Origin of the sequence: Bacillus sp. OK048 (assembly GCF_900103525.1) — a bacterium.
GTDB lineage: Bacteria > Bacillota > Bacilli > Bacillales > Cytobacillaceae > Neobacillus.
This window is the reverse complement of record NZ_FNHN01000002.1, coordinates 115344-171207: the sequence shown is the minus strand read 5'-3', so window position 1 is coordinate 171207 and position 55864 is coordinate 115344. Positions and strand designations below refer to the sequence as shown.

Sequence of the window (55864 nt, the reverse complement as noted above, 5' to 3'; positions counted from 1 at the left end):
TTAAAAAGTAACTTTTCTATAAAAATAGTTGTTTTTTAGTAACTTAGGTGGTGATTCCATGCAAGTGTTAATGATCCTTAGCCAAATTTGGAAATCAGGTGCAAATATTTATCTTGATAAAGCTGATGATCGGATAGCGATTGATAATCAGAAATTAATACCTGGTGAAGTTATGCAATCAGCTGAATATAATTTTAAAAAAATCGCTGATTGGTTCCAGTCCTGGAAGAATGCCAGTAATGAAAAAATAACTATTCGTAAAGCACTTCATACCTATTGTGGGTGGGAGAAAAATGAAAAACTTAGCGAATGGCTATGCGATGATACGGATTCATTAATGTTATTTACCGATTGGACTATTTTCTTAGCGAAAAATGGTTGGGTTGATATTTATGATGACTTTAGGAATTACGAAAATGAAGAATCAGATCGGATGGTAAGAGAGTTATATATCCGTGCTGTTGCATATGCGAAGAAAGGAGTGGGAGCATGAGGGAAATTAAGTTTCGTGCCTGGGAAAAGAATCTTAAAGAAATAATTCCTGTACACAACATAGATTTTGAAAAGAAAATGATAAACACAGAATCTGCATGGCGGTTTTTTAATGAAATTGACTTAATGCAATACACAGGCTTAAAAGACAAGAACGGTAAAGAGATTTATGAAGGGGATATTGTCAAGGTTAATACCAACCAATACGGAGTTTTCAAAGTAGAAGTTAGATTTTACCAAGGTGAATTTGGCTACATGAATATGGATTGTAAACAAATAACACCGCCGGATAAATGGGATAAGGAATATCCAATAACTTCAAGCGGATGGTTTATGGGAGGATTTAGTCCACTAAGCGGAAATGGTTATGCAAAGCATAAACCTTGTAATGCTTTTGGGGAATTATCGGATATTGAAATCCTCGGTTCGATTTTCCAAAATCCCGAGCTTCTAGAGGTAGCTGAATGATTCATTACAGCTACACAGATACTGAATTAAATAAAATCCTCAAGACACTCACTATCGTTATTGATACTCGTGAAAATGTAAACGGTCATATCCTTGATTATTTGCGCCAAAAGGAAATCCCTATAAAAATACAAAAATTAGATACCGGTGATTATGGCTGCATGATTCCAAAAAATGAAGAGTTGGGGATAGCACGCGATATCTTTTTAAATAGTCGAGTTGAACGGAAAGCGCACATCGACGAAATTACAGGAAATTTGCAAAAGGATACGGCCACAGCATTTGAAAATGAATTGATCCGTTCCAAGGACATTCCATTCACATTAATTGTGGAAGACCTACACGGATATGAAAAAATGCTCAAAGGTAAATACCGTTCCAAATATAATCCATTAGCATTGCTCGGTAGACTCAATACATTTAAAGCGAAATACAATTTTGAAATTGTATACCTAGATCAAAAATACACCGGAAATTGGATATATCACCATTTTTATTACCAGGCAAAACATTATCTAAGAACTGGAGCTTTTTAAAAGGTGGAATAAATGATGGTCAATAAACGAAGAAAATATGTATTTAGTGAGGTGAGATTGTGGCCAGAAAACAATCTGATTTTGCCGTGTATCGTGGAGAGGAATTCCAGTTTATCGGAAGTGCAGATGAATGTGCAGAATTCTTAGGGGTGAAGAAAAACATAATTTATTTATTTTCATCTCCCTCTTATCAGAAAAAGGTGGCTAATCCGAAACGAAATCGCGAGACATATATAACCGTTATAAAGTTGGATGAGGAAGAGGAATAAAAGGAGGGAAATCATGGCTAAGCACATTGTAGATAAAGATAGCCTCCAATATAAAAAGCAATTAGCGGAATTCATGCAGCAGATAAATCCAAAGCCTACGCTTGAACAAATCGAACAATTAAAGCAGCAGTACTTAGATAAGAGAAATAAATAAAAAAGGTGTGATTGTGTGGGGCTTTTATATAATGTAGCCACCATTCCGAACCTCAAAAGAAATCACATCATCGAGAGATTACTAGCTAAAGGCATCAAAGAAACTAAGGATGGTACAAGCATTTATGAATTGAGTTATCGAGAACTAAAGCTTCAACTTGCAATAGTTCGATGTTTGGAGATTGAAGTGGAAAGCAGTGAAAACGGATGGTTCTAGATTTTTCGAAAGCAACTAACCAACAATTATTAACGATTACACACTTTGAAGATTGTCCAATTAATTTAAAACATCTTGCAGCTGCTGAATTACAAAAGCGTGAAGAAATTAGATATACAAGAAATTGTGCGAGGAAATATGCTGGAAGGAGAACCAAATGAAATTAAATGAATATCAAGAAATTTCCGCGAGAACTGCAAACTCACATGATTTTGAATTAGCCAATTATGGTTTAGGTATTACTGGTGAAGCTGGAGAAGTTGCAGATTTGATTAAAAAAGCTGTTTTTCATGGACATGCTATTCCTAAGGATGCTATCAAAAAAGAGTTAGGTGATGTCCTTTGGTATCTAAGTCAAATTGCTAGATTAGCAGGATTGACACTTGAAGAGGTTGCCACTGGGAATATCGAAAAGTTAATGAAACGGTACCCAGATGGTTTTTCAAGAGAGAGGAGTGTGAATCGCTGTGAAGGTACAAATTGAAGGTGATTTATATCTCGAATCTGATGAAAGGCAGTTTATCCTTAAAGAATATACTGGCAAGCAGGATAAGGACGGGAAGGATATATTTAAAATCCATGGCTTTTACGGTACCGTTCAGCAAGCCCTAAAAGCATTCACCAAAATGAAGATTAAACAATCAACAGCTGTGACTTTATCAGAGTTAGTTTTAGACATTAATAAAATAGAAGAATATATTTCTTCCAAGATTACTATATAACGTCTGAAATCAGCTGAAAAGAACCTTAAAACCACATATAAATATCAATCTATTAATAAAGGAGCGAATACCATGGCAAAAGTACAACTTAATCAAAAGGAACAACATTACGCGGATACACGTGAGCAAGCAGAAGAAATTATATTGGCTGCTAAAGAAAATGAAAATCTTCAAATGCATAAAATCACAGAGAAATACAATAAGTACGGTCAATATTTCTTAATCGATTTAACTTATGCTTATCAAACTCCTAAGGAAGTAATGGAGAGTCGTCCTGTAGATGCGCCAGAAGGACAAATGAGCATCGAGGATCATGAAGGCATTGAGTACAAGGTAGAGAGCGATGGTACAGTTTCTGTCGATACTGACCAGGTATCACTAGATGATGTGGACAGCGAAATACTAAATTAATAGATAAAGCCCTGGGGTTTCCCAGGGTCCCTAAAGGGGTGTCGAATATTGGATTTTGAACTTCCTGAATTGGACAGAAAAGCGACTCAAGAAAAAGTCGAAGGAAACTTAGCAAATTATCGCCTCTTTAAATACTTAGAGTTTGAGGAAAGAGAAGCTTCTGTTACAGCCAGCAGTACACCTAGATATCATGGTGCTACAAATGTAACAAGCGACCAAACAGGTTCCATTGCCATTCATAATGTGGATGAACAGCAGAAAAGAAAGCAATTCTGTGAACGGATTGAGTGGGCTGTAAAACGATTACCTAAGATGGAAAGGTTTCTTATCGAAGAAAGATATATGAGTGAGGATGCTGAATACTTAACAGATTTTAATGTCTATTATCATAAATTCCAACCTCCGATTTCTGAAAAAACTTATTCTAAGATTCGCTGGAAGGCCTTTTATAAATTAGCTTTGAACTTGAATATTGCTGTTACAAAATGAAAGAAAAGACGACGTAAGAAAAGAGGAGAAAAACTAATGATAAATCAAAGAACAGAAGAAGAAAATTATCAATTGGCCAAGGAAGAGGTAATTCGTTTGCAAATAGCATCTGCAGCTTTCGTTCAAAGGCGTTTACGAATTGGATATACTTCAGCTGCTAGAATTATTGATCGTCTTGAAGAAGAAGGAATTGTCGGACCTTATTTTGGTAACAAGCCAAGAGAAGTATTGGTAAAAGCTTAGCTATGGAGGGATTATGATGAAGCAATTAAAAGTTTGTTTACACAAAAAGAACGCTCATACACTTGAAAGAAATGAACATGGTAAATGGCTGTTGGATGGAAAAATCATCACTCAAGAGAAAGCAATAAATGAACTTGTTGAGGCAGTCCAAGACTTAGGTTATTGGTGTCAAGTTGCCAAGGATGTTCTACCCAAAGAAGATTTTGAAATGGTGCAAGAATCCTACGAATACCATGAAGATTAACGTCGTCTGTCGAAGATAGTACGGAAATAAATCGAAAATATTCCAAAAATATTCCGGAAATAAGTCGTGTTGTTATGAATTTAACATGATAAATTTATATTATCGGAAATAAAGGAAAGAGCAGTTTCATGAGGGTTATCCTGGTGGCTGCTCTTTTAATTTTGTTTTGTCGTTTATTGACGAACGATTGTATTTGTCCATTTTTTTCCTTTCGCTATAATATTGAGCGAGGGGAGGTGTTGAGATGGATAACAAGGAAAAAATGTTACATATTCTAAAAGCATATTATGATAAAAAAATGTTTAGTAAAAAAATAGAATTTAAGGAAACTGATTTTGAATACGGAAGGCACGAAGCAGCATTTTATTTATCTAACTTAGAGCGTGATGGATTACTTGAGTTTGATGGTGAAGTAATTCGGACTGGTGGTCAAAGACATCCTAAGTACAATAATAGTGTTTCTATGATTTGGTGGAGTAATGCTGATATTACTAGAGATGGTGAAATTGAGTTAAAAGAAAATGGATTAATTTAATATTATTTATGAGAGCATCCTTTCGAGGGTGCTTTTTATTTTGAATAAGGAAGGTGTTGAAATGAGAATTGAGGATCACTTAACTAAAGAACAGAAACAGCAGCTAGAGAAACTTAAATCACCGAACAAAGAAAAACTTAGCACAAAAGATATTGAAGAGTTAATGGGGACTAGACGTGACAGGTATGAAAGACGGAATGGAGCTGTGAGGAGAAAATGATTCTAACTGATGAACAAGAAGCCCAACTTTATGAGCTTGCAACAATAACCGGAATAGCAATTGATGAATTTAAGAAGGCATTATTTGTTTTTGTTGATTCTTGCCGAGAATCCTGGGGAGCTTTGGTCAAATGTGTTGAAGAAATTAATGAATATTACTTAATACTGGATGACAAACCAGATTGGAATACTCCTAAGAAAATAGTATTGAAAAGCCAGGTACTAATTAGAAAGCCATATATGGCAAGAGCAAGGAGTACTTGTTAAATAAATTATAAGGAGTTGTTGTGACATGGCTGAAAAGCGCGAGTCAAACGCAGGAGAATTAAAAGTAAAGATTGATGTCGATTGTTCAGAAGCATTGAAGGGCTTAAAGGCAGTGACAAGAGCAGCTAAGAAAGCTACAGCTGCTTTGAAAGAGTTAGAGGAACAAATGAACAAGAGTCAAAGGGATATCACAATAAATGTAGATGGAAGAAAGATTGTGACGGAAGTTATAGCTGACCTTAGAGGCAGGCCACTTAGAATGGGTTATTAACATATGCCAGTTAAACCATTACGCCCATGCAACAAAGCGGGCTGCCGTAACCTAACACGTGACAGGTATTGCAATGAGCACGCCCATCTAATAGCGCAGCAGAATAAGGATCGCTACAAATACTATGACAAGTACAAGCGTGACAAAGATGCTGCTGCTTTCTATAACTCAAAGCCATGGGAGCTGGTGAGAGAGCAAGCTTTATTGCGTGACCTTGGGCTGTGTCTGCATTGCTTAGAGTCTAAAGAGATAACACTAGCCGACATGGTGGACCATATCATTCCGATTAAGATTGAATGGGACTTGAGGCTATCGATAGGCAACCTACAATCGCTATGCAACGCATGTCATGCTGTCAAGACGTCCGAGGACAAGATTAAGTACAGATAGATGTATATCGTCAGAATTGTTTAGGTTTTTTACACAATTTAAAAATTATGCAAGGGGTAGGGGGAGGGTAAAAAGTTTCCCCCAAAAGTCGTAACACCCCCTTTGCCCATCAACGCGAAGTTTTTTCCCAAAATGGAAATTTTTTAGATAGGAGGTGATGAAATCATGGCAGGTCGAGGAAGTAAGCCCGTGCAGCTGATAAAGCTCGAGGGAAAAAGCCATCGAACTAAAAAGGAATTAGAGCATCGGGAAAAAGCAGAACGGTCGCTTTACACCGGAACAAGTTTCAAAGAATCGTCTGTCGTGAAATCTGATCCTGTTGCTCATAAAGAGTTTTTACGGTTGAAAAAACTTTACAAAAAAATTGAGTATGTGGACGGTCTGGATGAGCAAGTCATTAATCGATACTGCATGCTTGTCAGCCAGGAAAATAGCCTGCAAGAAATCATCAGTGGCGAAAAAGAATTCATGTCTACCGAGGAGTTGATCGAGATGTATAAAGCGATTAACAAAACACGAGACGCGCTACTAAAACTGGAGGATCGTCTTTTCCTCAATCCAACTGCCAGGGTAAAATCTATTCCGAAAACACCACCTGAAAAGGAAAAACCGTCCTCAATGGCGGCGTTTTTAGCGAGACGTGGTGCCAATGGCTAGGATTGATAAAGCAAGAGCGATGGAGCCGATTGAGTTTATCCAGATGCTTAAGCTGACGGATGACTTTTACGGCCAGCCATTTACCCTGCTCGACTGGCAGCATGAAGTATTATGGGATGTTTACGGCACGGTCAACGACCAAGGCTACCGTCAACATCGATATGCTTACCTAGAAATCCCAAAGAAAAATGCCAAGACAACCACAATTGCAGGATTGTCCGTTTACCATTTGGTTTGCGATGGTCCACAGGGGCAGATTTATTGTTGCGCAGCAGACAGATCTCAAGCTAGTTTAGTTTATAAGGCAGCTGTGGCCATGATTGACCAGGACGAGGAACTTGGAAAAATCCTTAAGGTCACGGACAGCCGAAAAGAAATATTAAACATCGAGACCGGCACAATCTTAAAAGTTTTGTCCGCCGAAGCTTATTCGAAACACGGTATTAACCCGACCGTTGTCATCTTTGACGAATTACACGCTCAACCTAACCGTGATCTATGGGATGTTATGACGTTTGGCGCTGGTGCTGCTCGTAAGGAACCATTGTGGTGGGTCATCACGACAGCTGGCGACGACCCAGACCGCAACTCCATCGGCTGGGAAATCCACGAGCAAGCCACGAAGATTAAAGACGGTGAACTTGTTGATCCAACGTGGTACGTAAAGATTTATGGTGCACCAGAAGATGCTGATATCTTTGACGAAAAAACTTGGTTCGAGGCCAATCCATCGCTTGGGCACACAATCAGTTTAGAATCAGTGAGACAAGAGGCGCTTGCAGCTCGCAATAGTGAAGCAGCAGAGCGTCTTTTCCGTTGGCTCCGGTTGAATCAGTGGATATCTTTAAAGCGGATTGGTTGGCAACCACTTACACTGTGGGATAAAACAGACGGAGATTGGAACCTGTCCGAGCTCGTCGGAAAAAAGTGCTACCCAGGCTTGGACTTATCCAGTACGACGGATATCACTGCTGCTGTTTACTTATTTCCACCGCAGGAAGGTATTCCGGATTGGCGGTTTATCCAAGACGCATGGATCCCGGAAGATAACATGAAAGAAAGAGTGGCCAGGGATAAGGTACCTTATCAAAAATGGGTTAATGATAAGTTTTTACATGCTACTCCTGGTAATGTTGTGGACTATGATTTTGTCGAAGCTAGATTGCTAGGAGCCAATGAACAATACGACATCCAAACACTCGGCACGGATCCATGGAACAGCCGGATGTTAACCCAGCGCCTAATGAAAAAAGGCGTCGATGTGGTAGAAATTCCGCAAAATATGAAACATATGAGCCCTGCCATGAAGATGATTGAACAGCTGATGAAAAGAGGTATGATGACTCATGAAAAGAATCCTCTTGCTCGTTGGTGCTGGGGGAATGTTGTCATAGCGGCGGACGGCAATGAAAATATTAAGCCGATGAAAAATAAGTCGAAAGATAGAATTGACGTTACTGTTGCTCTTATTAACGCAATGGCCACGGCGATGCTGTTCGAGGAAATTGAACTTGATTTAATACAGGCAACAGAGGATTATCTCACTATGATGGGATGGTAAGGAGGTGAGACTTTGAAATTATTCGGGTGGTTCAGGAAAAAGGTAAAAAATGAATCAACAGGAATTAACGACAAGAAACTACTAGAATGGCTTGGGATCGACACAGACACGCCGGGGGATAAACTCTCGGAGGCGACTTATTTCGCATGCATGAAAATTCTTGCTGAAAGTATGGGTAAACTCCCGCTCAAGATGTACCAAAGTACAGATAAAGGAATCATTAAAAGTGATAAATCTGATGCTTACAACATTTTGAAATTAAGGCCGAATCCATACATGACGAGTTCTATCTTTTGGTCAACGGTAGAGATGAACCGAAACCACTTTGGAAATGCCTATGTTTGGAACCGATTTGTCGGACCTCACCTAAAAGATATGTGGATAATGCCTAGCCAAGATGTACGAATAATGTTAGATGACGCTGGCATTTTAGGCACAAAGGATAAAGTATGGTACAAGTACACCGACAAGCGTACCGGAAAGCAGTATACGTTTAGCGACCGGGAAGTGATGCACTTTAAAACATCTATGACGTTTGATGGTATCAGTGGAAAGCCAGTGCGAGACATTTTAAAAAGCACCGTAGAAGGCGCTCTTGAAAGCCAAAAATTCATGAACAATTTATACAAGACCGGGCTGACTGGAAAAGCCGTGCTCGAATATACAGGTGACCTGGACGAAAAGGCAAAAGCTAGACTAGTAAAAGGTTTTGAAGAGTTTGCCAACGGCTCGAAAAATGCCGGTAAAATTATTCCCGTCCCTCTCGGTATGAAACTGGTTCCATTAGATATTAAACTAACAGATAGCCAATTTTTTGAGTTGAAAAAATACACAGCTTTGCAGATCGCAGCCGCATTTGGCATTAAACCTAACCAAATAAACGATTATGAAAAGTCAAGTTACGCATCGGCAGAGGCGCAAAACTTGGCTTTTTATGTTGATACGCTTCTATTTCCGTTGAAGCAGTACGAAGAAGAGATTACGTACAAGACAATAAGTGAAAATCTTATTGAACAGGGGTACTTCTGGAAGTTTAATATCGGTGTAATCCTTCGCGCTGATATTAAATCGCAGATGGAGGCCTTATCTAAAGGCGTGAATAACATGATCTACACCCCTAACGAAGCTAGGGGTTACTTAGATTTGCCGGCTAAAGATGGGGGAGACGAGCTTTATGCGAATGGTAACTACATCCCAATCAATGACGTAGGCACCCAATACGGGAAAGGAGGTGGTGAATAATGCAATTTTGGAAATTTATTAAAAACGAAGCGACAGAAACTACTCCTGAAAGCGTTGAATTACGTATTGAGGGCGACATTGTTGACGATGGAGACTTATGGATTTATGAATGGTTTGGTGAGCCTGCAACAGCACCGAACGCATTTAAAAATACATTAAGTGAATTTAAAGGCAAAGACCTCACCGTGTGGATTGATTCCTACGGAGGTAGCGTGTTTGCTGGCGCCAGCATCTACAATGCTTTAAAAGAGCATGATGGGAAAATAACCGTTAAAATCGACGGAAAAGCTATGAGTGCTGCATCTGTTATTGCGATGGCAGGAGATGAAATTCTCATGTCACCGGTAGCGGTCATGATGATACACAATCCGTTAACTAGGGCCCAAGGAAATATGCACGATTTACGTAAAGTCGCAGATGTTCTTGACACAGTTAAGGATTCCATCATAAATGCTTACATTTCGAAAACAGGCAGACCAAGAAATAAGATTTCACAAATGATGGATGACGAAACTTGGATGAGCTCAAACGTCGCGGTTAAAGAAGGTTTTGCTGACGGAGTTTTATATCAGGACAATCCAGTAGAAGTGCAAAATTCGGTTGATCTATCCTTTAGTCGTTTATCTGTGATGAATAGCGCAAGCCAATCCATTAATCATGCGGTTGATCTATTTACAAAGCCTGTTGAAGATCATATCGACAATGCGCTTGAATTAGCAAAAGCAAAATTAAAATTACAAATGAAGGTGGTATAAATTATGTTGAAAAGTATCGAAATGAAACAGGAATTAGAGACGTTAAATAAAAAAGCGAAAGCGCTGCTTGAGAATAAAGAAGCAAAACTTGAGGAAATCCAAGCGGTAAATAGTGAAATTGAAATTCTCCAAGCTAAGATTTCTGTACAAGAGAAAATCGAAGCTGATGAAAAGGCAGCTATAGCGAATAAAGTTCCGGAGCCAGTTAACCGATCACAGTCCGATGAAGTAGTCGCTTTCTACAAGGCACTTCGCGGTGAAAAACTGACGGATATAGAAAACGCACTTGTAACAGGTGGCGCAAATGGTGAAAACTTAATCATTCCACAAGATATTCACACACAAATCACTGAACTTCGTCGCCAGTACAAGTCAGCTCGTATGTTGGTAGGATCTTACCCAACGACTACTCTTACAGGATCATTTGTCTATGAAGATGGTACAACAACGGAATTAACTAATTTTACCGATGGAGCAGATATTCCTGACTCCGATGAACCTAAGTTCAACAATGTATCTTATGCAATTAAGGATTATGGTTCAATCTTACCTGTATCTAATCGCTTACTTCAAAATGAGGCCGGTGGTTTAGTTCCTTATCTTGGAAAATGGTTCAACCGTAAGGCAATCCGGACTGAAAACAAAAAGATTTTTGCCCAATTAAAAGCAGGGAAAACAGTAAAGGCACTTGCTGACTGGAAAGCTTTAAAGTCATCCTTGAACAAGGACATGGATCCTGCTTTTGTAGATGTAATTATTGCTACTAACCAAGACGGTTTTGATTATCTTGATAGCGCAATGGATTCTACAGGCCGTCCAATCTTACAGCCGAATCCTACAGATGCAACGAAAAAGATGTTCATGGGATATCCGGTGGAAGTTTTCTCTAACACAGAATTACCGACCGTTGCAAAGAAAGTACCTATTTTCTACGGAAGCACGCAAGATGGAGTAACGTTTGTAGATCGAAATCAAATGTATATTGATGCTTCTGAACATGCTGGATTCAAGAAAAATCAAACGCTATTACGTGTTATTGAGCAGTTCGACGTAATTGATGCTGATAAAGCATCTTATATTTACGGTGAATTCACGATTGCCTAATATGAGCGGCCTATTGGCCGTTCTCCCTTAAAGGGGGAAATTAAATGATCATAGAACTCGAAGAAACGAAGTCATGGATGCGGATTGATGGAGATGATGATGACTCAATCCTTGTTATCATCATCGGAGCGGCGGAAGAGTATTTAGAAGGTGCTACGGGACGTAAGTTTGACAGTTCTGTTAACCGCGCAAAAATCTTCTGCTTTGTCCTGGCTACGGACTGGTTTGAAAACAGAGAATTAATTAGCATCGGCCCATCTGAAAAGGCGCGTTTTTCCATCCAGTCCATGTTGGCCCAGCTACAGTATGCGCCAGTTGAAGGTGAAAGCACATGAATCCCGGCAAACTAGATAAGCGGATTACAATTATCGGACCATCTGGCAACCAAAACTCTTACGGTGAAACAGAAGGTGCCAGTCCAGTAATCGCTACCGTATGGGCTAATATTAAACCGTTGCAGGGCCGTGAATACTTTTGGGCAAAGCAAGTTCATGCTGAATTAACTTCAAAGGTTATTATTCGATATCGACAGGATATACTGCCAAATATGCGTATTAAACACGGCAAGCGAACACTTGAGATCATCGCCCCACCAATTAACATCAATGAGCAGAATCGCTACCTGGAATTGTTATGCAAGGAAGTGATTTAATTGGCACGTAATGAAATCATTGGTATGAAAGAGTTGGAGAAAACCATTAAACAGCTCGGTCAGTTACCGCAAAAAGTCGTCACAAAAGCGGCAAGGCAGGGAGCTAGTGTTTCATTAAAGGCGGCAAGAGCAAATGCCCCTGTCGATAGTGGAGATCTTAAAAAGGGCATTAAATTGGTCGGGGAGCGTACAAAAATAAAAGGTAAAAAAGTTTACCAAGTTACGCTTGATAAAGCTCTTAATCATGTTTTTGTAAAAGAGTCAAAAGCTGGGAAAAGGGCATACTACCCGGCATCGCAGGAATACGGTTTTTTAACTCGGGACGGTAGGTATGTCCCTGGCTACCGGTATTTAAGAAAATCCATTGAGGACAACGATAAGCAGATCCAGGATAAAGTCCTAGACGTGATGGGTAAAGAGATAGATAAATTAAAGTGAGGTGTTTTATGGACTTTGAGGAGGCATTAAGGGCCGAATTAGGCACTATAGCAGGATTGACTAATAAGGTGTTTCCCCTTAACGCTACCGAGGGGACTAAGGCGCCTTACATTATCTATGTGTCATCGGAAGGCGTACAGGATAAAAGCTTGCTAGGTTACTTATCTAGTAAAGAAGTTGATTGTGAGATTAATATCGTGCAAGCCTCATATGGAAGCATGAAATCGCTGACCAAACTAGTAATATCTCAAATCATATCTTTTATTGGTCGAAACATAGGTGAAAACGGTCCTTTTATCCAAAATGTAACCTACCACAAACCTGTCGAACTCTATGAACAAGAAGTTAATTTATATCGATGTGTAATAGATTGCAATTTTAAATTTTAAGGAGTGATCACATGACAGCACAAGCAGCATTAGGCACAAAAATTTTAGTCGGCGCGGCAAGTGTCGCTGATCTAACATCAATTGGCGGTTTAGAACTAAGCGCGGACACAAAAGAGACAACTACTCTTGACAGTGTTGATGGGTATAGAACGTTTATGCAGGGGCTGAAAGATGGCGGAGAGGTCAGCATGAGCGGTTACTTTAATCCTGCTGATACCACTGGACAGGTTGCACTTTACAATGCTTTTAACAGTGGAGCCTTAATAAATTTCAAAATTCTTTTCCCGTTTGGGGCATCTTGGGATTTTAGCGGCATTGTAACAAATATCAAAACAGGTGCTGACCTAGAAGATGCAGTTAGCTTCGAAGGAACAATTAAGGTATCTGGCAAACCTGCATTAGGATTAACACCATCCACTGGATTATCCGCTCTAACACTAACAGGCACAGGCGGTGCATTGACACCAGCATTTAATAAGGATATGCCATTGTATGCTTTCAGTGGCGTGACAGCAACATCCGTCACCCTCACAGCGACCGGAGCAGGCCAAACCATTGCGTTGTTTGTGGACGGAGTATTCCAGCAAATCCTTACAAGTGGAGCTGCTTCCGGAGCAATTTCTATTCCCGCGGTTGGCTCTAAGAAACTTACAATTATCGCAAATGAATCTAGCAAGGCACCAAAAATCTATGAAATCACACTTGTAAAAACAGCTTAAGGCTAGGGATATAATTCTCTAGTCTTTTTTATTTTATTTAGGAGGAAAATAGAATGCCAGATAAAAATGATGTAATCATTATCAACCTTGACCGTCCACGAGTACTTAGGTTTGGACATAGAGCGTTAAAAAAAATGACAGCAGCCACCGGCAAGGACCTTGATAGCATTGAAGTCAATGGCAATGATCTGGATGAATTAGAAAAAATCATGTTTTACGGCTTGTTAGCAGATGCCAAAGAACATAATGAAGATCTTAAACTTGAAGACATGGAAGATTTGCTAGATAGAGCACCAGTGTGGTCAGAAATTATGGAGAAAATGCAAATGGCATTGAATGCGGCATTCGGGCAAATTGAAATAGACCCAAACTTACAACGGGTTGCGGCGGAGAGCAAGAAAACCAAAAAACAAAGTGGAACTGGGAAGAAAGCTTAAAAACCGCAATCCATCTTGGAATCAGCTTATCAGAATACAACGAAATGACACCCTATGAATTGGGTCTTTTTATTGAACATCATAACGAAAAGATAAAGTTTGAGGTTGAAGAAAAAATCACACTTGTTTATCTAGGTGCGGCGTGGCAGCGCGCTAAAACAATGCCTAGTCTTGACAGTATTTTAAATAAAAAACCACAAAGAAAACAAATGACCAATGAGGAAATGTTAGAAAAGGTTAAGCATTTAAATGCAGCCTTCGGTGGGGCTACATACTAGGAGGTGAGATAATATGGCTGTGGTACGTAATCTGATTATCCGGTCGGGCGCAGACTTTAGCGCCATGCGCCGTGAGATGCAGCAAGCCCAGAAGAACATCACCCAATTTAAAAACAAAGTAAATAGCACATTAAAAGGTATTGGAACGATGGTGGCCGCTATAGGGATAGGCAAAGCTATTAAAGATTCCCTGGACTTTTATGATTATCTATCCACACAAGAAAACAAGCTCGCTGTTATCATGCGGCAACGTATGGGTGCTACTGATGATGTAACAAACAGCATAAAAAAATTTATAGCTGCCCAGGAGGCGCTTGGAGTAGTCGGCGTTGAAGTGCAGACGGCTGGAGCCCAAGAACTAGCAACATATCTCGAATTATCAGACTCATTAAAAACGCTTATCCCCGTGATGAACGATATGGTTGTGCAACAGTTTGGGTTAAAAGCATCTGGCGAGCAAGCTGTATCGATTGCAACGATGATGGGTAAAGTCATGGATGGACAAGTCGGAGCGTTATCGCGTTACGGCTATACATTTGACGAGGCGCAAGAAAAAATACTAAAGTTTGGAAATGAACAACAAAGAGCTGCTCTATTAGCGGCAATTGTAAGAGATAGCCTTGGAAACATGAACGAGGCAATGGCCAATACTCCACAGGGAAGGGCAGCAAGGCTGGCGAACGAGTTTGCCGGATTAAAATACGAAGTCGGTGTTACAGCCTCGATATTTAGAGATGTAATGATGCCCGTTTTATCAAAAGTGATAAGCTTTGCAACAGCAGTAGCAGTGCGACTCCAACAAGTCGGACTGTTTTTTAATGCCCTTTTTGGCAAATCATCTAAGTCATCAACTATATCACAGGCTAAAGCGACTAATGTACAAACTACAGCGGTCGGTGGGTTAGGCGATGCGTTGGATGAGACTGGCAAAAAGGCAAAAAAGGCTGGTAAAGAGATTAAAAAAGCACAGGGATCACTAGCGGGATTTGACGAGATTAACTCTCTAGCGGATAATTCTGCAACATCTGGAGCAGGAGCGGATTCAGGTGCTGGCGGAGCAGGTGGTATCGATGCGGGCGGCGTTCCTGATATGACACCTATTGATTTTTCAACGAATGCCCCGGAAATCGGTAAAAAAGTAAAGGAAATGGCCAACAAAGTAAGACAGGTCATAAAAGATGTAGTCGGCTTTATCAAAGAAAATAAAGAAATTGTCATAAGTGCGCTAGCAGGAGTTTTGGCAGGCATCGCATCCTTTTTAATCATTAGTAATTGGACAGCCATAGTTGAGGGATTCGCCCTAGCAATCAGTGCTATAGGAGGTGCCTTTGCCGCAATATCATGGCCAATTGTTGCCATCGCTGCATTGATTGCTATATTTGTTGCAAATCTAGTATATCTATGGCAAACCAATAAGAAATTCCGTGATTCGGTAAAGGAAATTTGGAAAGATATAAAAGATTTTTTGTCAAAAGTCACTTCCGATATGTGGAATATTGTCAAAGGAGTCTGGGATAAATACGGTAAGGATATTGTGAATGGGGTCGGCGGATTTATGAAGTCAATCCAAAGCATTATCCTAAATTTATGGGAAAGTTTTTTAAAGCCAATTATGAAAAGCGGTCTAGAATTCCTCAAAGACCTTTGGGATAAACACCTGAAGGGGCTTGTTGCACAAGTAGCAGATTTTGTCGCAAAGGTGGCTGCGTCAGCCCTTGAGATTTGGAATAAATTCATCTCTCCAATTGTAAATTGGCTAATTCAAAATTTAGGTCCAGTTTTCACTCGAGTATTCGGAGATATTTTTAGAGTTATCGGTACGATTGTAGGTGTCGCTGCTGACGTTGCATCGGGATTATTTAGGGCTCTTGGCGGGATAGTGGACTTTATAACTGGCGTCTTTACGGGAAATTGGTCAAAAGCATGGAACGGGGTCAAAGACATCTTTGGCGGCGTTTTTTCAAGTTTGTATGCACTGGTCAAAACTCCGCTGAACTGGATCATTGATATGATAAATGCTGTGATTGGTGGACTGAATAAAATCAGTATAGATATACCAAAATGGGTGCCGAATTTTGGTGGTCAGAAATTTGGAATCAACATCCCTAAAATTCACAAGCTTGCCAGAGGAGGTATTGTTGACGGAGCAACAAATTTCGGAAATTATATCGCGGGCGAGAGAGGTGCAGAAATGATTGTACCACTTGAGAATACTAGTTTTACAGATAAGATTGCGAGCGCTCTTGGAACTGCCGTTATGAACGCTATGAATGTCTCGGGTAGCGGAAATAATTCGGGTAGCGGAAATAATAACAATGACGTAGTTTTCCAAATCGACGGAACGACAATTGCTCGCGTTCTACGCCCTTATCTAGTTAAAGAGAATGCGAGGATTGGAGGAAACCTTATCACCGTTAAATAACGAAGGGGGTGTGACTTAGAATGGCTATCCTGAAGATAGACTCGACAGATTTGCCTTCCCCTACGGATTTACTCTTAGGGGTAATGGATATAAGTAAATCGGAGCGTAACGCTAATGGTACTCTGATAAAGGAACATATAGCCACTAAACAGAAATTGGAAATAACTTGGGCGTTTCTTACTAAGCAACAACTTAACCAAATATTCATTCTGGTTAGTAGTAACTTTTTCGAAGTAACGTATACTGACCCCATCTCGGGTAACGAGAGGACTGGTACATTTTATGCAGGAGATAGGAAGGTAGGAATTATGGATATTAGAAACGGGGTAATAAGGTACAAGGATGTACAGTTCAATGTTATTGAGAGGTGAAGATATTGTATCCAGTCAATAACGAATTCAAGGCAGCAGTATATGCTCCAACGAGGTCGGCAAAAGCGCGAGTTTCATTTGCTATAACAGATGTCGCTGCTACGGTTACTGGTTTTGCTACTTCTACAGAGCACGTAATAAGCGACAGGAACCAACTATTTAATGGAAAAACGGTAAATACCTACAACCTAGCAAGTTGGGAATTAGACAGAATTAAACTCGATGGTACTTTTTGTTTTCCTGACCCTACGTTAGCTAACAATGGAGAGATAGGTTATGTGTCCTCGGCTATGTGTGGTATCGACAGAACATTTAATATATCCATAGACACTACGTTTAATAAAATAGTCTCTACGCTGGGAATAACGGTGGCTTTCGACATTCTTGGAGAAGAATACGCGGAGGATTTTGATGTTATAACTTACAATGGCGGGGTCTTGCTTAAAACAGTCCAAGTAAGAGGTAACAAGGAAACAATAAGAATAGTCGATGGAGCGTTTGATAACTACAATAGAGTCGCTGTAAAAATACTCAAATGGTCAAAAGCTAGACGAAGGGCAAGAGTGACTGAAATAGCCTTGGGCTCTTTGTTAGTCTACGATGACTCAAGATTGATTCGTATGAGCTTGGTAGAGGATTATGATATGACATCGGGTACAGTTCCTGCTCCGCAGTTTCAGTTCACGATTGATAATAGCAACAGAGAGTTCAACATACTTAATCCTACTGGGGTATACAAGTACCTCCAAGAAAGACAGAAGATTACTGCGGAGTTAGCGATAATTGTTAATGGCGTTCCGTCCTATGTACCTATCGGAGAGTTTATATTATTATCTTGGCAAATAGACGAGGGTTCAATGACCGCCACATTTAATGCTGGTACTACCTTGGATTATATGGCTGGGATAGACTACGAGAGGGTGGGAAGTTCAAGCGTTTCTCCTAAGTATCTAGCCGAGCAAGTATTTGCTTTTTGTGGGGTAACAAACTATGTACTAGACAGCACTCTATTCAACTGGGCGATACTCCCTAATGTACAAAAACAATCTTGTAGAGACGTACTAAGATTAATCGCTATGTCGGCTATGTCTAATCTATATGTTGATAGACAGAATAGGATTAACATAAAACCGCTAACAAGCAACACAACCGTAGACAGGGTTGACTTAGATAATATGTACTACGAGCCAAAAATAGTACTCGACAGAGCAATTAAAAAGGTCGAGGTTGCTTATTACACAAGTACTGGCGCCCAACCTATATTTGTCTCGGTTACAAACCCCGATGTGATAGAGGGTGATACCCTAATAGTTGAGGGTAATACCCTGATAATGAACGACTCATCAGCGCTTAGAATAGCAAATTGGCTTATGGCTCAAAAAAGCTATCGTGGAGAGTACGAGTTAAATTGGAGGGGGAACCCAGCACACGAACTTGGAGATTTGATATCTGTTGAGAACGTGTACGGTGTAGAAAAGAATTCAAGAATAGTCAAACAAGAATTACATTATGAAGGCTATTTATCTGGAACTACAAGAGCGAGATGGAGGTGATTTTTATTGGCTACCCCTCTAGATTTTAAAACAGATTGGGCTCCAACAGATTATTATAACTTCTCGGATTTAAACCGACTAGAGAGCAATATTGAGGCTGTCCGTAGTTATATCGTAACTACTCTTGGAATACCTATACCAACAATAACGGTTAAAAAGAGTAGAACGCTAACATCAACGGATTACCTGTCGGATTTGACTAGGATAGAGAGCAACATAGAGACCATACGCTTAAATTATAAAACTCCGCCAACCTACCGAGGAACCATGTTTTGGAACAAGGGCCAACCTTTTAGCTACAGAGAGGCTAACAGGTTAGAAATAAACACCAAACTAATATGGGACATGGCTGTGGCTCAAGGGGGATGATTTCACCGTGGAGTTACGTTATTTTGGTCGCCAAGAATGCCGTAATCGAAGCAAATACCAAATCGCTCTTCGATTCGGCTATAGCAAAAAATATTTAAGACTAGATGATCCTTACACAATGTAAGGATTTTATTTATTAGGAGGTTTTACAATGAGCGAAAGATTAAATCAATATCAACACGCAATGGTTATTGATCCAGAGACAGGCAAGCCGATGCCAAAAACCGCTAGCACGCTAACGGGGAGTATTGTTGTATAAAGGAGGGATATCATGCTTAAAGAGTTTTCCGTAACGGTAGATACAGTAAAACATACTCGCAATCCCGTTTATACATTTAGCACTTCCGATTGGCAATCGCCAAAGTTTATTATTACGGTGCAGAATAACGAAAAAAATGTAGATTTATCAGGTTTTATCCCACGCATTGCTATCAAAAAACCTGATAATACCATTGTGTTACAGGATGGTGAGGTAACTGATGCTGCTAATGGGAAGTGTGAGTTTTTGCTTATTCCCCAGGCTTATGTAGTCGGGGGAATTCATAAAGCAGAAGTCATGCTTTATGAAGGAGCGCATCAGGTGGCAGTAACGGGTGGATTTACTTACAATGTCTCCATTGGAATAATGAATATTGATTGGGAAAGTAGTAATGATTGGCCATCTCTTTCTAAAGCTATAGAGGCAGGAGAAAAGATTGGATCTTTGCCAAGTTTAACTACTACAAATAAGACTAATGTAGTTTCTGCTGTAAATGAATTATCGTCATCTGTGGCACAAAATTTGACGGAAATAGAATCTTTAAAAAACAGATTGGATGCACTTGAAGGAAGTCCACCGCCAACTAATACTGCACCATCTATTTCATCGAGTTTCAGTATAACAAGTACGAATGATACAACACCAGTTTCCATTCCTTTCACGGTAACAGATGTGCAGGGTGGAAGTATGACGGCAACCCTGACAAAAGATGGAACAGTGACAACGCAAACTGCCCAAGTTGGGGCAAATACATGGAGTGTAGGCACACTATCGGTAGGTACACACATATTAAAAATCAAAGCAACAGATTCAGGTGGTCTAGCATCACAAGAATTGATATTTACCATTACTGTGACAGCAACAGGGGCACTAGATACTACACCGCCAGTCTTAACTATCACTCCCACAGGAACATTCACAAACACACAAACTGTCACGATGTCAGTCAACGAAACTGCTGATATTTTCTACACGCTTGATGGCTCGACTCCTACGTCTAGTAGTGCAAAATATACTACACCATTTTCCATTAGCGTAACGACTACAGTTAAAGCGTTCGCTAAGGATACTGCAGGAAATTCAAGCGCGGTTCAATCGCAAACATATACAATCACATCATCAAATACAACTGCAACGGTAGGTAGTGCTACTGTTGGAACGGCACAAGTATCTTAATTTTAGGAGGTAATTAAATGACGTACTCTAAAAAAACGTGGGCAACAGGAGATATTATTACGGCTCCAGAACTTAATAGAATGGAAAATGGCATTAACGCGCATGAAAGTGAAAAAGCTAATCTTGTAAAAGTGCTTGAGACGAATTTACCAACGTTGCCAGCTGGTGATATTGCCTATACAACAGATACAAGAAAGTATTTTATTGGTACAGATTTAGGTAATAAAGAATTGGTGTTGGCGGACGTTATAGGGCAACTGTCAAACCTTGTAACACAAGACAGGTCTAATATAGTAAATGCCATCAATGAAGTTAAAATGTTCGAAGGTAGCGGTGGAGGAACCGCTACATCACTATCAAAAGAAGCCTTTTCAAACGGCAAAACCTCATTTTCTCATGCACCAAAAACACCAAAAGCATATATGACCATTATTGATGATGATGCCCATAATGCTGTTATGACAAAGTTAAAATCTTTGGTAGTGTCTAAGGGAGTTCCCATATCTTTGGCTGTACCTGTAAACCCCATGTGGGGTGGTAGTACCATGACAAGAGATGAAGTTTTACAGATGCAAAGTTTAGGTTGCGAGATTATGTCACATACCTACACTCATCCATTATTATCCTCTTTAAGCGAGAAGGATTTGGAAAGAGAATTAGGTGAGGCTAAGAAAGCTTTAATTGAAAAAGGGTATGATATTAAAAATATTGTCTATCCATCAGGAAATAGTAATGACTTGGTTAGAAAAATAGCGAGCAAATATTATAATAGTGGGTACAATACGTTAGGTGGAATAGTTACCACTCCATTAAAGTCTATGACAGTAAATAGAGTAGTTTTTGGTCCTTTTAGTAACAAGAGTAACGACACGTATGAGTATTATAAGGGGACAATTGATGAGGCAATCTCTAAAAATGGATGGGTTGTTTTTAATACTCATTGTTATCATGTTGAACATACAGACACACATCAACAATGGTTATCTGATTTAATTGATTACGCTAAAGCTAACAATGTGTCGATTGTTAATGCTCAAGAGGGTTATGACGTATTCGGTAACTTACTAGAAGTTGAAACAAAATTAACTATTACAAAAAGTGGTGAAATTACTGGGGATAGATTTATTTCCACTGTTTTTGATAATTTGATTGCGAATGATGCCCCAGTAACATCATATGCAAAGAGAACCGTAACGTATAGTGATTTTGGAGGTACGACTGGCGGACTGTCAGAGTGGGGAGTTCTTGTAACCTATAGGCATACAGATGACAACAACTATACAAAAAGTTATCAGCAAGTATTCGGGAATACAGGAAAGGTGTATAGTAGACGAACTGTATCTGGAACAGACCCAACATGGGGTTCTTTTACTGGTTCTGGTTCAGATATACCTACCTACACATATCCAATGGCCGGAGATTCTATTCCAGCAAATTCATTCAAGGATATTCAAATTACCCATCCTAATGCCGGTCAATTAGATGTAAAAGATGCAATAATTGCCATGCCATCAGGTGGATTAGAAAACGGATTAATCTTTAATACTCATTTATGGGGTAATAAAGTTATAATTTTGAGAATCCATAACTTCACTGCAAGTCCTATAAGTACGGCAACAAAAAACTGGTATATTCATGTTGTGAAAGCAAAATAAATAAAAAGTAAGGGAATATGTTACAATAATTCCTTAAAACGTTTATAATTTTCTTATTAAAGAACGATATAAACGGAGGGATTCGATGAATAAGAGGCTTGTAGAATTAGATTCTTTGAGAGGACTAGCTGCGTTGTCTGTAATGATAGGTCATTTTATGAATATAACACCTATAAACCCCACTTTCCTAGTCTATACCCCTTTAAGGATTTTGTGGGGTGGTCATGAAGCTGTAATTTTATTTTTCATCTTGAGTGGGTTTGTATTATCGCTACCGTTTTATAAAGGTGTTTCCTTTGATTATACTTCATACGTAATAAAAAGGATTTTTCGAATTTATGTGCCTTACTTAGTGGCGATGCTAGCAGCGGTTATTATTAGCTTGTTAATCCACAAAAAAGATTTAAGTGGACTTAGCCAATGGATAGATTCTTATTGGTCGTATCCATTATCATTCGGAAATGTGATACAACATGTCCTGTTGATATTTGATTTTGAAACTAGGCAGTTAAATCCTGTAATATGGTCACTTGTTCAAGAGATGAGAATATCGCTCCTCTTTCCAATCATTATGTATTTTGTTATTAAGTTAAAGTGGAAAACATGTATGGGAATTGCGGCTGGTTTGTCAATAGTCAGTTTAAGTAACCGATGGGTTCATTTTAATGAATCTATTGGTTACTTCACCAGCTACTTTGATACATTACATTATATTTCAATGTTCATTTTCGGCGCATTATTAGCAAAAAATGTTGATTTAATAAAAAAACTTTACAGTAACCTATCCTTTTCAAAAAAAGTAATATTTGGTTTAACTGGAATGGCTTTATACAGTGTTCTTCCAATCGTTGAATCCGTTGCTCCGTTTTTCGGTAATTATGTGTTAAGCGATTGGCTTATTTCAGGTGGGGTTATTACTTTCATAGTAATGGCGATTGGATCCGCAAGAATATCAACAGTTCTCAAAAAGAGACTTTTTACATTATGCGGAGAATTATCTTATAGTATCTACCTTTACCATTTGATAATTTTAATAGCTTTGACAAATTTATTTTATGGTAGGTTAAATATTTTTCTAATATATCTCCTTACCTTGCTTGGGACATTTTGCATTTCTTTTCTATCTTGGAAATACATCGAAAAGCCTTCTATGAATATAGGGAAAAGGTTAAGTAAAATCTTAGAGAAAAGAAATGCAACGTACAAACGTTCAGCATAATGTTGAAGAACTATCAAAAAGCTTCTGCCTAATCGCAGAGGCTTTTAATGAACAATTGGAAAAAAAGATGACGATAACCTTATCTAAAAGAAAACTCTTTAAATAGAACAAAATGTTCTTGATTAGGAACGAAACTTAATATTAAATCCAATTAAGGATTTAATGTTGGGTGGGAATTAGATGGAGAAAATAGAGAGAACAAACAAATTTTTTAAAGGGCTCTTATGGGGAATCATCATTTCAGTTCCTATTTGGATTTTGGTTTTGTACATGATATATAGAATATTTTAAGCCCAACAAAGGGCTTTTTATTTTGTCATAGTTGGTTAAAAGATGACATAACCGTTATACAGCTAACGAATCTCATTACCCCTGCAACAATACTAGGACTATTCGACGCTTGGCATGAAGAGGGATTGATTTTACAAATATTTCAAAAGGTATTCTCCCTTTTTTGGCGAATTATCGTTAAGGAGAAGAGGTGTTGTATATGGATACAGTAAAACAATTGAGATTAACTTATATTAATCATGGACTTAGAGAGTCTAATAAAAGATTGAAAGAAGCCTTAAACGGTTCTAACCCTAACAGTCTACCTATAACGACTACTTTGAGCGAGGTAATATTCTGGCTGAATGTCGCTGATGAGTGGCACTTTAAAAATAGGAATACTAATGGCTCATACACAAAATTAAGGAAAAAGGAAATAGGAGGACAATGTCTATTAGGTTTAAGACATGCTTTTAACTCGTTAAAACATGAAATGTCTTTTATTAAACTAATTCGGGCAGCAGAAGGTAAACCTTTGTTTGAAGGTAGCGATTTTTTTGTTGAAGACTACTCCAAAGAAATCATTTGGTTAAAAGCTAAAGGAATGATTGATAAAAGGAAAAAGGATGATAAATTAAATATAAGAAATTATAGAAAATATTTAGAAGGAAAAAATGTTCTAAAAACTATAGAAGAAGCAACAAGATTTTTATATGAACGTTTCACGGAAACTAAGACCGAACATTACCAAAATAATAAATTTACAGTATCTAGCTAACGAAAGTCTTTAGCGGGATAGAAAGGAAATAGAAGTCCCCTTATAGAACTTGTAAAATAATAAATTCTACAAGGGGGAACCCCAAATGTCAGAACTTAAGTATGAACAAAAGATGAGGTTGAAATTCAACCATTATGCAAGTGGAAAAGCATACAAAAGACTTGAGAAGGCAATAGAAGAAGCTAATGATCATGAGATTTATTCTGGAATTGGAGAGCTTCTTCTTTGGGTTATGACTACTCATGAATGGCACATAGAACACGGTTTACCGGATTATCTTAATAGGACCGGAGAGGATGAAAAGGGAGTTCTTTTGTTTGGGCTTAAACACGCCTATAATTCAATGAAACATAATATGAAACTATTTGTGATTCATAATAAAACTGGATTCAATTTTAATAGCATAGACTTTAATAATTTGGACTTTAGTCTTTATGCGGTCAGGTGGATTAATGCACCTAATCTATTGGATGGGGGATATCCGAACCAACAAAGGAATTATGTCCGCTATCTAGAAGGTAAGGATGTTTTGGAAACATTTAATGATGCACTACAATTTTTAAATAATGAAATGCAAACGTTGTTCTTCAAAAGTTAAAAATTTTTAGAGAGTCCTAATCAGGGCTCTTTTTATTTTGAACAAGGACGGTGTGAGATGGAAAAGCAACACGGATTAAGTATAGTGGTAGGGGTTTTTGGCGGTATTTGGTCGGCAATGGTTGGTAGTTTTGGATTAGCAGTATCAGTTTTGTTGATTGTTATGCTTGCAGATTATGTGACAGGTTTGCTATGCGCAATCGTAAATAAGGAATTAAACAGCGCGAAAGGGACCAGAGGCTTTATCAAAAAGCTAATTGTCCTTATTTTAATTGGTCTGTTGTATCTAATTGAACTTTCTTTGAATGGAACGGCAACAGGCGGTGAAGGTGCTGCGTGGGCTTATATCGCTATTGAATTTATTAGTATTACTGAAAATGCCGGAAAAATCGGAGTACCACTTGGGCCTTTAGGAAATATCATTGCGATATTAAAGGAAAAAGTAAATGGTAAAGGAGAGGATAAGTAATGGTTAAAGTTTATTGGGACAAAGGTCATGGCGGTACAGATCCTGGTGCTGTAGGTAATGGGTTGCAGGAAAAAGTATTAACAAGAAAAATAGTTGAGTACGCTATGGCTTTTCTTGATGCGCATTATATCGTAGAGCAAAGATGTAGCCGAAGCGGTGATGAATCCAAAACTCTCAAACAACGGACAGACGATGCAAACTCATGGGGAGCAAATCTCCTTGTGAGCGTTCATATTAATTCAGCCGCTAGCGCATCAGCAAATGGTTTTGAAAGTCATATTTATCCTAACGCAGGTGTAGCTACTGTCTCATTTCAAAATATGCTACATGCGGAAATTATGCAGGTAATGAGAGCGTTCGGAGTGACAAATGACCGCGGTAAAAAGCAATCCAATTTTCATATGCTTCGAGAGAGTAAAATGGTTGCTTGCTTAACAGAAAATTTGTTTATCGTAAATGCATATGATGCAAACCGACTAAAACAAGAAGAGTTTTTAAAAGCTGTCGGTGAAGCTCATGCACGATGTGTGTTGAAGTTTTTAGGATTAGCTGGTAAGCCTGTTCCTCAACCTGTACCAACACCACAGTCAGTACCTCAACCAGCTAATGCAACTAGACGCGTGAAAATTATCGATGTTAGTTCAGCAGCTATCTTAATGGACAAGCCCGACAGAATTAATGGCGCGAATATCGGTACTATCCCTAAGGGAGCGATTGTAGATATGGTCGTGCCTGTAGCTGGTTTTAATAACGGTAACACTGGTTACTACAAGGTAGTCTATAACGGTAAGACCGGATACATTAACGCTAAGTTCGGCCAAGAGGTATAATAAAACAAGCCCTTACTCGAATTTGAGTAGGGGCTTTTCTAAGAAAATTTACATACAAAATAACTTACCCCTATATTAACTTTACGATATAATTACATAATAATGTAAAATTAATAAAGGGGGTAAAAAAATGTCATCGTTTACAATGTATAAGCTTAACACAGCTGAGCAACTTGATTTATTTTTAAATCCGTCAGGCAAATTGAATTTGGACGAAGTTAGTAGATCAATGAACGAAAAAGTTGCTACAATAGGAAATGACGGGAGAATAAGTGGAGAAGGCTTTATAAAACCGATCATTACAAATAGAAATGGTATTTCAGTTTTAGAGGCTTACGGAACCGACCTTGTTAATCTAGGTAATTATTTTGATACAAAATTTCATGATGAGACTGTAACAACCACAGAAACGCAGTATACTTTTTATTCTAAAACACGTATTATCATAACAGAGGATAGTGATTTAATCTTAAAGTTTGACAACAGTACTGAAGAGAAGGCAAAAGGGAAAGTTAAAGCTTTAGTTGAAGGCCTGGGATTTGAAACACAACTTTTCAAATTAGACGATTCGTTACTAAGAAGAATACAAAATGATGACACTCTGACATGGTCAGCGGCTAAATTAGATAGGATAGACAAAGATGGCGATAAGACAACTAAAGTATCATATGAAATTGATCTAGCAAACGATGTCCATCCATCTGAAGTCGATGATGCCTATAGAAACTACGGTAAGATGTCGCATCTCAAGTTTGAAATACCTTATGAAACAGCTGGATCAACTACTAACGTTACTGTAAGTTTATATAACAATGGACATAGGGTCTTTTTTGAGGAGCAAGAGTTAGGTATTTCAAATGTTCATGATTTTATTATATACTTAATGAATAAACTATATTCAATATGACAAGAGGGAGGTGTTAATCATGAATTTCACACTGTTAAAAATTGAAAATTCGAGTAAATTAAAATCATTATCAAAAAACAAGATAAATTTCTTCAAAAAAGATGAAGAGATATCTTTGTTTCATTTTAATAAGTTAGATAACGATTTATTTCATGCGGTTTTTAATATTAGTGATGAGTATTTGGTTAGCACTAAAAAGTTGGGAAACCAACACAATTTTATCTACTCTTCGTTAATTAATTTCTTTTTCTTTTTGGATAATAATTTTGCAATTATTGAATTCATTAATAATGAATATCAAAATGATGTGCTCACGGATATAAAAACAAGAACAAAAACCTCAATAAATATACATAAATTAGATAATGAATTACTTTTAAAAATATTCCATAGCTTGGGCGGAACAATTAAAAAATTGTATTATTCAAATGATGAAGATGAATACTTCGAGTTGGATTATGTAAAAGAGGATTTGCTTAACAAAATTGCTAATAACAACACTATTGATAGCTTCACTGTACTTTTTGAGGGTCAGTATGCAAGTGTATCTAGTCAGGGAAGGATTTCTGTAGACAATAGTAATCAAGAATATCTGGTAAATTTCATTAAGAGGTTATTGAATGCGATTAATTAATATTGTAGTTGGATTATTCCTAATACTTATAGGTGCTCTTTTAGGAGATGGATATAAAAATCCCTTATTTCTATATTGGTTATTAAGTCTTGCAGTGTTAACATTATTTGCGGATTTTTTGCTAAATACTCTTCAGGGATTAAATGCAGACCTTGAGATTTATAAAAACAAGATAACAACATTAACGATCCTTAAAGGAAATGGCGGTAACCCAGTTCAGGTGGCGATACTTCCTAAAAATAAAGTGATTCTTAACCAGGAACAGCAAATAGATATTTATGCTACATATTCTATTCCTATTACACATATTCCAGATTTAAAGCTCATCACAGAATCAGATTGGAAAGTGTTAATTTTCAACCAAAATCAAGTGTCTAGAAAATATGCTGGTAAATATGAATATATACTTAATAATGCTTATGTAACAAAAATAGATGATGTCTTTTATAAATACAGTTTCTTCGTTAAAATTAACAATTTAGGAATGCATAAATTTAGCATTCAAATAGAAGATGGTTCTTTAAAAGGTGAAATTTCCAATTCAATAATGGTTTATACAGGTTAGCCCTTCTCAATCGAGAGGGGCTTTAATTATTTATCGTGATAATGTGCAAAACCATCACTTTGATTTACTAACTCTCTTTCTTTTGATTCTTCCTTTAAAGCTAGATTCAACTTAACCAGCGCCATTTCTTTTGCAGCTTCTGGTGTACTCCCATAACAATTCCAAACTGTTGTTTCTCCGTTACAAGCCATTGCGTTGTATGTATCCCCAAAATCCCAAACATTAAATTTAATTTTCCCTCTACGATAATACCAAAACCAATTCCAGGTCTCGCTAATCCACCATGGCATGATTACCACTCCTCTCAACTACAATTTCGACATAATCCTAGAAGCACCTATTATGATATTTGGATATTTAGTGTCAAAATAAAAAGCCCTCAATTAAGGGCTTAAAAAGGTAAATAATCATTTGCAATATCATCAATCTTTTTTCTTTCTGCTTTTTCTAAATCCTTTACCAGCTGCGTGATGTCATCTCCGTTACAAAGTACTTTTTCTAATGCTGCACGGTAGGACAATTCTTTCTTGATTTGCTTCCAAAAATCTAAAGCGATTTTCTCGGATTTCTGACCTTTTAGCCGAAATTCTCCTTTTTGATATGTTCGACTACTAGCTGCGTAATGTATTTCAATAATTACGTTCATAATTACCTTCCTTGAATTACGATAATAATGGCCAGAACAGACCATGCCGCGCCAAGAATTCTATGTTTATTTTCGAGTTTTGACCAAAATACTGGCGTCATAATGTAAGGTATAAATAGCCAACCAAGTACTTTTAATAGGTTTTTCTTTTTCGCTGGATCCATTGGTTGTTTGGACTTTGAGATTATCGGAGCACTAAAAACGCTACGTAAAAACAATTCATAGTATTGTCCGTCCATTTTTACTAATGATTCTTGGCCATCGGCAAAATATATACCAACGAGCATTTCTTTTGTTGATACTTCTTTTGTGGTTGATTTATTTTTAGCTTTTGATGTAGTGACACCAGCTGCAGCACCGACAAGCGTACCTACAGGTCCAAATACGGATCCGACTACCGCCCCAACTGCGCCTTTTGTTCCAGCTCCTACCATGCTCTTTTTAGTATTTCCTGTCGTGTAGCTAGTGATGCTGCTATCTTCATTTATGATTTCATATCGTTCAACAGACTCTTTGTTTATTTGATTATCCCCAATAAACATTCTACCTTTTTTCAGCTTAATCCTTTGCCCCTCATTCGCCCCAGCAACGGCTAAATTAATTGCACCCATAGGTCGCGCCCCCTTTAAGTATCTATTTTAAATAATACTTCTATATTTGTATGATTTCACCACTATTTTTTAAACATATTTGTGTACACTGTATGAAACATCACCGATTAATATTACATTTGCTTTACAGTTTATTAAGTACAGGCATTAATTGAGAGAGGGGCGCATATGCTTTTAGCGTAAGCGAAGACACGCTCAAAGCTTCCTTAGGCCCTTTGCATGCCTACATAAAAATAACCCTTTTAAGCCCTCCGGTCATTGCTAGAGGGCTTTTTTTATTCTTCATGCCAGATATCTTCGATAGTTTTACCTAAAGTTTTTGCAATCCTCAAAGCCAGGGGTAAAGATGGCAGGCTCTTTTCTTTTTTCAGTGAGCTGATGGTTGTCATACTTACCCCTACTTTTTCGCTTAACCACTTTTGTGACCTGCCCTGTTCCTTCATGATTTCCTTCAATCTACTTTTCAAGTTAAAGACTCCTTAAAATATTTTCTAAGTGGACTTGCATTATTTTTAAAATGCCCAGTATACATTTAACAGGTTACTAATTAATTCGCAATTACTTAGTAAAAGTCCTGCCAGTTATTAATTAGTTAATACTTACTTAATAGGGAGGTAGTACCTAATGGGGATAAAAAGGGTGCCTGTTTGTCTTAACGATGAATATCCAGAACAAGAAGAGCTTTACGAATTTATCACTAGGTTGCCAAACGGAAAGAAGAGGAATTCAAGTGGGTTTTTAAAAATGCTTGCTGATCGTGAATATCAAAAAGAAAGGGAAAAGTACCTCACGGAAAAAGCTGAATTTGAAAAAATAAAAAAGGCGCAAAGCGCGCCTCGTGTGAAAGTGATTAAAGCAAACGGAGGAATAAAGTATTTACCTAGCCAAAACGTTAACTAAAATGCCAATAGCAACTCCAGCTGCAGCGCCGATTAAAAAGAACATAGTATCAGCTCCTTAGGATTTGTTTTTATTAGTATGTCCGAGACAAAAAAGAATTATTCAGGAGGGATTGAATTGGCACGTACACAAACGATGGATTTCAGGTCATTTGTCCGAAATGAAAAGAATGAATTAGATATCACGACTTTTAAAATCGTAAGTCTCGGCGCTAGTATGTTTGCGGTAATGGTACCGAGAACGGCTTTTGCGGCAACAGCTAATGGCGTCTTTGGGGGCTTGTGGCCGACCGTTTTAAATATTGTCGACTGGATTTGTGTAGGTGTATTTGTATTTGCGGGTGTGGCCTGGATGTTTGGCCATCGAACAAAAGCGTTGGAGCTTATCATTGGCGGTGTAGCTGGCTATATCTTAGCTCGCCATGCTATTGATATCCAGCAGTGGCTTTCAAAACTATAAGGAGGGGATAACAATGTCATTATTAGATAAATGGAATGCATTAGGGGATAAAGTGGTTGGTGCAGAGGTGGAGCTAATACTAAAGCCGATTGGTCGTACATTAAAAGATGCTGCCATTTATGTAGGTCATGTTTTAACTGATTATATGCCCGAGATTGGTGCTGGTATTGTAGTTGTCTGTGCAGTAGGAATTATGTTTACCGGCAACGTACCCAAATGGTTAGCGAGGATGGCCATTGGATTGGGGGTTGCGATTATATGGCTGGTAAACGCATAAAATCACTTAAGCTATCCGAGTATTTTTCCTATCAGAAAAACAAGATGGTTACTTATAAAATTATTCCTCATTTATCCGTATCAAATAATCAAAACTATAAAATGTGGCGTATGATGCACAAAATGTATGAGGTATATGAGTCTATGCCTGTCAGAATAACAAGAAATGGATTCAATTTCACCTTAAGGGAAAAGGATACAATTTGGTACGATGTGGTTTTTAGACAAAATAAAGGTAAACGGTCCATTGAATTTTATGTAAGCACCAGTGAAATGTGGGCAAAGAAATTTCGTGAAATTATCGAAAACTACATGAAAGTAACAATTGAAGAAGTAGATCAAGCTGCTATGGCTATTCCTGAAGGATACGTGAACATACGTGAAATGCAGTTAGCAAGGCATGATATTTTTAGCTTGAATGTAAATGCGACTGAACAGACCTCGCCAGTGGGATCCATCATGAGCGCCATGAACGATATATCGGATGATGGAGACTTTGCCAGGCTTTCCATTTGTGCGGAAGCATTTAATCGGAAGCAGTGGCTAAAAAATGCAACTTGGGCACATGAAAAGCTAAACAAGGGGCAAATACCTCAACGTGCCAAAATAACGGTCGGCAAAGTCGGTAAAGTGTTGAAAGTCGGGTTAATCGCTTTTGTGAATGAAATATACGATTTATTAAATGACACGCTTAACGCTATCTCCAATACCTTTTTTAAAAGTGAAAAAACGTTTGAGAAGAAAAAAGTAATTGATAAAAAATCAGCATTATCTGATGAAATAAACGCGACTAAAATATCAGGTAAATCAACAGATAAAATCAATCAACCTGTTTGGCGCACTCACATACGTGTAGCGGCTCAAACAAAAGAGGCCTTGAGATCAGAGTTAATCATTAATACGATTACAGGTGCATTTTCGGAAATTGCCGGTAACAATGAATTGGTACCAGTTAAAATACGCTTTAAACAGCGCCGAGAAGAAATAATAAAGGAATTGAATACTCTAAGCCTATCTACAAAAACAAAAGCTAATGCTGACGTATCCATGCTGTCCTGTGACGAGATAGCAAAGGTAAGTATTCAATTGCCTACAGCGGCAGTTCAGCAACGCTTTGAAAACGAATTAACTGTAAATAAGAAGGTGGAAACTGAATTATCCTCTATATTTATACACAAAGAAGCAAGGGAGTTTGTGGATATTGATGGAATTCAGATTAGTATCGGCAGTAGCAACATAAAAATGCAAGAAAAACCATTAAAAAGGAAGAGTGTAAAAAGCAACGGCATCTTTATAGGTCACGCAGAATTAAAAGGTAAAGAGTACCCAATTGGAATCCCTCTAAGCAATCCAGAGGAGACTTATAAGGGCTATGTGGCAATGGGCGGAATGGGAAGCGGCAAAGATACCTTTATTCAAAATTTCGTAACCGAGGCGTCGCTCAATCACAATATCGGCTTTGTGGTCATTGACCAGGTAAACAAAGAGGGGTTACAAGGTATGGCCAATGGGATTCGTGATAGCCTTCCCCCTGAAAAGATTATCGATATCGACTTATCAGATGAAAACTATCTGCCTCCGTTAGATCTTACCGAGGTGATGGAAAAGATAGGACGTAAAGGAGCTGACCGTTTTGCCAATGAGCTCATAGACTTTTTCGGCGATGTTGAATCAATGGGCCAAAGCCGGAAACTATTACGAGTTTTTGCCCAGGCATCGAATGGCAGCTTATACAATATTAAACGGTTAATAGAGGAAGAGGCTTTTCGAGAAGAAACGGCTAAAAGGTTAAGAAATGAGGGTAAATCAAGGATTGCAGAAGAGATTGAGAAATACTTAAGCACCTATGAACTAGTGGAAAAGAAAAACAACAAAGGTGAAATCACATCATCTGAAATGAAATGTACGAGAGATGGACAGAAAGCATTAGACGGGAAGGCTAGTGCTATCCTAAATCGTTTGGATGAATTTATGGGCGACTCTACTCTTTTCGAAATCTTTGCCCAGCCACCTAAAAAGGAAATGAACCTGGAGCAATGGTTAAAAGAGGGGAAGGTAATTATCTTTAGGGTTCCAGACAGAATATTATCGACTGTAGCGGTACGGACTATCGTCCACTGGATAACCTTAAAAGTGTTAATGACAAGAATGTTAATGACCGTAGATGACCAAGGAAATGGGGCGTTTATCGTTTTCAATGAGCCACAGACATATTTATCTGAAAATCCCGGTCTCGCTAAGTTGTTAGCAAGAATTGCAACCCAGGGAAGAAAAGAAAGGTTGGGTAGTATCTTTGCTTGCCATCATATTGGCCAGATAAAAGAGATTTCAGAGGACCTGATTTCAGGCGGAGTGAATTGGCTGTTGTTTAAAAACGATAATGAAAATACTTTTAAAAAGCTGGAGGCACAACTATCCCCCGTATCAATAGAAGAAGCATTAAACATTCCTAACACTAAAACGACTAGGCACGCCATATGCATACTTAATTTCGGTGGAGAGCGCAAGCCAGCGTTTATGGTCAGGATGCTTAAACCTTCTTATGAACGGTACCAACCCTTTGACAATTCATTTATTACAAAACGGCATTCCAGATTATTTGGTCGTCATTTTGAAGAGGTTGAAAGGATACTCGAGTCAGCTTAAGGGATAAAAAAATTCAGATGAATGGATGAAATGATCCGTCATGAGGTGTTAAGCTTTGGGAAAATCAAAACAAACCCTTATGTATCAAGGGTTTGAGAGGTAGTGTTTATATGACGTTAGCCACCGGATCAGGTAAAACGACCACTTTATATTCCCTTTTAAATGAAACCGCCCATCTTTTTCATCGAAATGTTATCACACTTGAAGACCCCATCGAAAAAAACTACGACTCTGTTTTGCAAATACAAGTGAATGAAAAAGCAGGTGTAACCTATGCTGCCGGTTTAAAGGCAATTCTTCGCCATGACCCAGACATTATTATGGTTGGTGAAATACGTGACGCAGAAACCGCCAAAATAGCCGTGCGGGCTGCCTTAACAGGGCATTTAGTGCTTTCGACGATGCATACAAGGGATGCGAAAGGGGCAGTTTATCGACTTCATGAATTTGGAGTCAACTGGCTGGAAGTAGAACAAACGCTTATTGCAGTTACCGCACAGCGATTGGTGGAGCTTGCATGCCCATTTTGTGAAGGTGAGTGTTCGCCTTTCTGCTATTCCTATGGAAGATGGAAAAGAGCGAGTGTCTTTGAGCTGTTATCAGGGAGAAACCTAAATGCTGCGATGAAGGAAGCTAAAGGAGAAGATATTATCTCACGTTACAGGACAGTAAAGGAAGTTATTAACAAAGGAATTGCTCTTGGTTATATTCAAGAGTCGGAATATGACCGCCTGGTGTATGACCATGAAGCACCGTAATTGGTCTATCAATGAACAAGCAAAGCTTTTAAAGCAAATAGGTGAGTTGCTCGCACGCGGATATCCCATTGCTGAAGCAATTGAATCCATCTCTTTGCACTTGTCTACCAATCGAAAGGAGGAGTTGTATGATTGTTTGATTGAATTAAGAAATGGAATTGCCTTTCATGATGTTTTAGGTAATCTTGGCTTTCACAAGGACTTAATTGGTTACGTCTACTTTGCTGAACAGCATGGAAGCTTTGCCGAGGCACTCTTAGAAGGCAGCAGTCTGGCTATGGTAAAGGAAAATGATAGGAAAAAGCTTATAAAACTATTACAATATCCATCCTTGCTAATTTTTATTACGGGTATGCTATTTTTGTTTGTCCAAAAATCATTGCTGCCCAAATTTACAAGCCTCTTCCAATCTATGGGATTAGAAGCAAATTTTTTTATGAAAGTCCTTTATACCTTTGACGTGTACTTTCCCTTTATGGTGGGAGGGTTATTAATTTTCTTGGGATTAGGTGCACTCTATTATGTCTTTGGATTTAGAAAAAATTCCGTCCTGCAGCAAAGGTCACAGCTTGTCCGAATTCCGATTTTAGGAAGAATCTTTAAATTGTTGTTTACTCATTATTTTTCTATACAATTAAGTTTTCTTTTAGCTGGAGGTATTTCAGTGCTTGAAGCACTGCTAATCTTTGAGAAGAATCACAGACAACCATTTTATAGCCAATTGGGGGTGGAAATAAAGAAAAAACTTTTAACGGGTGAAAAATTAGAGTCAATCTTGGATTCCTTTCCATTCTTTGAAAAGGAATTCGCCATGATCATTAAACATGGGCAAGAAAATGGAAAACTGGAACAAGAATTACTTTTCTTTAGCCAGCACTGCGTAGTGAATATGGAAGAACAAATCGAAAAATATATAAAAATGATACAGCCGGTTCTCTATCTTTTTATTGGATTTCTAGTTGTCTCAATGTACTTAGCTATATTGTTACCAATGTTTAACTTATTAGATGGAATTTAAAAATTAGGAGGAATTATTTTATGAAAAATGAAAAGGGTTTCACGCTAGTAGAAATGATGATCGTAATGTTAGTTATTTCGGTTTTATTAATTATCACAATACCAAATGTAGCAAAGCATAATACAAATATTAACAACAAGGGCTGTGAGGCATATGTAAAAATGGTCCAAGCCCAGGTACAGTCGTATATGATGGAGAAGAATCAAGTACCTACCCTTGCACAACTTAGTACAGATGGGTATTTAAATGAAAACGCTACTGGCTGTCCAAATGGAACAAAAGTGGTATCAATCGATGCAGAGGGAAAAGTAACTGCAGTAGCCAAACCAACAAATTAATGCTTCGCAATCAAAAAGGGTTCACATTAATAGAATCTTTGATTGTGCTCTCCATCCTTTTAATTATCTCCTCGATAACTGCCTTTAACTTCAAGCCACAGTATAATTCAACAAATGATAAGGCGTTTATTTCCCAATTAAAAGCAGATTTATATTACGGACAGCAATACGCGATATCACATCAGATGGAAGTGAAAGTTTTCTTCTATGAATACGACTATAAGTATTCGCTTAATTCTGGCAGTAATCTGTTAGTTGAGAGAAATCATTCTCCAAAGATTCGTGTAAGTCAAGGCACCATCCCACTATATTTTAAATTTAATTCGAATGGGAATGTAGACCGATTCGGTACATTATTTATTCGAACACCGCAAAAAAATTATCGATTAACCGTTTTGATTGGAAAGGGACGGTTTTATGTTATTGAAGAATGATGGATACTTTTTACTTGAGCTCCTTTTATCCTTGTCAGTTTTGTTAATGCTTTGTCTGTTTTTTATGCCTTTGTTAACAGATTTGGCCAATCAATATCAACAGCTGGTAAGGGATAAAAAGGCAAATCAGCTACTATTTGAAGAACTACAAGCTCATTTATTGGAAGATCGAACAAATTCTAGGTATTCCATAGTTCATAACGGGACTGAATATCAGGTTTTCTGGAATCAATCAACATCTAGTGGACAAATGGAGGTGTGCGTAAAAGTTGATAAACAAATATTGCTCCCTAGGATACAAGTCTGTAAAGCGCCCGAATGAAAAAGCTTTTACGCTCCTCGAAGTGCTGTTTGCACTCTCCATTTTCACAACAATTGTATTTTTCATGGTTCCATTATTTCATATCATTTTAGAAAATAAAGAATCTAATGGTAGACTTCAGGACATGGAATGGGATGTCTTTTGCAGTCAGGTAAAAAAGGAAATCCATATAAGCTCTAAAGTGGAGGTGATTTCAGGCAGGTTGGTAATAACAAATAATAATGAAACGATTTATTATGAGAAATACGGCAGTACTATCAGAAGACGTGTGAATGCAACAGGTCATGAAACACTTCTGCAAAATGTAGCTGTTGTCACTTTTACTAGGGTCCAAAACACAGTGAAAATCAACGTAATAGATGTTTGGGGAAAGGAATACAATGTTGTGGTGCATTCCTATATTAAGTGGGCTTCCGCCATATGAGGAATAACGAAGGAGGATTTACTTACCCGTTAACTTTAGTGCTGCTTATTCTATTTCTAAGTGTTTTCTCGTTCCATGTTGAGCAATTGTTAACCGAAAGGAAGTTGGCACATGAAACTTACTTAATTCTTCAGGAAGAATATTATTTTCATTCTTCGATTAAAAAAACAGAGAAAATTTTACAATCTGGTGCTATGCTCCCAGCCAAAGGGACGTTCTCCTATTCGAATGGCAGTATGGAATTTCAAGCTGAGAGTCCCGTTGGAACGGTCCAAAAAATTAACTTCACTCTAAAATTGAATACAGGTGAAACCGTGACAGGGCGAGGTTTTTTTGATATTTCCTTAAAAAGAATGACTAAATGGACGGAAATAAATTAAGGGTAATCCTAGTTTGAAATTTATTAACGTGGACATACTTTTAGAGAAGAAATCAAGGCGGGTGTGTCCATGAAAACGAATGATTATGTCAAATATATGACTCAAACATTGGTGAAATACGCGGACCAGCCAAAAGATGAACGGAGACGAATCCGCGAAGAGCGGAAACAGGCAAAAGCATCTTTTTGGTATCGTTGGTTCGGTATTCTTCCCTATATTTTTTATATTGAAGTAAAGAAGCGAAGAAAAAGGTAAGAAGCAGATTCATGAGTCTGCTTCTTTGCTTTTTCTGTCTAGCCTCGGCGCCTAGGGGCTCGGGTCATAAGCCAATCCGTCAAAAAGGTTAAAGAGCAACCTTTCTGCCGGCTCGTCTTATGCCTGTCGCCCCTGGTCAAGGCGCTTCCGCTTTTCTTGTTAAACCGCCTTATCAGTTAAATAAAACAAACCGCCATTAATAAACGATACATTTATTTTTGGCTCGTATTGATCCTGTAATGCCTTTTTCTCTGTTTCATAATTTACATTTTCCACCTCGACATCTTCGTAGAAATGGTCTAAAAGCCGTAAATCCTGCTCCCAGCGCTTCCTCGCATCCTCCGCCCAGGAATGATCATCGCCTTCAATCATGGCTGTCAGATAGTTTTCGATTCTTGATAAACCACTTTTGGGTTTTACAAGTGGTGATAATGTAAAGGAATAGTCGGGGATTTTCGGTGTCAGTTGAACATTTTGCAGACGTTCATCAAAATCCTCCACCATTTGTCCATTTATGAGTTGCAAGCCTATTGATTTATAAATATCTCGTTTCCGGTCACATTGATATGAAATTTTAACATTTAAACACAGCCATGGCATTAACGGAGTTTGCTGATTGCTATTTTGATGGTTCTCATATAGCCGAATGTAGCTTGCAAGCTTTTTAGTTGATTGGAATATTTGGTGCAGACGAGGAGAACCAAAATGAACGGTTTCCCCCTTAATATGTTCTGGTGCTATCTGTGGGTTCGTAATAAACGTTAACTTCATTGGATTTGGAATCCCACCGGTTTTTTCTAAGTAGTGCCAATAAAATGGTCGATTCATTAATTCCTTATCAAGTTCAATCGTTAACTGTACGGTTAAGTATCCAGGACCATTTTCTGTTATTTCACATTCATTAGCTTGAAAATAGCGAGTGAGAAAGTTATGAATTTCCAGCTGCTGCATGTGAATCCTCCTTTTGCATATCCTTAGCCAAATCAATCATCGACGTGAGGTTTTCCATTTTTATGCGCATTTCACCCTCGGAACAGGATTGTCCAAATATATCAATTAAATGATCTTCAATACTCCCGAAGTCTAACTTTGTTAAAATATCGTCTAAATCGCCGATAACTTTTTCAAATAGTTCAATTTTTTCATATAGAAGCTTTAATATATGTTCTTCAACGGTGTTCTGGATCGCGAAATTATAGATCATTACGTCCTTTTCTTGACCGAGACGATGAATTCTCCCGATTCTTTGCTCAAGCCTCATCGGATTCCATGGTAGGTCAAAATTTATAATATGATTACAGAATTGGAGGTTAATTCCTTCCCCGCCAGCTTCTGTCGCTATTAAGACTTGTGCATGTTTTTGAAAAAGCTCGCGCATCCAGTCTTTTTTTCCTCGTTTAAATCCCCCGCGGAACGGAACAGATGATATTCCATTTTGTTTTAAATACCATTGCAAATACATTTGGGTTGCTCTGTACTCGGTAAAGATAATGACTTTATCATTAATTTTTTTAATCAATTCCAATGCTTTTTCTGCTTTTGAGTTCGTTTGAACGGCTTCGACTTTAGAAATTAAATATTGAATTTGCTCCTCGAATGCCTTGGTTGGATTCTCTTTTTTTCGCAGCATATTTTGTAGTGTATAAAATACGGATTCCCGGCTGCTGCATGCTTCGCGCTGTAAGGTCATAACAGAGAAAGCACTTGTTTGTACCCAGTCGCCTTCGCTTTTCAAATTGGTAATGGCTTCATATAATTCTTTTTCTTGTGGAGTACACTCAATAGCAATTGTTTCAACATGCCTTTTGGTCCATTCAATCCCAGTATCGGCACGACGATTTCGAATCATCACCTTATTTACTAGCTCTTTTAAATGTTCATTATCATTTAAGGAGCGGGCATCCCGTTTATACTTTTCGTAGAATTGCGTTTCACTGCCTAAATGGCCAGGCTTTAATAGGGATACAAGATTAAAGATTTCCTCAATTCGATTTTGAATGGGAGTTGCGGTGAGAAGCAGACAAAACTTCTTTTTCAAATTTTGAACAAACTCATAGTTTTTTGTTTTATTGTTCTTAAGTTTGTGTGCCTCATCAATAATAATTAAATCGTAGTCCTGCTTATTAATGATTTCACGGTGAGGTTCACGTTTAGCTGTATCAATGGATGAGACAACAACATCACACTGCTCCCATACATAGCTTTTCTTTTGAGAAATTGCTGGAATGAAAAACTTACTATTCAGTTCATATGACCACTGTGTCACCAAAGAAGCCGGTACGAGAATAAGGACTTTTTTTACGAGTCCACGAATCATGTATTCTTTTAAAATGAGGCCAGCTTCGATTGTTTTACCAAGTCCAACCTCATCAGCAAGAATCGCTTTTCCGTTCATATTCTCAATCACTTGTTTTGCTGTTTCGAGCTGATGTGGAAGTGGTGTAAGATTAGGTAAATGCTTTGGTGCTTGTAAGCCTTCAAATTCAGGGATAATTAAATGTTTTTCAACTCCAACGGCTAGTTTAAACAGCTCCCTATTTCCCCATGGTCCATCGTTCTCGATCCTATGTAAAAATTCATCCTGCCAGGAGGAATCAAATTCAATTTGAACTGTCATGGTTACCGCTCCTTTTTGCACAAAATTTATTGCTCACCGCTATGATTTAATGGTAGGATGGATATAGCTTTTGAAAGTTTAAAATATTGTAATAAAATAATTTTTTTTAGATGTATATTTTAGTATGACCCGAATCCAAAATTATTATAATGCGAATGATGACAAGGGGAGAGACTACAAATGTAGCGCCGAAGGAGCAAGCACAATGTGTGAATCTCTCAGGCAAAAGAACTCTTGTTTGACGCAACTCTGGAGAGTGCTGACTATAAGAGCAGCCACCAAAGGGGAAAGCCGGCTTAGGTAAACTTTCAGGTGCAAGGACAGAGACCTTCTTTTTTGATAAAGGGGGGCTTCTGTCCTTTTTTGTTTGTTTTTTAAGCTAGGAGTAAAAAACTGGTAATACAACTGAAAAACATCTTGTTTGAAGGGGGATTTATGATGACTGAATTAAAGCGCACTCCGCTATATGAAGTGTATAAGGAATATGGTGGAAAAACGGTTGATTTCGGCGGCTGGGAGCTGCCTGTCCAATTCTCAAGTATCAAGGAAGAACATGAAGCAGTCCGCACAAGAGCTGGCTTATTCGATGTTTCTCATATGGGAGAGGTCATCGTCACAGGACCAGACAGCTTAAATTACTTGCAAAAGATGTTGACAAACGACATTTCAAAAATTAAAAATGGCGGAGCACAATACAATGCGATGTGCTATGAAAACGGCGGCACTATAGATGACCTGCTCGTTTATAAAATAGAAGACAATCATTATTTACTTGTGGTGAATGCATCGAATATTGAGAAGGATTTAAGCTGGCTGGAAAACCATTTAGATGGAGAGGTTTCAATAGAGAATCTTTCAGAGAAAATGGCACTGTTAGCGCTGCAAGGACCTCTTGCCGAAAAAGTTCTTCAAAAGTTAGCCGGAAGTGATTTAAGTAAAATTGGCGTTTTTAAGTTCCAACAGGAAGTGGAAATAAACGGTAAAAACGCTCTTGTATCACGAACTGGTTATACCGGAGAAGATGGATTTGAAATATATTGTGATTCATCAGACGCTGTTGAACTTTGGAAGGCGATTCTGTCGGCAGGAAAAGAGGAAGGCGTTGTACCATGTGGTTTAGGTTCCAGGGACACACTGCGCTTTGAAGCGACACTCGCACTTTATGGTCAAGAGTTATCACCTGATATTTCTCCATTAGAAGCAGGAATTGGCTTTGCAGTTAAACTAAATAAAGAAGCTGATTTTATTGGAAAAGAAGCACTCAAGCAACAAAAAGAACAGGGTACGGCTAGAAAATCAGTTGGAATTGAAATGATTGACCGTGGTATACCACGTCATGGTTATCCTGTCTATAAAGGTGAAGAGCTAATCGGTGAAGTTACGACTGGTACACAGTCACCGTCTTTGAAAAAAAATATCGGACTTGCTCTTATTAAAAGCGAACATACTGAACTTGAGTCAGAACTTGAGGTTGAAATTCGCGGAAAACGTTTAAAGGCAAAGATCATACTAACACCTTTTTATAAACGAGGAAAGTAAACAAGAGGGGGAGAATAGGTTTATGAAACATCGTTATTTACCTATGACTGAAGAAGATAAAAAAGCAATGCTTGCAACAATTGGTGTTAGCTCCGTTGATGAATTGTTTAGTGATATCCCAGAAAAAGTTAGGTTTAAAGGCGAATACAATATTAAAGCTGCAAAATCAGAGACGGCCTTAATGAAAGAGTTATTCAATATGGCTTCTCGTAATGCTGATTTAAAAAGAAATGTCTCCTTTTTAGGAGCAGGAGTATATGATCATTATATGCCTGTCATCGTCGATCATGTAATTTCCCGTTCTGAATTTTATACAGCTTACACACCATATCAGCCGGAAATCTCGCAAGGTGAGCTTCAAGCGATTTTTGAATTCCAGACGATGATCTGTGAGTTAACAGGCATGGATGTTGCAAACTCATCCATGTATGATGGCGGCACCGCTCTAGCTGAAGCAGCCATGTTAAGTGCAGCACATACAAAACGAAAGAAAATCATTGTTTCAGGAGCAGTCCACCCTGAATCACGGGAAGTCCTCAAAACGTATGCAAAAGGACAGTATCTTGAAGTGATTGAGGTTCCTGTTTCTAACGGTATAACAGATATTGAGGCTTTAAAAGATTTGGCGAATGAAGAGGTTGCTGCTGTCATCGTTCAGTATCCCAACTTCTTCGGACGAATAGAGCCATTAAAGGAACTTGAAGAAATTATCCATGCCAACAAATCATTGTTTGTCGTTTCGAGTAATCCACTTTCACTTGGGGTCTTAACACCTCCAGGTAAGTTTGGTGCTGACATTGTCATCGGTGATGCACAGCCGTTTGGAATTCCTACTGCGTTTGGCGGCCCGCACTGCGGTTATTTTGCCGTAACCACTAAGTTAATGCGTAAGGTACCAGGACGTCTTGTCGGTCAGACTACAGATGATCAAGGGCGCCGTGGATTTGTATTAACACTACAAGCTCGTGAACAGCATATCCGTCGTGATAAAGCGACATCGAATATTTGTTCCAACCAAGCGTTAAACGCTTTGGCTGCTTCGGTTGCCATGACAGCCCTTGGTAAAAAAGGTGTACGTGAAATGGCAGCTGCGAACTTGCAAAAAGCACACTATGCCAGAACTACATTTAAAGAAGCAGGCTTTGAAGTTGTCTATGAGGGTCACTCGTTTAATGAATTTGTTGTGAAATTAAACAAACCAGTAAAAGAGATCAATCAAGGGCTGTTACAAAAAGGAATTATTGGCGGCTATGATTTAGGACGCGATTATCCGGAGCTTGCAAACCATATGTTGGTTGCTGTAACGGAGCAAAGATCGAAGGAAGAAATTGATACTCTTGTCAAAGAAGTGGGGGATTTGCATGCATAACCAAGACCAGGCACTCATTTTTGAATCTAGTACACCAGGCAGAATTGGATACAGCCTCCCTGAAATAGATGTTCCTGAACTTGACCTAAGCAGCCTTCTACCTGAAGGATATTTACGCAGCGAGGAGCCAGGGCTTCCAGAGGTTTCAGAGCTTGATATCATGCGTCATTACACTGCTTTATCAAGGAGAAATCATGGTGTGGATTCTGGTTTCTATCCATTGGGTTCTTGTACAATGAAATACAATCCGAAAATCAATGAAAATGTCGCTCGTTTTAACGGTTTTGCTCATGTTCATCCATTGCAGGACGAAAGCTCTGTCCAAGGTGCTCTTGAGCTGTTGTATGATTTGCAAGAGCATTTAATTGAGATTACTGGGATGGACGAGGTCACTTTACAACCAGCAGCAGGTGCTCATGGGGAATGGACGGGCTTGATGATGATTCGTGCCTTCCATGAAGCAAATGGAGATTTGAAGCGTACAAAGGTTATCGTTCCAGATTCTGCGCATGGAACAAACCCTGCTTCAGCTACGGTCGCAGGACTTGAAACCATTACGGTAAAATCAAATGAACATGGTCTTGTAGACCTAGAAGATTTAAAAAGAGTGGTTGGCGATGACACAGCTGCTTTAATGTTAACAAATCCAAATACGCTCGGACTTTTTGAAGAAAACATTGTAGAAATGGCTGAAATTGTCCACGGTGCCGGTGGTAAGCTTTATTACGATGGTGCAAACTTAAATGCTGTTCTTTCAAAAGCTAGACCAGGGGATATGGGATTTGATGTCGTTCACTTAAATCTTCATAAAACCTTTACAGGTCCACATGGAGGCGGCGGTCCTGGTTCAGGTCCAGTTGGTGTTAAGGCGGATTTGATTCCGTTCTTACCAAAACCAGTTATTGCTAAGCGTGGGGATGAATATGTGTTTGATTATGACCGTCCGCAATCTATTGGCCGTGTGAAACCCTTCTATGGTAACTTTGGAATTAATGTTCGTGCATATACCTATATCCGTTCAATGGGGCCAGACGGCTTAAAGGCGGTAACCGAGTATGCGGTATTAAATGCAAACTATATGATGAGAAGACTAGCTGAATATTATGATCTTCCATTTGATAAGCATTGTAAGCATGAATTTGTATTGAGCGGCAGACGTCAGAAAAAATTAGGTGTTCGCACCTTGGATATCGCGAAACGCCTGCTTGATTTTGGTTACCATCCACCAACCATTTACTTCCCATTAAATGTGGAAGAGTGTATTATGATCGAACCGACGGAAACAGAATCAAAAGAGACTCTTGATTCTTTCGTTGACATCATGATTCAAATTGCCAAAGAGGCAGAGGAGAATCCTGAAATTGTCCAAGAAGCCCCACATACAACCGTTGTTGGCCGAATGGACGAAGCAACAGCTGCTCGCAAACCTATTTTAAGGTATCAAAAAGCATAGTAATAGTAAGGACCAGACTCAGTGTGCTGAATCTGGTCCTTTTTTTCGGATAAGGTTTATTGTGCCCGTATATTAGACGGGACAGAAATAGGGTAACAATAATTGGTTTATTGTGCCCGTAAATCAGGCCGGACAGAAATAGGGTAACAATAGTTGGTTTATTGTGCCCGTAAATCAGGCTGGACAGAAATAGGGTAACAATAATTGGTTTATTGTGCCCGTAAATCAAGCGGGACAGAAATAGGGTAACAATCAGATAAAGTGTTTGGTAATAAAAAAAACTTCCCTAAATGGGAAGTCGCTTTGGTTTATTTTTTTGCTTTTATTTTACCAGACCATTTTTTAAAGCCGCCTTGAAGCTGGGTAAGGTTCTTATAACCTTTTCGGTATAACATTTGCGCCGCACGAGCACTGCGCATACCATTTTGATCATATAGATATACAGGTAAATCTGGACGAAGTTCCTTCAGTCTCATTTTTAATTGAGATACGGGGATATTCCTTGCTCCCAATATATGACCTGCATCAAATTCGTTCGCTTCACGAACATCGATTAGCTGCGCTTTTCGATAACCGGCACGAAACTCCTCTTCTGTAACCGTTTTAACAATTTTCTTTTGATAAAAATAGTTGAAAACGGAATAAGCCAAAACTACTACAATAATGACAATTAGGGTATAAAGTGAATTCAATTTCTTTTTGCTCCTTTCAAGCTTGTAACACTATGTTTTATTATATAAGTCAAAACAATAAAGATAAAGAAAAAACGACAAAATACTTCGCTTTTTCTCTCACTATTATATCAGAAACATCTTGTTTTGAATTCCTATCAGATTTTGGTAGACTAAAACGAGAGTAAACTACATAAAGATGAGGTTTTTTAAATGAGCAAAGAAGTATGGCGTTTTATAGATTCAGGGAATTGTTCTCCTTCTTTTAATATGGCATTAGATGAAGCTCTGCTTGATTGGCACAGTGAAGGAAAAATACCGCCTGTGATTCGTTTCTATGGCTGGAAACCGGCAACACTATCGATCGGATATTTTCAAAAGGTTGAAAAGGAAATTGACTTAGAAGCTGTAAAAGCTCATGGATTAGGTTTTGTAAGACGGCCGACAGGCGGACGAGGAGTGCTTCACGAGCATGAGCTTACCTATAGTGTAATTGTTTCAGAGGAGCATCCAGAAATGCCTAAGACGGTAACAGAGGCTTATCGTGTGATTTCTGAAGGCATCCTAAAAGGCTTTCATCAATTAGGGCTTGAGGCTTATTTTGCAGTACCAAAAACGGATGAAGAAAGAAGTGCACTTAAGAATCCTCGTTCGGCTGTTTGTTTCGATGCACCTAGCTGGTATGAGCTTGTTGTCGAAGGTCGTAAGGTTGCCGGAAGTGCCCAGACTAGGCAAAAGGGAGTCATTCTCCAGCACGGTTCAATCCTTTTAGATTTAGATGAAGATAAGCTGTTTCGTTTGTTCAAGTATCCAAGTGAGAGAGTAAAGGAACGGATGAAATCAGCGTTTAAAAGTAAGGCAGTTGCGATAAATGAAATTAGTTCTAGAAGGATTACATTAGACGAAGCAAAAGAAGCTTTTTATAAAGGTTTTGCAGAGGGGCTAAATATCGAACTAGAATCTTATCAGTTAACGGAAGAAGAACTTGCATACGTTAACAAGATAGCAAAAGAGCGTTATGAAAATGATGAGTGGAATTTTAAAAGATAGTTTAACTTATTGCTTTTTTTAGAATTGGGAATTTAAGAAGGAAAAACCATAAAGAGTTCATGAAGCCTAAAGAGAAGAATGATCAGAGAGAATGGGCCTTATAAAGGGTTCATGAAGCCTAAAAAGAAGAGTAATCAGAGAGAATGGGCCTCATAAAGGGTTCATGAAGCTTAAAAAGAAGAGTAATCAAAGAGAACGGACCTCATAAACTACGAATTAGAAATTAAAAACAAATCTAAAAATATTATTGGCAAAAAAAGGCGGACATAATGAGTCCGCCTTAGCTGTTATTGTAGAGTTACTTTCTCGATTTCGTTACCATATCTTTCGTACCAGATTTTCCATTCTTCTTTACGTTCAATGGCCCTACCGTCTAGCAATGCTTCAATCACATCTAAACAGACATGCCAACCTGCTAGGTCTTTTGGGGTATGGTCAGTAATCGTATGTATATTTTCTATTAATCGCAATGAAGAGCCTCCTGATTCTTGGGACAATTCGAAACGAACGGTATCTGCCCACCAGGAAAATTCAAAAACAGAATTGATTTTTAATTCTAGGATAGAAAGCTCATCAAATGTTCCATCCCCCATATCAAATTTAATTACTCCGCCTTTACGAAGTTCATCTACACGCAGCTCAGAAAACCATTTTGGCAGTTTCTCGTTATCGGTTAGATAGGACCATACCTCCTCGACAGGATGGTTAAGATGGCGTTCATATGTGGCACGATATCCGCTTTCAACTTTTTCAATATGTGCTAGCATCTATTTTTTCCTCCTCTTAAAGGTTTATTTATTAAGTATACCTTTTTTTATATTCTCGATAATCACCTTAATTCCTTTATTACTGTAAATTTTGCTCATTTAAAAATCGCAACCTGCGAAATTTGTTAAATTTTCCTGTATTTTGCCGAAATCTAAAAGATATCTTACCTTTTCTCTTGTTTCTAGTTTATTTTAAGTTTGACAAACTAAGTGTTTTTTGTATAAAACACAATATATAGTGGTGTTGAAAATATTTTCGGTACTATATATTGATTAATACTTCCTATCGTGTTAATTTATTTATATCAAGTCAGCTAGATATAGCATAACTACTAGAATCTCATACAAGATATAGAATTTTTGAAGGAGTTGTTTCCATGTCTGTAGTTTTTAGACAAAAAATGAATATTGATTTTGAAAGGTTGAATGAGGATATCCACTTATTCCCTCCGGTGCACCCAGTAACACCAGATATGAAAATAACTCATAAGGGTGTTTCACGCTTGGTCATGTTGGACCGCTACACCTTCAAAGACACTGCAAAAATAACCCTAACAAATGGCGACTTTGTTGTACTCACAATAAAAGAGGATCCAAAATTCCCAGCTCGCGGTCTTGGATACATCATGGAAATAGATTGGGAGCGTAAAAAAGCAAAGGTTTTAGTTGACGAGGAATTTAGAGGTGTCCTTGATGACCCGGAGGAATCCGCAACAGGATTGATATGGCGCTCGTTAGATGTGATCGAGAAACCTCTAGAATTGTTTTATGAGCAGATTGCGAAAAGAAATGCAACTGGTCTTGCTTCAGTTGAAGAAACAGAAGAGAAGCGAATCGAATGGTTTGAAAAGTTTTACAATGAACTCGTTTCGATGAATTTTATTCCAGCAGGCCGTGTGCTTTATGGAGCAGGGGCTGAAACAGATGTAACTTTCTTTAATTGCTACGTAATGCCTTTTGTTCCAGACTCGCGTGAAGGTATATCTGATCACCGTAAACAGGTTATGGAGATTATGAGCCGCGGTGGCGGAGTTGGAACAAATGGATCAACATTACGCCCAAGAAACACCTTAGCAAGAGGCGTAAATGGAAAATCATCTGGTTCCGTTTCGTGGTTAGATGATATTGCGAAATTGACTCACTTAGTAGAACAAGGTGGTTCGAGACGCGGAGCTCAGATGATAATGTTAGCGGATTAATAAAGTGACAATAAGATAAAACTTTGGTATTATTTAACTAGAACGTATGTTCTTGATTGAGGAGGTCAATCATGTTAAATCTTACTAAAGAGTTTCTTTATCAAAGGTATATTATTGATAATCAAACCATTCAGGGTATTTCAGATGAAACAGGGTATACAAATAGTAAAATTAAGGGTCGTCTTAGAAGATTTGGAATTAGGAAACATAGGCTAAAGCTAGGAGACCAAATATATGACAATAAGGATTGGCTATATGACCAATATATTGTACAGCAAAAAGGGTATACAGTAATTGCCAATGAATTAGATGTAAGTTACACCACAATTTTAGATAGAATTTTATTTTTTGGATGGGAACTTAGAGGACACAACGCAATCGACAAAGGTGCACCTAGTAGAGGGAAAAAACGCTCAGACATTTCTATTCAAAAAATAAGAGACAGTAGGATAAAAAATAGAATCATTTTTAACTGTCCTAATTGTGAAGAGGAAATTGAGAAGGTTGTTTCTGTTTACAATAAGAGTCAAAAAAGCTTTTGTAATCGTGCTTGTTATAAAGACTTTCTCAAAAAGAATAGAATTGAAACAGAGGATATTACAGATTCTGCGGAATATAAAGAATGGCGGAAGAAAGTATATCTTCGTGATAATTACAAATGTAAAATGCCTGGATGTACATCTATTTCTAAGCAAATTGCTGCCCATCATATCTACCCTAAAAAGAAATATCCTGAAAAACAGTTTGATTTATCAAATGGAATAACTCTTTGTAAAAAATGCCATGAAACGACCTTTGGAAAAGAAACTAATTTTATAGATGCACTAGTCCGCGTCATTCAGAAAATGAATGACTAGAAAATCGGGTGAATTGCGGGAAAATCCTTAGAGACTTGCAAGCTACAACGTGACTGGAAACGGTGAGCGTGAATGCTTTAAAAATTGCAAGTATTGGACAATCTGCAGCCAAGCGTCATAGGGCAAAGGTTATGGCGAAGGTTAAACGACTAGAGAGTGAGTCCCAACAATAAACTCTCATAAGCGCCCGGCCCCTAACAGTTTTAAGCTGAGGGTGATGATATAGTCTAGTCCGTCTGCAAATAAAGGCAGAGTAAATATCCTGAAAAGGACGGTATTTACGTGGCATCCAGACATTATTGAATTTATTATCTCAAAAATGCAAAACCCAAGAATTCTACGATTTTTAATTGATAATACAAATGATGAAACAATTAAGAAACATGCTAAGGACAAACTTAAATTCACTCCATTAACTGCACAGGAAATGGCAATGTATCAGGGAATTGTTAATTATAAACATATTCCAGGTACTGGTGGGTTTGGTGAAGAAATCATTGCTGCGGCGGAAGAAAAGCTTCAAACTGGTGGTAACTACACCGTTCATAATTCAGAATTCCTTACAGGTGCAAATATTTCTATCTGTTTGACAAAAGAATTTATGGAAGCTGTTGAAAATGATTGGGATTACGAGCTTCGTTTTCCAAATGTTGAACATTATAGTAAAGAGGAAATGAAGATTTACAATGAAGAATGGCATAAAGTTGGAGACGTTCGTGAGTGGGAAAAGCTTGGCCACAAAGTAAGAGTATATAAGAAATTTAAAGCTAAAGAACTTTGGAATCTAATAAACATTTGCGCAACTTACTCTGCAGAACCAGGAATCTTCTTTATTGATAATGCCAACGACATGACAAATGCAAAAGCATATGGTCAACAGGTTGTAGCTACCAACCCTTGTGGAGAACAACCTCTCGCACCATTTTCTGTTTGTAACCTTGCAGCTGTTAATCTTGCAGAAATGGCTGATAAAGAGACAAAAACAGTAGATTTTGAAAAGTTAAAGAGAACAGTAGAAGTTGGCGTTAGAATGCAGGATAACGTTATTAACGCTACACCATACTTCCTTGAAGAAAATAAGAAGCAGGCTCTTCGTGAGCGCCGCGTAGGTCTTGGTGTAATGGGCTTACACGATATGCTTATTTACTGTGAAACAGTGTACGGTTCAGAAAAAGGAAATGAACTTGTTGATCAAGTTTTTGAAGTAATTGCGACTACTGCCTATAAAACATCAGTGGAACTAGCAAAAGAAAAGGGAAGTTTCCCATTCTTAAACGGTGAAACACGCGAAGAAACAAACCGACTACGTCAAGCATTCATCGATACAGGATATATGAAAAAAATGCCTGAAGATGTTCGTCAATCTATATTAGAAAATGGAATAAGGAACTCACATTTGCTAACTGTTGCTCCAACGGGTAAAATCATTGCCCCCAGTGTTCGTAAGAGCGCTGCGTAAACTTAGCTATATGCGGGAAACCCTGGCGTATCTCTTACTACCTTTGTCTTGCCAACAAGTTATCGGGTAAAAATGTAAGAGTGTTGGCTAATAGCCTACCAGACAATCCGCAGGGAAGTCGTGGCTGACCCTTCAACGACTAAACGCTGAGCAACCATAATAATTTATGGTTGATGATATAGTCTGACCCATATGGCGACATATGGAGCGGGTACTAATATTCCCGCCCTCTATAAAGATTTATAGAGAGTAACAAAAGTGAGTACTGGAACAATGGTTGGTGTATCAACTGGATTAGAACCTTATTTCTCATTCTCTTATTTCCGAAGTGGACGCCTAGGGAAATTTATTGAAGTGAAAGCTGATATCGTTCAAGAATACCTTGATCAGCACCCGGAAGCTGATGCTGACAATCTTCCAAGCTGGTTTGTTGCAGCAATGGAATTGGCTCCTGAAGCGCATGCTGATGTTCAATGTGTTATTCAGCGATGGATTGATAGTTCCATCAGTAAAACTGTCAATGCACCACAAGGATACAGTGTTGAACAAGTCGAAGCTGTTTACGAACGTCTTTATAAAGGCGGGGCTAAGGGTGGAACAGTTTATGTAGATGGATCTCGCGATTCTCAAGTTCTTACTCTTAAGGCGGAAGAAAATGTTGTAACAACAACTTTTAAAGAGAAAACAAAACAGCACGTAGTCTTGCTTGATACCATCAGTGACCTCCGCTCAACAGATGTCACAATCGGTTCAGAGGTTGGCAACACATGTCCAGTCTGCCGCAAAGGAAAAGTAAAAGAAATCGGCGGCTGTAATACTTGTTCCAACTGCGGTACGCAGCTTAAGTGTGGTTTATAAAAAACGAGAATGTCCCTTGGTGTAGCTTTGAATTAAAGTTTGATAATTTGAATTAAAGTTTGATAATTTTAAAAAAAGATTGATAATCTGTATTAAAGTTTGATAAAAAACAACCTTTTCGGTATGATAGCCGTAAGAGGTTGTTTTTTATATTTCTGAAAAATACAGTTATAAATGTGACCTAAATATAGTCCGATATTTAATCGAAGGGCTAGTTTACTTCAAATGAACCATTTTATTAGGAGGGGGTTTCATGGCAAAACGAAAACGTTCATCTTCTATAGAGAGGAAGTTGAAGGATGGACTTGGACAAGGTTTTGGAAGCGATTACATCCCGTGGATTAAAATTCAAGATGTACCATCGCTAGGACGTTCTACTCGATTAAAAGGGATTAAAGTGCCAAGACAACATGAATTTCTTTCAGACTTGGAACGAGACTATTTTTATCTATTGGAATACTCCGATTCAGTCATAGACATTCGTGAACAGTTTCCATTGCTACCTGTGGCTGAGACAATAGTTATAGCAGATGAATTAGGAATAAAACATCCCACGAATCCAAAAACAGGTGAACCAGCAGAGATGACAACAGACTTTTTAGTTACTATTAATAATAATGGTCAACCACAACATTTAGCTAGGACTTTAAAATATAAAGATGAGTTTATGGATGAGCGTGTACTAGAGAAATTTGAAATTGAACGTATTTATTGGGAAAGAAATGAAGTAGATTGGGGTATCGTAACGGAATTAGAAATACCAAAGACAATGGCTCATAATATTGCTTTTGTACGTGAATATTTCGATATATTCAACGTTGAGGGGTTTAATGAATGTACACAACTAGATATTGAAGATATGAGCATCTATTTCTTACGTTGTTTATTAGATCAACAAAAGTCAGTCAAACAAATTGCAAAAGATATAGAACGTGATTTTTGTTTATTAAGAGGATGTGGACTTTCTCTATTTAAACATCTCGTTATTTCAAAAGCAATTGAAATAGATTTGAATAATAAATTGGATGTAAATCAGATCATCACTATTAATGCTGTTCGAAAGGACTTTTCTGAGAAGGTGAAAGCTATATGATTTTTTATAACCAAGTTTACCAGTATACGGACAAAGAAGAAAAAAATCGTATACGTATCATTGAGATAAATCACGATGTTGCTTGTTTTGTACAGTTACATTGTGATACATCTATGCCGAAAACTATCTTGATTTCCGATCTAGAACATGAACTGCAAAGTGATATTTTGCTTGCTATCCCAGACCCATTTGCTACTAGCTATTCCGATGAAGATTTAACAAAGAAACAGATTCAAAAGCGTGATGAAGACTGGAGAGTAGTTTCTGAAAGTTGGGATATTTACAAAGAGGCTATCTTGAATCAAAAAGAGCGTGAAAAAGCTCTATCTGATATTGCTAATAAATATGGTATAGCAAAATTAAAAGCAAAGCGTATTTTCACACGATTTTGGCAAAGGGGTTTAAATAAAAATGCCTTGCTTCCAGATTACATTTATTCTGGCGGGAAAGGTAAAGAAAAAAAATTAAAAGCAACCTCAAAAGTAGGTCCAAAAAGAAAATATACAAAAGAGGAAGGAATAAGTATAACAGAAGATGTTAAAAAGCAATTTATTTATGTTATAAAAAAATATTACCGAAAAAAAGAACGGCTTTCACTAATGGAAACGTATGATTATCTTTTAAGGGAATTTTATTCAGATGAGTATTACGAAAATGGTGTGCGGAAATTTAGAGTTTGGGATTCAGGTAGAATTCCAACTTATGATCAATTTTATTATTGGTTTAAAAAGCTTGAAGATCCACAAATAGATATTCAAATGCGCTACAGTCAAAAAGAGTATGAGTTGAAACATAGACCAATTTTAAGCAATTCAACATTAGAAACGGATGGTCCGGGAACGAGATTTCAAATTGACGCAACAATTGCGGATATCTATTTGGTAAGTTCGTTTGACCGTAATCTGATTATTGGCCGTCCAATTGTATATGGTGTCATTGATGTCTATTCACGATTAATGACTGGAATTTATGTAGGTCTAGAAGGACCGTCATGGATAGGTGCAATGATGGCTTTAGATAACATGGTTACGGATAAAGTAGAGTTTTGTAAAAAATTCGATATTTCGATTGATGAATCACAATGGCCAGCCCACCATCTACCAGAAATAATAATCGCAGACCGAGGTGAATTTGAGGGTTATTCAGTTGAAAGTCTTATTAATAATATACATATCAAAATAGAAAACACCTCACCTTATCGTGGAGATTTAAAGGGTATTATTGAACGTCAATTCCGGACTATTAATGGAAAAATAAAGCGCAAATCTCCGGGTGCTATCCAAAAGGAATATCGTGAACGTGGAGATAGAGACTATCGGTTAGATGCTAGCTTAAACCTTAAAGAGTTCACTAAAATTATAATTCATCTTGTTTTACATCATAATCAAAAAATCATAGAAAAATATCCATTAGAAAAAGAAATGATAGTAGCAGGATTAACAGCTACACCGATTAATTTATGGAATTGGGGCATAGAAAACAAAAAAGGAAGATTACAGACTATCAACAATCAAAACATATTAAGGTTGAATTTATTGCCTAAAGGAAAAGCCAGAATAACAAGAGCAGGCATCAAATTTAAGGGGTTATCATATGGGTCTGACAAAGCTTTAAACGAGCAATGGTATTTAAAAATGAGAAATCGAAGTATCGGGGTAGTTTTCGATCCTCGTGATATGAGTCAAATTTATATTCCACATACAGATGGTCGGGATTTCGATACTTGCTTCTTATTAGATACTAGTTCCCAGTATCATGGTAACACTCTAGAAGAGATTGAATTTTATCAAGAACTAATTCAAGAAGCTAAACAGCAAGAAGCTAATAAGCAAAAAGAAAACACACTTAATTTAGATGCAGCAATAGAAAACGTTATCAAACAAGCAAAGACAGAGAAAAAACAAACGAATGACCCAAATGTTAGCAAGGCTGAAAAAGTTAAGAATATCAGAGCGAATAGACAAGCAGAAAAAATAATGAATCGAGAAGAAGAAAAATTCGATTTGTTAGAAAAATCAATAAGAGACACTGGTGAGGTTGTCGAGTTTACTAATAAAAATTCAGATATTATAGAAACACCGAAAAAATCATCCTCACGTTTAATGGATAAATTACGAAAGAAGCGAGATGAGGAATATGGAAAAGATAAATGACCTAGTATTAAAAGGTGATTTTGAAGATGCGGATTATAAGGGACAGGCTTTGTCTGAATATAGTAATAACCCATTTATTGAAGCACTTCCACCAATTTTTACCGAAGATAATGTACTAGAACGATTTATGGTCACACCGCGTATATCTGAACAAGATAAACATAGTGAGAATAACATTCGTTACCATGTATTGAAACGAATAAAAAACTTTATTCAACCATTGCCTATTCATTTTGAAGTTGAACGTAAATTATCAACTTTAATTCGTAGAGGATACTTAGCACGTAATCCTTTAGATAAATCCTTTTTAGAACGCGTTCGGGTTTTGCACGAACTACGTGAAGATGAGAAAGAATCTCATCGATATATCGATGAACGCCTGAAATATATACAGTCAACAGCTGATAGTGTAGCTATTATTGGGATATCCGGTATAGGTAAAACAACAGCAATTGAACGTTTGCTATTAATGTATCCTCAGGTCATTAAGCATCAACTATACAAAGGTCAGATCATTAATCGTACTCAAATTGTTTGGCTAAAAATAGATTGTCCCTATGATGGAAGCTTATCAACATTATGCAAAAGTTTTTTCAAAGCAATTGATGATTTGCAAGGTACTCGCTATTTGGAGAAGTTTGGGCATTTCCAACGAGTGACATCAACAATGCTATTGTATATGACTTCACTTGCAAGTTTATATGGTATTGGTGTGTTGGTCATTGATGAACTCCAGCATCTCTTAAACTCCAAAGATGAACAAGAGGAAATGTTGAACTTTTTTGTTACATTGTCTAATACAGTAGGAATCCCGATGGTATTAATTGGAACCTCAAAGGCACAATTACTGTTTAAAGGAAACTTCCGTCAAGCACGTCGAGCAGCAAGTGATGGATCGATTTTCTGGGATCGAATGGCTGAAGATAGCGAGGAATGGGAATTCTTTTTAGAAACACTTTGGAATATACAGTGTTTAAAAGAACAAACAGAGCTGTCTGACGAGCTTAAGAAGGCTTTTTATGAAGAGTGTCAAGGCATTACTGCAGTGGCTGTAAATTTATTTATTCTTGCACAAGAACG

The 55864-nt window shown here is 38.0% G+C and carries 71 protein-coding genes, 3 pseudogenes and 1 riboswitch (1 of these 75 running past the window's edge); of the genes and pseudogenes, 66 read left to right on the top strand and 8 right to left on the bottom strand.

Features of this window, described 5'->3' with window-relative positions; translation table 11 throughout:
* The first annotated feature begins 58 nt into the window (after window positions 1-58).
* From BLR86_RS04190 to BLR86_RS03985, 43 genes are all read left to right on the top strand, one after another.
* Window positions 59-493 (top strand): hypothetical protein, encoded by a 435-nt coding sequence (locus tag BLR86_RS04190; RefSeq protein ID WP_090758606.1) that lies wholly within the window; start codon window positions 59-61, stop codon window positions 491-493.
* Window positions 490-960: a YopX family protein gene (locus BLR86_RS04185; protein ID WP_090758604.1), complete on the top strand. Its 471-nt coding sequence runs from the start codon at window positions 490-492 to the stop codon at window positions 958-960. Before BLR86_RS04190 ends, BLR86_RS04185 begins: the two co-directional genes overlap by 4 nt.
* Window positions 957-1496: an ERCC4 domain-containing protein gene (locus tag BLR86_RS04180; protein ID WP_090758602.1), complete on the top strand. Its 540-nt coding sequence runs from the start codon at window positions 957-959 to the stop codon at window positions 1494-1496. Before BLR86_RS04185 ends, BLR86_RS04180 begins: the two co-directional genes overlap by 4 nt.
* A 59-nt stretch (window positions 1497-1555) precedes the next feature.
* Entirely contained in the window at window positions 1556-1765 is a 210-nt protein-coding gene (locus BLR86_RS04175) for a hypothetical protein (protein WP_090758600.1), read from the top strand.
* A 13-nt stretch (window positions 1766-1778) separates the two neighbouring features.
* Entirely contained in the window at window positions 1779-1919 is a 141-nt protein-coding gene (locus BLR86_RS25910) for a hypothetical protein (RefSeq protein WP_175492785.1), read from the top strand.
* Window positions 1920-1934: 15 nt separating this feature from the next.
* On the top strand, window positions 1935-2135 hold the full coding sequence (locus tag BLR86_RS04170; RefSeq protein ID WP_090758598.1) for a hypothetical protein: 201 nt from the start codon (window positions 1935-1937) through the stop codon (window positions 2133-2135).
* Window positions 2126-2296, top strand: a complete 171-nt coding sequence (locus tag BLR86_RS25905; protein ID WP_175492784.1) for a hypothetical protein — start codon at window positions 2126-2128, stop codon at window positions 2294-2296. Before BLR86_RS04170 ends, BLR86_RS25905 begins: the two co-directional genes overlap by 10 nt.
* Window positions 2293-2619, top strand: a complete 327-nt coding sequence (locus BLR86_RS04165; RefSeq protein WP_090758596.1) for a nucleoside triphosphate pyrophosphohydrolase family protein — start codon at window positions 2293-2295, stop codon at window positions 2617-2619. Before BLR86_RS25905 ends, BLR86_RS04165 begins: the two co-directional genes overlap by 4 nt.
* Entirely contained in the window at window positions 2603-2857 is a 255-nt protein-coding gene (locus BLR86_RS04160; RefSeq protein WP_090758594.1) for a hypothetical protein, read from the top strand. The genes BLR86_RS04165 and BLR86_RS04160 overlap by 17 nt, the downstream gene beginning before the upstream one ends.
* Window positions 2858-2929: 72 nt before the next feature.
* Window positions 2930-3268: an organic solvent tolerance protein OstA gene (locus tag BLR86_RS04155; RefSeq protein WP_090758592.1), complete on the top strand. Its 339-nt coding sequence runs from the start codon at window positions 2930-2932 to the stop codon at window positions 3266-3268.
* A gap of 48 nt (window positions 3269-3316) precedes the next feature.
* Window positions 3317-3757, top strand: coding sequence for an ArpU family phage packaging/lysis transcriptional regulator (locus BLR86_RS04150; protein ID WP_090758590.1), 441 nt, complete (start codon window positions 3317-3319; stop codon window positions 3755-3757).
* 36 nt (window positions 3758-3793) lie between these two features.
* Window positions 3794-4000 carry a DNA translocase FtsK gene (locus tag BLR86_RS04145; protein WP_090758588.1) on the top strand — a complete coding sequence of 69 codons (207 nt, stop codon included), beginning with the start codon at window positions 3794-3796 and terminating at the stop codon, window positions 3998-4000.
* 13 nt (window positions 4001-4013) lie between these two features.
* A complete protein-coding gene (locus BLR86_RS04140; RefSeq protein WP_254782230.1) occupies window positions 4014-4244 on the top strand; it encodes a hypothetical protein in 231 nt (76 codons plus the stop codon).
* 244 nt (window positions 4245-4488) lie between these two features.
* Window positions 4489-4779, top strand: a complete 291-nt coding sequence (locus tag BLR86_RS04135) for a hypothetical protein (protein WP_090758584.1) — start codon at window positions 4489-4491, stop codon at window positions 4777-4779.
* Window positions 4780-4819: 40 nt separating this feature from the next.
* Window positions 4820-4999: a hypothetical protein gene (locus tag BLR86_RS04130; protein WP_090758582.1), complete on the top strand. Its 180-nt coding sequence runs from the start codon at window positions 4820-4822 to the stop codon at window positions 4997-4999.
* Complete coding sequence (locus BLR86_RS04125; RefSeq protein ID WP_090758581.1) at window positions 4996-5265, top strand: hypothetical protein; 270 nt, start codon at window positions 4996-4998, stop codon at window positions 5263-5265. Before BLR86_RS04130 ends, BLR86_RS04125 begins: the two co-directional genes overlap by 4 nt.
* Before the next feature lie 25 nt (window positions 5266-5290).
* The gene (locus BLR86_RS04120) at window positions 5291-5536 is read left to right on the top strand and encodes a hypothetical protein (protein WP_090758579.1); all 246 of its coding nucleotides are present in this window, start codon (window positions 5291-5293) and stop codon (window positions 5534-5536) included.
* Window positions 5537-5539: 3 nt separating this feature from the next.
* Window positions 5540-5926, top strand: coding sequence for an HNH endonuclease (locus BLR86_RS04115; RefSeq protein WP_090758577.1), 387 nt, complete (start codon window positions 5540-5542; stop codon window positions 5924-5926).
* Between the two features lie 165 nt (window positions 5927-6091).
* Window positions 6092-6583, top strand: coding sequence for a P27 family phage terminase small subunit (locus BLR86_RS04110; protein ID WP_090758575.1), 492 nt, complete (start codon window positions 6092-6094; stop codon window positions 6581-6583).
* Window positions 6576-8144, top strand: a complete 1569-nt coding sequence (locus BLR86_RS04105; RefSeq protein ID WP_090758573.1) for a terminase large subunit — start codon at window positions 6576-6578, stop codon at window positions 8142-8144. Before BLR86_RS04110 ends, BLR86_RS04105 begins: the two co-directional genes overlap by 8 nt.
* A 12-nt stretch (window positions 8145-8156) precedes the next feature.
* Window positions 8157-9386: a phage portal protein gene (locus BLR86_RS04100; protein ID WP_090758571.1), complete on the top strand. Its 1230-nt coding sequence runs from the start codon at window positions 8157-8159 to the stop codon at window positions 9384-9386.
* Window positions 9386-10141 (top strand): head maturation protease, ClpP-related, encoded by a 756-nt coding sequence (locus tag BLR86_RS04095; RefSeq protein ID WP_090758569.1) that lies wholly within the window; start codon window positions 9386-9388, stop codon window positions 10139-10141. The genes BLR86_RS04100 and BLR86_RS04095 overlap by 1 nt, the downstream gene beginning before the upstream one ends.
* A gap of 3 nt (window positions 10142-10144) precedes the next feature.
* Window positions 10145-11245 (top strand): phage major capsid protein, encoded by a 1101-nt coding sequence (locus BLR86_RS04090; protein ID WP_090758567.1) that lies wholly within the window; start codon window positions 10145-10147, stop codon window positions 11243-11245.
* 44 nt (window positions 11246-11289) lie between these two features.
* Window positions 11290-11580 carry a head-tail connector protein gene (locus BLR86_RS04085; RefSeq protein WP_090758565.1) on the top strand — a complete coding sequence of 97 codons (291 nt, stop codon included), beginning with the start codon at window positions 11290-11292 and terminating at the stop codon, window positions 11578-11580.
* Entirely contained in the window at window positions 11577-11897 is a 321-nt protein-coding gene (locus BLR86_RS04080; RefSeq protein WP_090758563.1) for a phage head closure protein, read from the top strand. Before BLR86_RS04085 ends, BLR86_RS04080 begins: the two co-directional genes overlap by 4 nt.
* Window positions 11898-12335 (top strand): HK97 gp10 family phage protein, encoded by a 438-nt coding sequence (locus BLR86_RS04075; RefSeq protein ID WP_254782229.1) that lies wholly within the window; start codon window positions 11898-11900, stop codon window positions 12333-12335.
* 8 nt (window positions 12336-12343) lie between these two features.
* Window positions 12344-12724, top strand: coding sequence for a DUF3168 domain-containing protein (locus BLR86_RS04070; RefSeq protein WP_090758561.1), 381 nt, complete (start codon window positions 12344-12346; stop codon window positions 12722-12724).
* An 11-nt stretch (window positions 12725-12735) separates the two neighbouring features.
* Entirely contained in the window at window positions 12736-13443 is a 708-nt protein-coding gene (locus tag BLR86_RS04065) for a phage tail tube protein (RefSeq protein WP_090758559.1), read from the top strand.
* Window positions 13444-13496: 53 nt separating this feature from the next.
* Window positions 13497-13880 carry a hypothetical protein gene (locus BLR86_RS04060; protein ID WP_175492783.1) on the top strand — a complete coding sequence of 128 codons (384 nt, stop codon included), beginning with the start codon at window positions 13497-13499 and terminating at the stop codon, window positions 13878-13880.
* Window positions 13881-13924: 44 nt separating this feature from the next.
* Window positions 13925-14158 carry a hypothetical protein gene (locus tag BLR86_RS04055; protein WP_090758557.1) on the top strand — a complete coding sequence of 78 codons (234 nt, stop codon included), beginning with the start codon at window positions 13925-13927 and terminating at the stop codon, window positions 14156-14158.
* Window positions 14159-14171: 13 nt separating this feature from the next.
* A complete protein-coding gene (locus tag BLR86_RS04050) occupies window positions 14172-16580 on the top strand; it encodes a phage tail protein (protein WP_090758556.1) in 2409 nt (802 codons plus the stop codon).
* 20 nt (window positions 16581-16600) lie between these two features.
* Window positions 16601-16951, top strand: coding sequence for a DUF6711 family protein (locus tag BLR86_RS04045; RefSeq protein ID WP_254782228.1), 351 nt, complete (start codon window positions 16601-16603; stop codon window positions 16949-16951).
* A 5-nt stretch (window positions 16952-16956) separates the two neighbouring features.
* Window positions 16957-18504 (top strand): hypothetical protein, encoded by a 1548-nt coding sequence (locus BLR86_RS04040; protein ID WP_090758554.1) that lies wholly within the window; start codon window positions 16957-16959, stop codon window positions 18502-18504.
* 640 nt (window positions 18505-19144) lie between these two features.
* Entirely contained in the window at window positions 19145-20308 is a 1164-nt protein-coding gene (locus BLR86_RS04030; protein ID WP_090758550.1) for a chitobiase/beta-hexosaminidase C-terminal domain-containing protein, read from the top strand.
* Between the two features lie 17 nt (window positions 20309-20325).
* Window positions 20326-21963, top strand: a complete 1638-nt coding sequence (locus tag BLR86_RS04025) for a polysaccharide deacetylase family protein (protein WP_090758548.1) — start codon at window positions 20326-20328, stop codon at window positions 21961-21963.
* An 85-nt stretch (window positions 21964-22048) separates the two neighbouring features.
* On the top strand, window positions 22049-23182 hold the full coding sequence (locus BLR86_RS04020) for an acyltransferase family protein (protein ID WP_090758546.1): 1134 nt from the start codon (window positions 22049-22051) through the stop codon (window positions 23180-23182).
* Between the two features lie 490 nt (window positions 23183-23672).
* A complete protein-coding gene (locus BLR86_RS04015) occupies window positions 23673-24230 on the top strand; it encodes a hypothetical protein (protein WP_090758544.1) in 558 nt (185 codons plus the stop codon).
* An 85-nt stretch (window positions 24231-24315) separates the two neighbouring features.
* Window positions 24316-24828, top strand: coding sequence for a hypothetical protein (locus tag BLR86_RS04010; RefSeq protein ID WP_090758542.1), 513 nt, complete (start codon window positions 24316-24318; stop codon window positions 24826-24828).
* A gap of 57 nt (window positions 24829-24885) precedes the next feature.
* Window positions 24886-25296, top strand: coding sequence for a phage holin family protein (locus tag BLR86_RS04005; RefSeq protein WP_090758540.1), 411 nt, complete (start codon window positions 24886-24888; stop codon window positions 25294-25296).
* Window positions 25296-26126 (top strand): N-acetylmuramoyl-L-alanine amidase, encoded by an 831-nt coding sequence (locus tag BLR86_RS04000; RefSeq protein WP_090758538.1) that lies wholly within the window; start codon window positions 25296-25298, stop codon window positions 26124-26126. The genes BLR86_RS04005 and BLR86_RS04000 overlap by 1 nt, the downstream gene beginning before the upstream one ends.
* Window positions 26127-26256: 130 nt before the next feature.
* Window positions 26257-27033: a hypothetical protein gene (locus BLR86_RS03995; RefSeq protein WP_090758536.1), complete on the top strand. Its 777-nt coding sequence runs from the start codon at window positions 26257-26259 to the stop codon at window positions 27031-27033.
* Window positions 27034-27052: 19 nt separating this feature from the next.
* The gene (locus BLR86_RS03990) at window positions 27053-27667 is read left to right on the top strand and encodes a hypothetical protein (RefSeq protein ID WP_090758534.1); all 615 of its coding nucleotides are present in this window, start codon (window positions 27053-27055) and stop codon (window positions 27665-27667) included.
* The gene (locus BLR86_RS03985; protein ID WP_090758532.1) at window positions 27654-28232 is read left to right on the top strand and encodes a hypothetical protein; all 579 of its coding nucleotides are present in this window, start codon (window positions 27654-27656) and stop codon (window positions 28230-28232) included. The genes BLR86_RS03990 and BLR86_RS03985 overlap by 14 nt, the downstream gene beginning before the upstream one ends.
* 26 nt (window positions 28233-28258) lie before the next feature.
* On the opposite strand, the gene BLR86_RS03980 is transcribed toward BLR86_RS03985, so the two are convergent.
* The 4 genes from BLR86_RS03980 to BLR86_RS03965 form a co-directional block, all read right to left on the bottom strand.
* Window positions 28259-28522 (bottom strand): hypothetical protein, encoded by a 264-nt coding sequence (locus tag BLR86_RS03980; RefSeq protein ID WP_090758530.1) that lies wholly within the window; start codon window positions 28520-28522, stop codon window positions 28259-28261.
* 101 nt (window positions 28523-28623) lie between these two features.
* Window positions 28624-28878 carry a hypothetical protein gene (locus tag BLR86_RS03975; protein WP_090758528.1) on the bottom strand — a complete coding sequence of 85 codons (255 nt, stop codon included), beginning with the start codon at window positions 28876-28878 and terminating at the stop codon, window positions 28624-28626.
* 2 nt (window positions 28879-28880) lie between these two features.
* Window positions 28881-29489 carry a hypothetical protein gene (locus BLR86_RS03970; protein WP_090758527.1) on the bottom strand — a complete coding sequence of 203 codons (609 nt, stop codon included), beginning with the start codon at window positions 29487-29489 and terminating at the stop codon, window positions 28881-28883.
* Window positions 29490-29764: 275 nt separating this feature from the next.
* Entirely contained in the window at window positions 29765-29956 is a 192-nt protein-coding gene (locus BLR86_RS03965; RefSeq protein ID WP_090758525.1) for a helix-turn-helix transcriptional regulator, read from the bottom strand.
* 157 nt (window positions 29957-30113) lie between these two features.
* Here BLR86_RS03965 and BLR86_RS03960 point away from each other — a divergent pair, with 157 nt between their 5' ends.
* The 12 genes from BLR86_RS03960 to BLR86_RS03905 all read left to right on the top strand — a co-directional run bounded on the left by BLR86_RS03960 (window position 30114) and on the right by BLR86_RS03905 (window position 37699).
* Window positions 30114-30389: a hypothetical protein gene (locus BLR86_RS03960; protein ID WP_090758523.1), complete on the top strand. Its 276-nt coding sequence runs from the start codon at window positions 30114-30116 to the stop codon at window positions 30387-30389.
* Between the two features lie 117 nt (window positions 30390-30506).
* The gene (locus tag BLR86_RS03955; RefSeq protein WP_090758521.1) at window positions 30507-30848 is read left to right on the top strand and encodes a hypothetical protein; all 342 of its coding nucleotides are present in this window, start codon (window positions 30507-30509) and stop codon (window positions 30846-30848) included.
* Between the two features lie 13 nt (window positions 30849-30861).
* Window positions 30862-31125: a hypothetical protein gene (locus tag BLR86_RS03950; RefSeq protein WP_090758519.1), complete on the top strand. Its 264-nt coding sequence runs from the start codon at window positions 30862-30864 to the stop codon at window positions 31123-31125.
* Window positions 31107-33770, top strand: a complete 2664-nt coding sequence (locus BLR86_RS03945; RefSeq protein WP_090758517.1) for an ATP-binding protein — start codon at window positions 31107-31109, stop codon at window positions 33768-33770. The genes BLR86_RS03950 and BLR86_RS03945 overlap by 19 nt, the downstream gene beginning before the upstream one ends.
* An 83-nt stretch (window positions 33771-33853) precedes the next feature.
* Window positions 33854-34528: an ATPase, T2SS/T4P/T4SS family gene (locus tag BLR86_RS03940; RefSeq protein ID WP_302847206.1), complete on the top strand. Its 675-nt coding sequence runs from the start codon at window positions 33854-33856 to the stop codon at window positions 34526-34528.
* Entirely contained in the window at window positions 34515-35546 is a 1032-nt protein-coding gene (comGB, locus tag BLR86_RS03935; protein WP_090758515.1) for a competence type IV pilus assembly protein ComGB, read from the top strand. Before BLR86_RS03940 ends, comGB begins: the two co-directional genes overlap by 14 nt.
* Window positions 35547-35566: 20 nt before the next feature.
* Window positions 35567-35884 carry a competence type IV pilus major pilin ComGC gene (gene comGC, locus BLR86_RS03930; protein WP_090758513.1) on the top strand — a complete coding sequence of 106 codons (318 nt, stop codon included), beginning with the start codon at window positions 35567-35569 and terminating at the stop codon, window positions 35882-35884.
* On the top strand, window positions 35884-36318 hold the full coding sequence (comGD, locus tag BLR86_RS03925; protein WP_090758511.1) for a competence type IV pilus minor pilin ComGD: 435 nt from the start codon (window positions 35884-35886) through the stop codon (window positions 36316-36318). Before comGC ends, comGD begins: the two co-directional genes overlap by 1 nt.
* Window positions 36308-36640, top strand: coding sequence for a competence type IV pilus minor pilin ComGE (gene comGE / locus BLR86_RS25900; RefSeq protein ID WP_217642360.1), 333 nt, complete (start codon window positions 36308-36310; stop codon window positions 36638-36640). The genes comGD and comGE overlap by 11 nt, the downstream gene beginning before the upstream one ends.
* The gene (comGF, locus tag BLR86_RS03915) at window positions 36588-37064 is read left to right on the top strand and encodes a competence type IV pilus minor pilin ComGF (protein ID WP_302847194.1); all 477 of its coding nucleotides are present in this window, start codon (window positions 36588-36590) and stop codon (window positions 37062-37064) included. Before comGE ends, comGF begins: the two co-directional genes overlap by 53 nt.
* On the top strand, window positions 37061-37444 hold the full coding sequence (comGG, locus tag BLR86_RS03910; RefSeq protein ID WP_090758508.1) for a competence type IV pilus minor pilin ComGG: 384 nt from the start codon (window positions 37061-37063) through the stop codon (window positions 37442-37444). Before comGF ends, comGG begins: the two co-directional genes overlap by 4 nt.
* Window positions 37445-37513: 69 nt before the next feature.
* On the top strand, window positions 37514-37699 hold the full coding sequence (locus tag BLR86_RS03905; RefSeq protein ID WP_090758506.1) for a YqzE family protein: 186 nt from the start codon (window positions 37514-37516) through the stop codon (window positions 37697-37699).
* Window positions 37700-37858: 159 nt separating this feature from the next.
* Here BLR86_RS03905 and BLR86_RS03900 read toward each other — a convergent pair whose 3' ends face one another.
* On the bottom strand, window positions 37859-38650 hold the full coding sequence (locus BLR86_RS03900) for a YqhG family protein (RefSeq protein WP_090758504.1): 792 nt from the start codon (window positions 38648-38650) through the stop codon (window positions 37859-37861).
* A complete protein-coding gene (locus tag BLR86_RS03895; protein WP_090758502.1) occupies window positions 38628-40316 on the bottom strand; it encodes a DEAD/DEAH box helicase in 1689 nt (562 codons plus the stop codon). The genes BLR86_RS03900 and BLR86_RS03895 overlap by 23 nt, the downstream gene beginning before the upstream one ends.
* A 155-nt stretch (window positions 40317-40471) precedes the next feature.
* Window positions 40472-40560: riboswitch (glycine riboswitch) on the top strand.
* 194 nt (window positions 40561-40754) lie between these two features.
* On the opposite strand from BLR86_RS03895, the gene gcvT reads away from it, so the two are divergent.
* Genes gcvT through gcvPB form a run of 3 tightly spaced genes read left to right on the top strand, consistent with a single transcriptional unit; the run spans window position 40755 to window position 44677 of the window.
* Complete coding sequence (gene gcvT, locus BLR86_RS03890) at window positions 40755-41855, top strand: glycine cleavage system aminomethyltransferase GcvT (protein ID WP_090758500.1); 1101 nt, start codon at window positions 40755-40757, stop codon at window positions 41853-41855.
* A gap of 22 nt (window positions 41856-41877) precedes the next feature.
* On the top strand, window positions 41878-43224 hold the full coding sequence (gcvPA, locus tag BLR86_RS03885) for an aminomethyl-transferring glycine dehydrogenase subunit GcvPA (RefSeq protein WP_090758498.1): 1347 nt from the start codon (window positions 41878-41880) through the stop codon (window positions 43222-43224).
* Window positions 43217-44677, top strand: a complete 1461-nt coding sequence (gcvPB, locus tag BLR86_RS03880; RefSeq protein WP_090758496.1) for an aminomethyl-transferring glycine dehydrogenase subunit GcvPB — start codon at window positions 43217-43219, stop codon at window positions 44675-44677. The genes gcvPA and gcvPB overlap by 8 nt, the downstream gene beginning before the upstream one ends.
* 308 nt (window positions 44678-44985) lie before the next feature.
* Here gcvPB and BLR86_RS03875 read toward each other — a convergent pair whose 3' ends face one another.
* Window positions 44986-45369: a rhodanese-like domain-containing protein gene (locus tag BLR86_RS03875; RefSeq protein ID WP_090758494.1), complete on the bottom strand. Its 384-nt coding sequence runs from the start codon at window positions 45367-45369 to the stop codon at window positions 44986-44988.
* A 192-nt stretch (window positions 45370-45561) separates the two neighbouring features.
* On the opposite strand from BLR86_RS03875, the gene BLR86_RS03870 reads away from it, so the two are divergent.
* The gene (locus BLR86_RS03870) at window positions 45562-46398 is read left to right on the top strand and encodes a lipoate--protein ligase family protein (protein WP_090758492.1); all 837 of its coding nucleotides are present in this window, start codon (window positions 45562-45564) and stop codon (window positions 46396-46398) included.
* Window positions 46399-46685: 287 nt separating this feature from the next.
* Here BLR86_RS03870 and BLR86_RS03865 read toward each other — a convergent pair whose 3' ends face one another.
* On the bottom strand, window positions 46686-47165 hold the full coding sequence (locus BLR86_RS03865) for an SRPBCC family protein (protein ID WP_090758490.1): 480 nt from the start codon (window positions 47163-47165) through the stop codon (window positions 46686-46688).
* Window positions 47166-47542: 377 nt separating this feature from the next.
* Between BLR86_RS03865 and BLR86_RS03860 the strand changes: the two are divergent.
* From BLR86_RS03860 to BLR86_RS03830, 7 genes and pseudogenes are all read left to right on the top strand, one after another.
* Window positions 47543-48361: pseudogene (locus BLR86_RS03860) on the top strand (ribonucleotide reductase N-terminal alpha domain-containing protein); the annotation flags it as partial.
* A gap of 74 nt (window positions 48362-48435) precedes the next feature.
* Window positions 48436-49221 carry an HNH endonuclease gene (locus tag BLR86_RS03855; RefSeq protein ID WP_090758488.1) on the top strand — a complete coding sequence of 262 codons (786 nt, stop codon included), beginning with the start codon at window positions 48436-48438 and terminating at the stop codon, window positions 49219-49221.
* A gap of 283 nt (window positions 49222-49504) precedes the next feature.
* Window positions 49505-50641: pseudogene (locus BLR86_RS03850) on the top strand (ribonucleotide-diphosphate reductase subunit alpha); the annotation flags it as partial.
* A gap of 300 nt (window positions 50642-50941) precedes the next feature.
* Window positions 50942-51538 (top strand): annotated as a pseudogene (locus tag BLR86_RS03845) (hypothetical protein); the annotation flags it as partial.
* A gap of 253 nt (window positions 51539-51791) precedes the next feature.
* The gene (locus tag BLR86_RS03840; protein ID WP_090758487.1) at window positions 51792-52631 is read left to right on the top strand and encodes a TnsA endonuclease N-terminal domain-containing protein; all 840 of its coding nucleotides are present in this window, start codon (window positions 51792-51794) and stop codon (window positions 52629-52631) included.
* Complete coding sequence (locus tag BLR86_RS03835; protein ID WP_090758485.1) at window positions 52628-54784, top strand: Mu transposase C-terminal domain-containing protein; 2157 nt, start codon at window positions 52628-52630, stop codon at window positions 54782-54784. Before BLR86_RS03840 ends, BLR86_RS03835 begins: the two co-directional genes overlap by 4 nt.
* Window positions 54768-55864, top strand: partial view of an ATP-binding protein gene (locus BLR86_RS03830; protein WP_217642359.1) — the 5' portion only. It continues 583 nt past the right edge of the window; only the first 1097 of its 1680 coding nucleotides appear in the window; it begins with the start codon at window positions 54768-54770; its stop codon lies beyond the right edge, outside the window. The genes BLR86_RS03835 and BLR86_RS03830 overlap by 17 nt, the downstream gene beginning before the upstream one ends.

What these genes read in the sequence shown, in the direction of transcription:
- BLR86_RS04010 (WP_090758542.1), top strand. Translation starts at nt 24,316, where the DNA reads ATGTCAGAACTTAAGTATGAACAAAAGATGAGGTTGAAATTCAACCAT.
- BLR86_RS03905 (WP_090758506.1), top strand. Translation starts at nt 37,514, where the DNA reads ATGAAAACGAATGATTATGTCAAATATATGACTCAAACATTGGTGAAA.
- BLR86_RS04085 (WP_090758565.1), top strand. Translation starts at nt 11,290, where the DNA reads ATGATCATAGAACTCGAAGAAACGAAGTCATGGATGCGGATTGATGGA.
- BLR86_RS04115 (WP_090758577.1), top strand. Translation starts at nt 5,540, where the DNA reads ATGCCAGTTAAACCATTACGCCCATGCAACAAAGCGGGCTGCCGTAAC.
- BLR86_RS03900 (WP_090758504.1), bottom strand. Translation starts at nt 38,650, where the DNA reads ATGCAGCAGCTGGAAATTCATAACTTTCTCACTCGCTATTTTCAAGCT.
- comGC (WP_090758513.1), top strand. Translation starts at nt 35,567, where the DNA reads ATGAAAAATGAAAAGGGTTTCACGCTAGTAGAAATGATGATCGTAATG.
- BLR86_RS04030 (WP_090758550.1), top strand. Translation starts at nt 19,145, where the DNA reads ATGCTTAAAGAGTTTTCCGTAACGGTAGATACAGTAAAACATACTCGC.
- BLR86_RS03895 (WP_090758502.1), bottom strand. Translation starts at nt 40,316, where the DNA reads ATGACAGTTCAAATTGAATTTGATTCCTCCTGGCAGGATGAATTTTTA.
- BLR86_RS04050 (WP_090758556.1), top strand. Translation starts at nt 14,172, where the DNA reads ATGGCTGTGGTACGTAATCTGATTATCCGGTCGGGCGCAGACTTTAGC.
- BLR86_RS04125 (WP_090758581.1), top strand. Translation starts at nt 4,996, where the DNA reads ATGATTCTAACTGATGAACAAGAAGCCCAACTTTATGAGCTTGCAACA.
- BLR86_RS03995 (WP_090758536.1), top strand. Translation starts at nt 26,257, where the DNA reads ATGTCATCGTTTACAATGTATAAGCTTAACACAGCTGAGCAACTTGAT.
- BLR86_RS04015 (WP_090758544.1), top strand. Translation starts at nt 23,673, where the DNA reads ATGGATACAGTAAAACAATTGAGATTAACTTATATTAATCATGGACTT.
- BLR86_RS04070 (WP_090758561.1), top strand. Translation starts at nt 12,344, where the DNA reads ATGGACTTTGAGGAGGCATTAAGGGCCGAATTAGGCACTATAGCAGGA.
- BLR86_RS04155 (WP_090758592.1), top strand. Translation starts at nt 2,930, where the DNA reads ATGGCAAAAGTACAACTTAATCAAAAGGAACAACATTACGCGGATACA.
- BLR86_RS04045 (WP_254782228.1), top strand. Translation starts at nt 16,601, where the DNA reads ATGGCTATCCTGAAGATAGACTCGACAGATTTGCCTTCCCCTACGGAT.
- BLR86_RS04140 (WP_254782230.1), top strand. Translation starts at nt 4,014, where the DNA reads ATGATGAAGCAATTAAAAGTTTGTTTACACAAAAAGAACGCTCATACA.
- BLR86_RS03835 (WP_090758485.1), top strand. Translation starts at nt 52,628, where the DNA reads ATGATTTTTTATAACCAAGTTTACCAGTATACGGACAAAGAAGAAAAA.
- BLR86_RS04095 (WP_090758569.1), top strand. Translation starts at nt 9,386, where the DNA reads ATGCAATTTTGGAAATTTATTAAAAACGAAGCGACAGAAACTACTCCT.
- BLR86_RS04025 (WP_090758548.1), top strand. Translation starts at nt 20,326, where the DNA reads ATGACGTACTCTAAAAAAACGTGGGCAACAGGAGATATTATTACGGCT.
- BLR86_RS04090 (WP_090758567.1), top strand. Translation starts at nt 10,145, where the DNA reads ATGTTGAAAAGTATCGAAATGAAACAGGAATTAGAGACGTTAAATAAA.
- BLR86_RS25910 (WP_175492785.1), top strand. Translation starts at nt 1,779, where the DNA reads ATGGCTAAGCACATTGTAGATAAAGATAGCCTCCAATATAAAAAGCAA.
- BLR86_RS03960 (WP_090758523.1), top strand. Translation starts at nt 30,114, where the DNA reads ATGGGGATAAAAAGGGTGCCTGTTTGTCTTAACGATGAATATCCAGAA.
- BLR86_RS03870 (WP_090758492.1), top strand. Translation starts at nt 45,562, where the DNA reads ATGAGCAAAGAAGTATGGCGTTTTATAGATTCAGGGAATTGTTCTCCT.
- BLR86_RS04190 (WP_090758606.1), top strand. Translation starts at nt 59, where the DNA reads ATGCAAGTGTTAATGATCCTTAGCCAAATTTGGAAATCAGGTGCAAAT.
- gcvPB (WP_090758496.1), top strand. Translation starts at nt 43,217, where the DNA reads ATGCATAACCAAGACCAGGCACTCATTTTTGAATCTAGTACACCAGGC.
- BLR86_RS25905 (WP_175492784.1), top strand. Translation starts at nt 2,126, where the DNA reads ATGGTTCTAGATTTTTCGAAAGCAACTAACCAACAATTATTAACGATT.
- BLR86_RS03950 (WP_090758519.1), top strand. Translation starts at nt 30,862, where the DNA reads ATGTCATTATTAGATAAATGGAATGCATTAGGGGATAAAGTGGTTGGT.
- gcvT (WP_090758500.1), top strand. Translation starts at nt 40,755, where the DNA reads ATGACTGAATTAAAGCGCACTCCGCTATATGAAGTGTATAAGGAATAT.
- BLR86_RS03985 (WP_090758532.1), top strand. Translation starts at nt 27,654, where the DNA reads ATGCGATTAATTAATATTGTAGTTGGATTATTCCTAATACTTATAGGT.
- BLR86_RS03970 (WP_090758527.1), bottom strand. Translation starts at nt 29,489, where the DNA reads ATGGGTGCAATTAATTTAGCCGTTGCTGGGGCGAATGAGGGGCAAAGG.
- BLR86_RS04060 (WP_175492783.1), top strand. Translation starts at nt 13,497, where the DNA reads ATGCCAGATAAAAATGATGTAATCATTATCAACCTTGACCGTCCACGA.
- BLR86_RS03975 (WP_090758528.1), bottom strand. Translation starts at nt 28,878, where the DNA reads ATGAACGTAATTATTGAAATACATTACGCAGCTAGTAGTCGAACATAT.
- BLR86_RS04110 (WP_090758575.1), top strand. Translation starts at nt 6,092, where the DNA reads ATGGCAGGTCGAGGAAGTAAGCCCGTGCAGCTGATAAAGCTCGAGGGA.
- BLR86_RS04105 (WP_090758573.1), top strand. Translation starts at nt 6,576, where the DNA reads ATGGCTAGGATTGATAAAGCAAGAGCGATGGAGCCGATTGAGTTTATC.
- BLR86_RS03865 (WP_090758490.1), bottom strand. Translation starts at nt 47,165, where the DNA reads ATGCTAGCACATATTGAAAAAGTTGAAAGCGGATATCGTGCCACATAT.
- BLR86_RS03945 (WP_090758517.1), top strand. Translation starts at nt 31,107, where the DNA reads ATGGCTGGTAAACGCATAAAATCACTTAAGCTATCCGAGTATTTTTCC.
- BLR86_RS04180 (WP_090758602.1), top strand. Translation starts at nt 957, where the DNA reads ATGATTCATTACAGCTACACAGATACTGAATTAAATAAAATCCTCAAG.
- comGB (WP_090758515.1), top strand. Translation starts at nt 34,515, where the DNA reads ATGAAGCACCGTAATTGGTCTATCAATGAACAAGCAAAGCTTTTAAAG.
- BLR86_RS04135 (WP_090758584.1), top strand. Translation starts at nt 4,489, where the DNA reads ATGGATAACAAGGAAAAAATGTTACATATTCTAAAAGCATATTATGAT.
- BLR86_RS04000 (WP_090758538.1), top strand. Translation starts at nt 25,296, where the DNA reads ATGGTTAAAGTTTATTGGGACAAAGGTCATGGCGGTACAGATCCTGGT.
- BLR86_RS04055 (WP_090758557.1), top strand. Translation starts at nt 13,925, where the DNA reads ATGACACCCTATGAATTGGGTCTTTTTATTGAACATCATAACGAAAAG.
- BLR86_RS04145 (WP_090758588.1), top strand. Translation starts at nt 3,794, where the DNA reads ATGATAAATCAAAGAACAGAAGAAGAAAATTATCAATTGGCCAAGGAA.
- gcvPA (WP_090758498.1), top strand. Translation starts at nt 41,878, where the DNA reads ATGAAACATCGTTATTTACCTATGACTGAAGAAGATAAAAAAGCAATG.
- BLR86_RS03990 (WP_090758534.1), top strand. Translation starts at nt 27,053, where the DNA reads ATGAATTTCACACTGTTAAAAATTGAAAATTCGAGTAAATTAAAATCA.
- BLR86_RS04065 (WP_090758559.1), top strand. Translation starts at nt 12,736, where the DNA reads ATGACAGCACAAGCAGCATTAGGCACAAAAATTTTAGTCGGCGCGGCA.
- BLR86_RS04165 (WP_090758596.1), top strand. Translation starts at nt 2,293, where the DNA reads ATGAAATTAAATGAATATCAAGAAATTTCCGCGAGAACTGCAAACTCA.
- BLR86_RS04020 (WP_090758546.1), top strand. Translation starts at nt 22,049, where the DNA reads ATGAATAAGAGGCTTGTAGAATTAGATTCTTTGAGAGGACTAGCTGCG.
- BLR86_RS04005 (WP_090758540.1), top strand. Translation starts at nt 24,886, where the DNA reads ATGGAAAAGCAACACGGATTAAGTATAGTGGTAGGGGTTTTTGGCGGT.
- BLR86_RS04185 (WP_090758604.1), top strand. Translation starts at nt 490, where the DNA reads ATGAGGGAAATTAAGTTTCGTGCCTGGGAAAAGAATCTTAAAGAAATA.
- BLR86_RS03840 (WP_090758487.1), top strand. Translation starts at nt 51,792, where the DNA reads ATGGCAAAACGAAAACGTTCATCTTCTATAGAGAGGAAGTTGAAGGAT.
- BLR86_RS04120 (WP_090758579.1), top strand. Translation starts at nt 5,291, where the DNA reads ATGGCTGAAAAGCGCGAGTCAAACGCAGGAGAATTAAAAGTAAAGATT.
- BLR86_RS03855 (WP_090758488.1), top strand. Translation starts at nt 48,436, where the DNA reads ATGTTAAATCTTACTAAAGAGTTTCTTTATCAAAGGTATATTATTGAT.
- BLR86_RS04080 (WP_090758563.1), top strand. Translation starts at nt 11,577, where the DNA reads ATGAATCCCGGCAAACTAGATAAGCGGATTACAATTATCGGACCATCT.
- comGD (WP_090758511.1), top strand. Translation starts at nt 35,884, where the DNA reads ATGCTTCGCAATCAAAAAGGGTTCACATTAATAGAATCTTTGATTGTG.
- comGG (WP_090758508.1), top strand. Translation starts at nt 37,061, where the DNA reads ATGAGGAATAACGAAGGAGGATTTACTTACCCGTTAACTTTAGTGCTG.
- BLR86_RS03980 (WP_090758530.1), bottom strand. Translation starts at nt 28,522, where the DNA reads ATGCCATGGTGGATTAGCGAGACCTGGAATTGGTTTTGGTATTATCGT.